Here is a 56,527-nt window from a genome sequence, read left to right as displayed (position 1 = left end):
GCTCGCTGGTCAGGGTCGAAATGGCTTCGGCCACTTCCAGGGCCAGGTCTTCGCGATTGGCCTGCAGGGCAGCCATTGCCTTGGACTCCAGGTCCTTGATCTTGGCGTCGTACTCGCTGACGCGATCAGTGGCCAGTTTGTGCTTGGCCATGATGCTGACCAGCTCACGCTTGGCGTTGGCCAGCGCGGTGTCCGCATCACGAATTTCCTGATCGAGAATGCGCAGGGCTTGTTGGTCGACGATTGATTCGCCGACTTCGCTGGCACCGCCGCGCAGCGCGGTGAACAGTTTGCTCCAGATGGATTGAGTCATTGGATACTCCCGAATGCTTAATTGAAGAAACGTTCAAAGGCTTCGCTGGCGCGTTGCACGTTGTCGACCAGGGTTTTCACCTCGGTCACGATGTTGGTCAGGCTGGAGTCGGAGCTCAACGCGCCGAACATGTTGTAGACCACCTGCCCGTTAGGCATGGACTCGATACCGATGGAAGACAGCGGGAACATTTCCCGGCTGCGCAGTACCGCGTCATTGAATTTCGCGACATCGTTGATGGACTCGACATCGACCAGCACGGTGTCGACGATGATCTGCTCGCCCACCACGGCGATGTAAATCGGCAAGCCACCGAAGTCGTTCATCTCCAGCTTGATGCTCGACTCGGAGCCTTGAACCAGAGAAAGCGTAATGTCGTTGGAGACCACCTCGTCCAGGGCCTGAAGCGCCGTGAAGAGGCGATCGATATTCCAGTTGTTACCTGCGCTCATGAAATTCTCCGACATGAATGAGCCAGCCAGGATCGGCTGGCGAAGCTGTTTCTCCATCTGCTTGAGCAAGCTTCGGTTTTCGGGAAGCACCCAAGTCTCGTGTTTCACATAGCCGGCGGCCGCCAGGCCCGCGCGCATCTGCTTCATGTAAAAGCTCGATGGCTTTTTCGCGGACGGCTTCGAGCGCTCTCCCGGAAGGCTGGCTGAATCGGTATCGGGCCCTGCTGGCGGGCTCGATGGAGAGCTGCTTTTCATGGTACTGACCTCGCTGTGAAAAACTCACGCGTGAGAAAATCTACAGGCTATTTTCGCCACACTCAATAGCTCACGCGTGAGATTTTTTTCCTTACATTTTCCTGTCACGAAACAGACCTCTCCTCTTGCCCGCGCAACAATTGTCTCGTCTGAGTTGACGGTATTACCTATCCAAGCCGATTTATCCCTCGCAGGCCACCCATTAATCTGTGCCCATGTTGAACGCAACGCCCAACCAACCTAAACAAAAAAGGATCCAACCATGAGCACTGCAACCTACAACCGCTTGAACAAAGACGACGCCGTAGTCCTGCTGGTCGACCACCAGACCGGCCTGATCTCCCTGGTACAGGACTTCTCGCCCAACGAGTTCAAGAACAACGTCCTGGCCCTCGCCGACCTGGCCAAGTTCTTCAACCTGCCGACCATCCTCACCACCAGCTTCGAGCAAGGCCCCAACGGCCCGCTGGTGCCAGAGCTGAAGGAGATGTTCCCGGACGCGCCCTACATCGCTCGCCCTGGTCAGATCAATGCCTGGGACAACGAAGACTTCGTCAAGGCGATCAAGGCCACCGGCCGTAAACAGATCATCATTGCCGGTGTGGTCACGGACGTTTGCGTAGCCTTCCCGACCTTGTCGGCGCTGGCGGAAGGGTTTGATGTGTTCGTGGTCACCGATGCGTCGGGCACGTTCAACACCACGGTGCAGCAGGCGGCGTGGAGCCGGATGACGCAAGCCGGGGCGCAGATGATGAACTGGTTCTCGGTGGCCTGTGAGCTGCACCGCGACTGGCGCAATGACATCGAAGGCCTGGGGAATCTGTTGTCCCAGCGCATTCCTAACTATCGCAATTTGATGAATGGTTACTCGGCGTTGACGGCGCGTAAGGACTAACTCAACTGCTGCACACACTAAGCCTGCCTTAAAACGCAGGCTTTTTTGGTTAACTAGCAAAGCGCCATTAGCACACTCGCCCTAATTGTGACGGCACCGCCTCACCAATAAAGTCCTTCGCTTATTTCGAGCCTCAAGGAAGGACGCTATTGAATACCTTAACCACAGTCGGGCGCTGCCTGGCACTGCTGCCCGTCTTGCTGATCAGCACAACGTCGGTAGTGGCCGATGAAGAAACACCGATCGGCGACTGGTCGATCATCTACGGCAGCGGCCGGGCCCATCAAAATGTCATGTATGTGGCCGACCGCACTTCGGTGGTTCCATCGAACCACAACAAGGGCGCGAAACTGGTGGCCGTCACGGTGGTTTATGAAGAACCGGGCAAGCCGATGATCGATGTGTACAACATCGAAGTACAGTGTTCCACGCGCAAGGTGCGCTTTCTCAATGGCCAGTCGGTTGCACCGTTTTCCTACACCCTTACGCACTTGAAAGTCTCCAACACGTGGCAGACGCCAAAGGAGTTCTGGCTCGACCGCACGCTCGCGTATATCTGCGAACCGGGCAAGAGCAAGGACACCATCGCCATGGGCAAGATGACCCACCTGCAGATGATCCAGACCACCAAGGCCATGTTCGACCAGTTGGGGCCGACTCAGGAGAAGAGCCAGATGATCGATGACCTCGACGACATGCTGGGCAACAAGCGCTGAGCAACACTCACCTATAAGAAGGATTCACGATGCCTACATGGACAAGGCTGTTGCTGGCTGGGCTTTTGTTGCCCGCCGTACTGTTTATCAACGGGTGTCACCTGATTGCACAGTCGCGCTGGGAAGGCCGTGACGTGCAAGAGGCGCTGGATTTATTCGGCAAGCCCGACTCGATGAAGAAGCAGAATGCGCCCAATGGCGACACGCAGGTAGTGATGACCTGGCACAAATCCTCTTCATGGACAACCACTGAAGCCGCCGGGACTTCAATGAATCACACCGGGAACGGGATGGTGTACACCGAGTATTACCAGCAAGTCGGGCACAGTTCGGATTGCAAGCTGGAAGCCACGGTGGATAAGGCGAAGAAGATCGTGCTGTTCAGGATTGAGGATGGCCGGATCCTGCATGGCAAGTGCCTGAATGTGCCATTTGTGCCGGGGTATATTCCGCCGGGGTTTTGAGGCTATCTGTCGGTTTAACCCGCCAGCTCCCGCTCGATCTGCTCGATGCTTGGCAGGCTGGTTCGCAGCTCTGCGGGCAACGACTCAACCAGTTGATATTCCGCTACACCAATCGGTCGATTGTTATCGCGCAACGCATATTCGGCGACGACTTCGTTCTTGCTCTTGCACAACAGCAGGCCGATGGTGGGCCCATCTTGTGGATGTTTAAGCTGGGCATCGACGGCAGCCAGATAAAAGCTCAGCTTCCCCAGATGCTCGGGCTTGAACTTGCCGGCTTTCAGTTCGATGACCACGTAGCAGCGTAGCTTCACGTGATAGAACAGCAGATCGACAAAGAACTCATCGCCTCCGACATCCAGCAGTACTTGCTGGCCGACAAAGGCGAAACCGGCGCCCAGTTCCAATAGAAAGTCGGTGACGTGTTTGATCAAGGCGTTTTCTATGTCGCGCTCCTGCGCGTCCAGGGCCAGGCTGAGGAAGTCAAAACGGTAAGGGTCTTTCAGCGACTCACGCGCCAGGTCGGATTGCGGTTTGGGCAGGCGGGTCTCGAAGTTGCTGACCGCCTTGCCACTGCGATCCAATAAGCGGTTTTCGATGTGCATCACCAGCGAGTTACGCGACCAGTTGTTCTCTATCGCCTGGGCTATGTACCAGCGGCGGGTTTCGGGGCCGGAGAGTTTGTCCAGTAATGCCAAATGGTGATACCAGGGCAATTGTGCAAGCACCTCTTGCACAAATTCAGCATCTGGCCACGCCTCGGCAAAAGCACGCATGTACTTGAGATTACGCGGCGAAAAACCCTTCATTCGGGGAAAGGCCGCACGCAAATCCTGGGCAAGTCGATCTATGACTTTGCTGCCCCAGCCCTGCTCCGCCTGGCGGGTCAAAATGTCGTGGCCGATCTGCCAATAGAGCAACACCAATTCCCGATTCACTGCCAGTGTTGAGCGTTGTTGCGCCGCATGAATACGGCCTTTCAGGTCCGTCAGCCAGTCACTATAGCCCGCTGGAGGTGTGGTCAAGCCGATACAGGGTTCGCTCATGCCATGTCACTCTGGAGTTTTGAGGCAGGCTAGTCAGGCGCATTGACGGTCACAAGGGGCGAAGATCGTTCCAGGAAGGCCCCTTCAATACCTACAGAAACGTCCTGCTGGCCATTGCAGACTACTGACTTGACTCTCCCCTATGCAGCAGCCTTTACCCTGGAACGCCCTGTTCAGGACCTCCCCATGACCCCGCGTACCCTGGTGATCCTCGGCCATCCTTCCGCCTCTAGCTTTTGTTCAGCCCTGGCTGATACCTACATCCAGGCGGCAAAAAACGCCGGCCATGAAGTACGTGTCGTACGCTTGGGCGACCTGGCTTTCGACCCCGTCCTTCATCACGGTTACACCCAGATTCAGCCGCTGGAGCCCGACCTGCTCAGCGCGCAATCCGACATCCTCTGGGCCACTCACCTGACATTTATTTTCCCGATCTGGTGGGGTGGCATCCCGGCGTTGATGAAGGGCTTTATCGACCGAATTTTCCTACCCGGTTTTGCCTTTAAATACCGAGCAGGCAAGGCTTTTCCTGACAAACTGCTCCACGGCCGAACGGCACATTTACTGGTGACCCTGGACACGCCACCATGGTATTACCGTTGGTTCTATCGCATGCCGGGCATTCACCAGATGCGCAAGACCACGCTGGGGCTTTGTGGTGTCAAGACTGCAAAGACGCTGCTGTTCGGGCCGGTGTTGGGCTCCACTGCGGCGCAGCGGGATACATGGCTGAAACAGGCCGGCGCTTTAACGGAAAAAAGGAGTTTTCATGTACATCGGCAAAGCCGCGCAGTTGTCGGGCACGACCATCAAGGCGATTCGTCACTATGAGGCAATTGGGCTGCTGCCTGCGGCACAGCGTCAGGGCCAATACCGGGTCTATTCGGCGCAGAACGTTGAGCTGTTGATGTTTATCAAGTGCGCGCAGCAATTGGGGTTCAAGCTCAAGGAGTTGCAGGAAATTCTTGCAGGCCACATAGGCGATGCATTGCCTTGGGAGCGGGCGGACCAGGCAATCGCAGACAAGAAGCAGGAACTGGCCCTGAAAATTGCCGCGCTACAGGCAATGCACGTGGGATTGCAGACATTTGAAGCACAGTTGAAAACATCACAAGAACAGTGCTCGTCAATGACGCAGAGATCCTGACCGGCGGTGAGCCGAATAAAATGGGTATTCGGCTCATTTGATGAGCCGAATAGGGCGCTTATTCGGCTCACCGCCTGAACACCCTCCCCCGCTTATTTGCCCAGAATCCCCATGTCTGCTAGTGTCCCGCCGGTTTACCGTCTACCGGAATAGCCGCCATGGCCCGCAAAAAAGTTGCACTCGATTTCGAACAATCCCTCGCCGACCTGCAAACCCTGGTCGAGCGGCTGGAGAACGGCGAGTTGTCGCTGGAAGACTCGTTGACGGCGTTTGAGCAAGGCATCGGCCTGACCCGCGACTGCCAGAGCGCCTTGGCGCAGGCGGAGCAGAAGGTGCAGGTGCTGCTGGAGCGTGACGGGGAGTTGGCCGAAGAGCCTTTCGATGCGGAACAGCCCGAATGATCGACGCGTATCAGGCCAGTAGCCAAGCCCGGGTCAATGCGGCGTTGGAACCGTTGTTTGTTGCGCCAAGCCCCGAACTCAAGCGTCTTTACGAAGCCATGCGCTATAGCGTGATGAATGGCGGCAAGCGCGTGCGCCCGCTGCTGGCGTATGCGGCGTGTGAAGCCTTGGGCGCCACCGCCGAGCAGGCCAATGGCGCGGCCTGTGCGGTGGAGTTGATCCACGCCTATTCCCTGGTGCATGACGATTTGCCGGCGATGGACGACGACGATTTGCGTCGCGGCCAGCCAACCACCCATAAAGCCTTTGATGAAGCCTGTGCGATCCTCGCCGGTGACGGCCTGCAAAGCCTGGCGTTCAGCGCACTGCTGGACCCGGCGCTGAGCAACGTCAACGCCGAGATCCGCTTGCGCATGGTCACCGCCCTGGCCGTGGCGGCAGGCCCGGCCGGCATGGTCGGCGGCCAGGCCATTGACCTCGGTTCGGTGGGCCAGAAGCTTGATCAACACGCGCTGGAATACATGCACCGCCACAAGACCGGCGCCTTGATTGAAGCCGCCGTGCACCTGGGTGCCCTGGCCAGCGGGCGCGCCGAAGCAGCGCAATTGGCGGCGCTGAAGACCTATGCGCTGGCCATCGGCCTGGCGTTCCAGGTGCAGGACGACATTCTCGACGTGGAAAGTGACACCGCGACCCTGGGCAAGCGCCAAGGCGCCGATATCGCGCGGGACAAGCCGACTTACCCTGCATTGTTGGGGCTGGAAGCCGCCAAGGCCTATGCCCTGGAACTGCGCGACCAGGCCTTGGACGCCCTGCGACCTTTCGACGCGGCGGCCGAGCCACTGCGTGACCTGGCGCGGTATATCGTCGAACGCCGGCACTGATAAGCGCGGCCTTTGCAGCCGCATATCAGCCAAGTTCGGCGCTCTGCGTGGGCAGTTTGCGATGCTTGAGGTAAACTGCCGCCTCTTCTATACCTATAACGATTCGCCTGATGCCCACGACGTTTCAAGAGATTCCCCGCAAGCGCCCGTCCACGCCCCTGCTTGACCGTGCTGTCACGCCGGCCGGCCTGCGTCGACTGGGTGAAGCCGAGCTGGAAACCCTGGCCGATGAGTTGCGCCTGGAATTGCTCTACACGGTCGGCCAGACCGGTGGGCATTTTGGTGCCGGCCTCGGCGTCATCGAGCTGACTATCGCCCTGCATTACGTGTTCGACACCCCGGACGACCGGCTGGTGTGGGACGTGGGCCATCAAGCGTATCCGCACAAGATCCTCACGGGTCGCCGTGAGCGCATGGGCAGCCTGCGCCAGAAGGACGGCATTGCCGCCTTCCCGCGCCGCGCCGAGAGTGAGTACGACACCTTTGGCGTCGGCCACTCCAGCACCTCCATCAGTGCAGCGCTGGGGATGGCGATTGCCGCCCGCCTGCAAGGCAGTGATCGCAAGGCGATCGCGGTGATTGGTGACGGCGCGTTGACCGCCGGCATGGCCTTCGAAGCGCTCAACCATGCGCCGGAAGTGGACGCCAACATGTTGGTGATCCTCAACGACAACGACATGTCGATCTCGCGTAACGTCGGTGGCCTGTCCAACTACCTGGCAAAAATCCTCTCCAGCCGCACCTACGCCAGCATGCGCGAAGGCAGCAAGAAGGTGCTCTCGCGCCTACCCGGCGCGTGGGAAATTGCCCGGCGCACCGAAGAATACGCCAAGGGCATGCTGGTGCCTGGCACACTGTTCGAAGAGCTGGGCTGGAACTACATCGGCCCGATCGACGGCCATGACTTGCCCACTCTGATCGCCACGCTGCGCAACATGCGTGACCTCAAGGGCCCGCAGTTCCTGCACATCGTCACCAAGAAAGGCAAAGGCTTCGCCCCGGCCGAGGTCGACCCGATTGGCTATCACGCCATCACCAAGCTGGAACCCCTGGACGCTCCTGCCGCCGCGCCGAAAAAGGCCAGCGGGCCGAAGTACTCCGGTGTGTTCGGCGAATGGCTGTGCGACATGGCCGCCGCTGACCCGCGCCTGGTGGGCATTACCCCGGCGATGAAGGAAGGCTCCGACCTAGTGGCGTTCAGCGAGCGTTTCCCGCTGCGTTACTTCGATGTGGCGATTGCCGAGCAGCACGCGGTGACCTTCGCCGCCGGCATGGCCTGTGAAGGCGCCAAGCCGGTGGTGGCGATCTACTCCACCTTCCTGCAGCGCGGTTACGACCAGTTGGTGCATGACGTGGCGGTGCAGAACCTCGACGTGCTGTTCGCCATCGACCGCGCCGGCCTGGTGGGCGAAGACGGCCCGACTCACGCGGGCAGCTTCGACCTGTCGTACTTGCGCTGCATCCCCGGCATGCTGGTGATGACGCCGAGCGACGAGAACGAACTGCGCAAGATGCTCAGCACCGGCCACCTGTACAACGGCCCGGCCGCCGTGCGCTACCCGCGCGGCAACGGCCCGAATGCGGTAATCGAAAAGGACCTGGTGCCTATCGAGATCGGCAAGGGTATCGTGCGTCGTCAAGGCAGCAAGACCGCGTTCCTGGTGTTCGGCGTGCAATTGGCCGAAGCACTGAAAGTCGCCGAGAAGATCGACGCCACCGTGGTCGACATGCGTTTCGTCAAACCCCTGGATGAAGCCCTGGTGCGCGAGATCGCCGGCAGCCATGAACTGCTGGTGACCGTCGAAGAAAACGCCATCATGGGCGGCGCCGGTGCGGCGGTCAGCGAGTTCCTGGCGCGGGAGAATATCCTCAAGTCGGTGCTGCACCTGGGCTTGCCGGATGTGTACGTCGAACACGCCAAGCCGGCGCAGATGCTGGCAGAGTGCGGCTTGGATGAGGCCGGGATTGAGGCTTCGGTGCGCGAGCGTATGGCACTATTGGGCCTCTAACCCAATCTCCAAGCTGAAACCGGAACTAGAATGTGGGAGCGGGCTTGCTCGCGAAAGCGGTGTATCAGTCACTAGATGTGTGGCTGTTCGACCGCTTTCGCGAGCAAGCCCGCTCCCACATTGGTTTTGTGTGAATTTTAAAAAAGCCATGGACAGCCCATGAAACGCCTTCGCCTCGCCCTCCCCTTACTGCTTCTAACCTCGCCAGACCTGCTCGCCGACACCCGCGACGACGCGCTGAAACTCCCCAACGTCGTCATCAGCGCCAACCGCCAGGTTCAGGCCCGCAACGACAGCAGCGCCGCCAACACAGTGTTCACCCGCGACGATATCGACCGCCTGCAACCCACCAGCCTTACCGACCTGCTCAGCCGCGTGCCCGGGGTGCAGATCGCGCCCACCGGTGGCCGTGGCAGCTTGCCCGGGGTCTATATCCGTGGCACCAAATCCGCGCAAAGCCTGGTGTTGGTGGACGGTCAGCGCATTGCCAATACCACTTCCGGCGACAGCGGCCTGCAATACCTCAACGTCGACCAGATCGAGCGGGTGGAAGTGCTGCGCGGCTCACGTTCGGTGATCTACGGCAGCGATGCGATTGGCGGGGTGATCCAGGTGTTTACCCGGCGCAATGCCGGGCAGGGCCTGCAACCGCGCCTGAAGCTCGGGTTTGGCAGCCACCAGACCTGGGAGCGCAGCCTCGGCCTCTCCGGTGGCGATGAACAGACCCGTTTCAACCTCGGTGCAAGCCTGGATGAAACCGCCGGCATCAACTCGACGCACACCTCATTCCCCAGCGATGGCGACCATGATGCCTACCGCAACCGCTCCCTCAGCCTGAACCTCAGCCACGCCTTCAGCGATGCGCTGGAGGTGGGTTTCAATCTGCTGGATAACCGCGGCAAATCCGAGTACGACAACAGCTTCGGCCGCTACGACGTCGCCACCGGGCAAACCGTCGGGCAAAAGCCCTACACCGATTACACCGTGAGCAGCGCCAGCGGCTATGTCGATGCCACGCTCAATGGGCACTGGCAATCGCGCCTGGAACTGGGCCACAGCGAGAACCGTGACACCAAGCGCGACACCCTCAGCGACGATTTCAGCGTGTTCAACACTTACCGCGATTCGGTCAACTGGCAGAACGACCTGACGCTGAATGAGCAGAACAGCCTGATCCTCGGCGGTGACTGGTACGAAGACCGCTTCCACGGCTCCACCACCTTCACCGAAAACAGCCGCTGGAACCGCGCGGCCTTTGTGCAGCATCGCTTCCATGGCGAGTGGTTTTCCACCGAGCTGGGCCTGCGGCGCGACCAGAACCAGCAATTCGGCGGGCAGAACAGCTGGAGCGGCACCCTCACCTTGCCGATCAACCCGGACAATGACGTGCTGCTCAGCTACAGCGAAGGTTTCCGTGCGCCGACCTTCAATGACTTGTATTACCCCGATACGAAGTACAGCAACCCCAACCTGCAGCCTGAAACCTCAAAGAGCTACGAGCTGCAATGGCGCAGCCAACTAAGCGATAGCACCCGCCTGGAAGCCTCGCTGTACCGCACTGACTTGAGCGATGCGATCATCCTGGACCGCTCCGGCAAGCCGCAGAACGTAGCGTCGGCGCGCATCAACGGCTTTGAGGCTGCGCTAAAGCAGGAGCTGTTTGGCTGGCAGGGCAACCTCGGGCTGTCACTCATCGACCCCCGCGACCGTGACAGCGGCCACACCCTGGCCCGGCGGGCGCGGCGAACGTTAAACCTGGACCTGGACCGGCAATTCGACAAACTGGGATTGGGCGCCAGCTGGCAGGCGATCAGCAGCAGCTATGACGATGAAGACAACACGCAGCGCCTGGGCGGCTATGCGTTGCTGGGGTTGCGCAGCAGTTGGGCGCTGAATCGGGAAGTGTCGTTGTCGCTGAAGGTCGATAACCTGCTGGACAAGACCTATGCGCGGGCGCGTTACAGCTATAACGACCCGGGGTTCTTGAACAATCAGGATTATCGCGAAGAGGGTCGGGTGTGGATGTTCGGGGTTACGTGGACGCCTGAGATCTGAATTGGCTGTGAATGCGTTCCCCTGTAGCTGGCTGACCAGCGATAGCGGTATCAGCGGTCCGGCGCAATCACCTGACACAACCGCCCCACCGCCTCCAGCATCTGCCCGCTAGGCCGTTCCAGGCCTTTGTCGGGCACCAACCGCACCCGTTCTGCCATCGCCGGCCAAACCTTCCAGGCCTCCTTCTGGGCTTGATCACCCACCAGGATCATCTCGGGATCACGCTGCAATACCGACTCGATACTCACCTGCGGCGCGGGCAACTTGAGGTCATCGAACACATTGCGCGCGCCGCACACGCTCAGCGCATCGCTGATGATCTGCCCACCGCCCAAGGTATACAGCGGCTGGTTCCACACTTGATAAAACACGCGTAACGGCTCGGTACGCCGGTAGCGCTGGCGCAATTCGGCCAGGCGTTGGCGCAAGTGCGCGGCCAACTGTCGGCCGGCTTCAGCGCGGCCCAATTGCTCGGCAATGGCCTGGACCTGGGTGGTGAGCTGTTCAAGGCTGTGGGGTTCGGCGACGTACACCGGAATATTCAGACGCTGCAGCTGCTCGCGCTGGGCTGGGCCGACACTGCCGGGCCACAGCAGGATCAGGTCGGGCCTGAGGCTGAGCAAGCGCTCCATGTCCAACTGGCCGTAGTGCCCCACTGACGGGACGTGCGCCAGCGCCGTCGGGCGGTCCCCGCCGTCGAGCACGCCCACCAACATGTCGGCGGCACCCAATTCAGCGACGATTTCAGACAGGGAAGGCGCCAGGCTCACGACACGCTCGGCCGCCAGCGCCTGGGCGCTCAATGCCAGCAGCAGCACCGCCAGCCAGTGACACCTCATCCCAGTTGACGGGGAATGCGGTAGAGGTAGAACAGCACCAGCGTCGACAGCGCCAACAGGAACAGCGGCACCGCCTCCAGGCCGACGAACACCGCCAGCGCACCGATCCAGGCCGGGACGGCAGCAACCAGCAGCGCCGTGCGCCGCCGGGCCGCCAGGGTGATCCAGGCAGCCGGTTCTTCGGGGGTATCGAGGGCTTTGGAGGTGGCGATCAACGCGTGTTTATAGCCGTTGAAGTAGCGCAGGCTGAGGAACATCGAGGCCACGCCGGCAATGAAGAACGGCATGGCCAGCACCGGCAGCAGGGATTCGGCTTGGCCGAACACCAGGTTGATCACGAACAGGGGCAGCAACGCCAGGGCCAGGTACTGCCACCAATTGAAGGACAGTCGCCGTTTCACCTGGCCTCGGGTCACGCGCGGTCGACCTCGCCCTGATGCTCGTTACCCATCATGTGGTCGAGCTTGCTGGCCTTGGTGGCCAGGTAGAGCTTGTTGTGCGGATTGTGCCCGGTGTGCAGCGGCACACGCTCGGCCACGGTGATGCCCATCTCGGTCAAGGCTTTGACCTTGCGCGGGTTGTTGGTCATCAAGCGCAAGGACTTGACGCCCAGGTGCTCCAACATCGGCAGGCAGATCGCGTAGTCACGCTGGTCGGCAGCAAAACCCAGGCGCTCGTTGGCTTCGACCGTATCGGCGCCGCCATCTTGCAGCTCGTAGGCGCGGATCTTGTTCATCAGGCCAATGCCCCGGCCTTCCTGACGCAAATACAGCAGCACGCCCCGGCCTTCACGGGCGATGGCCCGCATAGCCGCTTCCAGTTGCGAGCCGCAGTCGCAGCGCTGGCTGAACAACGCATCGCCAGTCAGGCACTCGGAGTGCACACGGCCAAGCACCGGCGCGCCGTCCGCGATATCACCGAGGCTGAGCACAACGTGCTCGCGCCCGGTGGCTTCTTCGAGAAAGCCGTTCATGGTGAACGTGGCAAAAGGGGTAGGCAGCTTGGAAGCGGCGACGAAAACGACGGGCACCGTGTGCTCCTGAATTCAGTTTTTACAGAGGCGGCCATTGTAACAGCACGTTCCTACAGACGCTTAAGCTGAATTATCGCTTATAAAGATCAATAGGTTCGATTGGCCTTCGACCTGGTTCTATGCGCGTCAGAACGGATAGGGTTGTTTCCAGCGCTCGAATATCGGCTTTAACTCGCCGCTTTTCACCAGGGCCGCCATGCGCTGGTCAAAGACAGCCATCAAGCCCCGGCCCCGCTCGTTGTCGGCAAAACCGATGTACAACGGCAGTTCGGCAATCGGCGTGAGTGCAAACTTCGACGGCTCATCGGCCTGGCTGAGCACGTACTTGGCCTCGGTCAACGCATCGATGTAGAAGTCGGCCCGGGCGTGTTCCAGCATCGGCAGAATGCCGTCGCGGCGCTCGATCTGGTTGAAGCGGTGCACGTTGGGCAAGTACTCCTCGTACTTGTAGCCGCGCACCCAGGCCAGGCGGTAATTGCCCAGCGTGGCCACTGTCGGCGCCGGCGTACTGGCCAGCCCGAGCGCGTAGATATGGTCGGAATCGAAGTTCCAGTGGGGGTACAACACACCCTCGGCTTCATCACGATAGGAGCCCACCCAGCCGTCCACCTCGCCGCGCTGGGCCAGGCCAACCGAGCGGGTATAGGGCACGGAGCGGATCTGCACCTTGATACCGGCGGGTTCGAAGACTTGGCGCATCACGTCCCAGGCCAGGCCGGTGCCGTCTTTGTTGGTGTAGTCGTTCCATTCCTCACTGGCCAGCATGATCTTGCCGGGCACGTCCTGCGCCTGGGCCACCGCCATAAAGGCACACAGCACTATCAGCAGCCAGCGGCGCACATCCATGGTGACGACCTCCTACAGGGCCTTGCATCCGTGATAACGCTATAGAGGGTAGCGCAGCTCGCCGATTCAGGGCGTCTCGCTAAAATGCTGGTAGCCACGGATGGCCGGCGTGATGTCCTGCCCAGTGGCGTCAAGCAGGGTCACGCCCTGCCCCGCCTCGACCCGGCCGATCACATGGATCGGCCAGCCGTCGGCCAGCAATGGCGCCAACTCGACAGGTGGCAGGGTGAAGGCCAGCACGTAGTCGTCGCCGCCGCTCAGGGCCGCCACGCGCGCTTCGTCATCGCCGACAAACGCCAGCAGCGCCTGGGACAATGGCACGCGCTGGCGTTCGATCAGCAGGCTGACCTTGGACGCCGTAGCGATATGCCCACAATCGGCCAGGAGCCCGTCGGAAATATCCATCGCAGACGTCGCCTTGCCGCGCAGTGCCAGCCCCAAGGCCAATTGCGGCTGCGGCGACCAGTAATGGGCCAGCAATGGATCGGCAACCGCCGCGTCGGCGCTGCGCAGGCCCAACACCAGCGGCAAGGCGCCGGCAGCATTGCCCAGTTCACCGCCAACGCACACCAGGTCGCCGGGTCGCGCACCGCTGCGAGTCAAGGCTTGCCCTGCCGGTACACGGCCAAACACTGTCAGGGTCAGGCTCAAGGGCCCACGGGTGGTGTCGCCACCCACCAGGCCCACGCCGCAGCGTTGCGCCATGAGGTTCAACCCTTGGGCATAGCGTTGCAACCAATCGGCATCGACGGTCGGTGTGGTCAAGGCAAGGGTAAACGCGAGAGGGTGGGCGCCCATGGCGGCCAGGTCGCTGACGGCCACGGCCAAAGAACGTTGGCCCAGCAGGAACGGGTCGCAGGGGTCGGAAAAATGCACCCCGGCCACCAATGTGTCGGTGGAGATCGCCAGCTGCTCCCCGGCAGGGAGCGCCAGCAAGGCGCAGTCATCGCCGATCCCCAGGGCAATGCCTTCGCCGCCTTGCGCACAGGGCGCGGCGGCGAAGTAGTTGCGGATCAGCTCAAACTCGCCCATTCAGGTTTCAAGCGCGATTCAGCGCTTGTACGCCTTCACTTCGGCTTCACGCAGGCGCGGGGCCAGCTTGTCGAGCACGCCGTTGACGAACTTGTGGCCGTCGGTCGAACCGTAGACTTTCGCCAGTTCGATACCTTCGTTGATCACCACGCGGTACGGCACGTCGACGCGATACAGCAGCTCCCAGGCCGACAGGCGCATCACGCACAGCTCAACCGGGTCCAGCTCTTCGATGGTCAGGTCCAGGCAAGGCGCCAGGGCTGTATCGATCTCGGTCAGGTGGGCATGCACACCGTGCAGGATGTCGTGGAAGTACGGCAGGTCGGCGAAGGTGAAATCGTTGTCGACGCGAAACTGTGCTTCGATTTCGTTCAACGATGCGCCCGCCAGGTGGCGCTGGTACAGCGCCTGGGTCGCCAACTGACGAGCAGCGCGACGCTTCTCGTTCTTGGAAGGCTTGCCAGCATCGGCTGGACGTGGCTCGCGCGGGTTGAAGTTGTCGCTCTCGTCGGAAATCACTTGGCCTCCAACTGCGACAGCAGGCTGACCATTTCCAGGGCGGACAGGGCAGCTTCAGCACCTTTGTTGCCGGCCTTGGTGCCGGAACGCTCGATGGCTTGCTCGATGGAATCCACGGTCAGCACGCCGAAAGCGACGGGCACGCCGAATTCCATGGACACCTGGGCCAGGCCCTTGGTGCATTCGCCTGCAACGTATTCGAAGTGCGGGGTACCGCCACGAATGACCGCGCCCAGGGCGATGATTGCCGCGTATTCACCCTGCTGAGCAACTTTCTGCGCAACCAGTGGAATTTCGAAGGCGCCAGGGGCACGGATAATGGTGATGTCGCTTTCGCTCACACCGTGGCGAACCAGGGCGTCCACGGCACCGCTTACCAGGCTTTCAACCACGAAGCTGTTGAAGCGGCCAACCACCAGGGCGTAGCGGCCTTTGGGGGCGATGAAGGTACCTTCGATGGTCTTCAGGGTCATTCGACAAATCTCTTAAAGAGCCGGGACGCGTGTATGACGCGTCCCTTAGTGATATTTGAACCGCGAACAAGGGGCGAAAATCGCCAGCCTTTATTCGGAGGGCACGTATTCTACTACTTCCAGGTCGAAACCGGATATCGCATTAAATTTCATCGGCGCACTCATCAAGCGCATTTTGCGCACGCCCAGGTCACGCAGGATCTGCGAACCGGCACCGACGATGCTGTAGGTGGTCGGTTTTTTCACCGGCGCGTGGTCAGCCGTTTCGCGGATATGCGCCAGCAATACGTCGCCATCCAACGGGTGACCGAGCAACAGCACCACACCGCTGCCGGCCTCGGAGACCGCAGCCATGGCGGCGCGCAGGCTCCAGCGGCCCGGTTGCTTGACCAGCAGCAGGTCACGCAGTGGGTCCATGTTGTGCACACGCACCAAGGTCGGTTCTTCGGCGCAAATGGTGCCCAGGGTCAGGGCCATGTGCACATCGCCTTCGACTGAATCACGGTAGGTCACCAAATTGAATTGGCCCAGTTCGCTGTCCAGTGGCTGCTCGGCAATCCGCTGAACGGTACGTTCGTGGATCATGCGGTAGTGAATCAGGTCGGCAATGGTGCCCACCTTGATGTTGTGTTCGGCGGCAAAGGCTTCGAGTTCGGCACGACGGGCCATGGTGCCGTCATCGTTCATCACTTCGCAGATCACGCCGCTTGGCTCGAACCCGGCCATGCGCGCCAGGTCGCAGGCGGCTTCGGTGTGGCCGGCGCGCGCCAGGGTGCCACCCGGCTGGGCCATCAGCGGGAAGATGTGGCCGGGGCTGACGATGTCTTCGGCCTTGGCGTCTTTTGCAGCGGCGGCTTGCACGGTGCGCGCGCGGTCAGCAGCGGAGATCCCGGTGGTGACACCCGTGGTGGCTTCGATGGACACGGTGAACTTGGTGCCAAAACCCGAGCCATTGCGCGGCGCCATCAACGGCAGCTTGAGCAATTCGCAGCGCTCACGGCTCATGGGCATGCAGATCAGCCCGCGGGCGTGCTTGGCCATGAAGTTGATGTGCTCGGCCTGGCAGGCCTCGGCGGCCATGATGATGTCGCCTTCGTTCTCGCGGTCTTCGTCATCCATCAGGATGACCATCTTGCCTTGGCGGATGTCTTCAACCAGTTCTTCGATGCTATTGAGCGCCACGCGGCACCCCCTTGGTCAGGATTTCAGGTAGCCGTTAGCGGCCAGAAAACTTTCGGTGATGTTACCGGATGCTGGCTCTGCGGCCTTTTCGCCCAGCAACAGGCGCTCCAGGTAACGGGCAAGCAAGTCCACTTCCAGGTTCACTCGGCGACCCGGCTGGTACGAGGCCATGATCGTTTCGCTGAGGGTGTGGGGAATGATGGTCAGTTCAAATTCGGCGCCGTTCACGGCGTTCACGGTCAGGCTGGTGCCGTCGACGGTGATCGAGCCTTTGTGGGCGATGTACTTGGCCAGCTCTTTAGGCGCGCGGATGCGAAATTCCACGGCACGCGCGTTTTCGCTGCGCGCGACCACTTCACCGACGCCGTCGACATGGCCGCTGACCAGGTGACCGCCAAGGCGGGTGGTCGGGGTCAGGGCTTTTTCCAGGTTCACCGGGCTGCCGGCCTTGAGGTCGTTCATCGCGGTGCAATCCAGGGTTTCCCGGCTGACATCGGCAGCAAAGCCATTGCCCGGCAACTCGATGACGGTAAGGCACACGCCGCTGACGGCGATGCTGTCGCCCAGCTTGACGTCGCCCAGATCGAGCTTGCCGGTTTCAACCAGCAGGCGCACGTCGCCGCCTTTGGGGGTCATGGCGCGGATGCTGCCGATGGATTCGATAATGCCGGTGAACATGGCCTTCTCCTGGAAAAACGGGACGGGCACTTGAGCGCCCGGTCAGAATTATACGCTCGCTGGTAGAAGCGGGATGGCAGTGACTCGCCAGTCGTCGCCCACAGCGCGCATTTCAGTGATCTTGAGTTGGGGGGCGTCGGCCAGTTTCTCAAGCGGCCAATCCAGCAAAGGCCGGGCGGCGGAACCGAGGAACTTGCCGGCGATGAATATCACGTACTCATCCACCAGGCCTTGCTGGGCAAATGCGCCCGCCAGGCTTGGGCCGGCTTCCACCAATACTTCGTTGACGCCACGGGCGGCCAGCGCCACCAGGGCAGCACGCAAGTCGACCTGGCCATCGACGCCCGGCACCACCAGGCACTCGGGGCCACGGGGGAATTGGTTTTCCGGCGTAACACAGGTAATGACCAACGCCGGGCCAGCCTTGAAGAAGGGCGCGTTGAGCGGCACACGCAGGCGGCCGTCGATCAGCACGCGCAACGGCGGACGCGACATGGCCAGGGCGGTGGTGGCTTCATCCAGGCCGAGTTCGGCGGCGCGCACGGTCAGGCGTGCGCCGTCGGCCAGCACCGTGTCGGCGCCGGTCAGCACCACGCTGGCCTCGGCGCGCAGGCGCTGCACGGCGGCGCGGGCGGCGGGGCCGGTGATCCATTGGCTTTCGCCGCTGGCCATCGCGGTGCGGCCGTCCAGGCTCATCGCCAATTTGACCCGCACGAAGGGCAACCCGTGCTCCATGCGTTTGAGGAACCCCGGGTTCAACGCGCGGGCTTCGGCTTCCAGCACGCCGCTGCGCACTTCGATACCGGCTTGTGCCAAACGCTGCATGCCACGCCCGGCCACTTCGGGGTTCGGGTCCTGCATGCCGGCCACAACGCGGGCGACTCCCGCCGTGACCAACGCATCCGCGCAGGGCGGCGTACGCCCGTGATGGCTGCACGGTTCGAGGGTCACGTACACCGTGGCGCCACGGGCCTTGGCACCGGCGGCGCGCAAGGCATTGGGCTCGGCATGGGGCTCGCCGGTGCGCTCGTGCCAGCCTTCGCCGACGATTTGCCCATCACGCACGATCACGCAGCCAACCCGGGGGTTGGGGTGAGTGGTGTACCGGCCCTTGCGCGCCAGTTCGAGGGCGCGGGCCATGTAATGGGCGTCGAGCACAGCTTGTTCGGCAGAAGGCGGGTTCATTCTTTGGCAGGCTCACGGGCCAGGCGGTCGATCTCTTCGCGGAACTCATTGAGGTCCTGGAAGCGTCGATACACCGAAGCGAAACGGATATAGGCGACTTCGTCGAGCTTTTGCAGCTCGCCCATCACCAACTCTCCCACCACCAGGCTCTTGACCTCGCGCTCACCGGTGGCACGCAGCTTGTGCTTGATATGCACCAGCGCCGCCTCCAGCCGCTCGACACTCACCGGGCGTTTTTCCAGGGCGCGCTGCATACCGGCGCGCAGTTTTTCTTCGTCGAAGGGTTGGCGGCTGCCGTCGGATTTGATCAGGCGCGGCAACACCAGTTCGGCAGTTTCGAAGGTGGTGAAACGTTCACCGCAGGCCAGGCATTCGCGCCGGCGACGCACTTGATCGCCCTCGGCGACCAGACGCGAGTCAATGACCTTGGTGTCGTTGGCACCGCAGAAGGGACAGTGCATGGTTGGCAGGCAACAAATAAAGGGAGGGCCATGGTAGCGCATCCCCGTGGCAAGACAAGCCATAGCCTTTACGGTATATAGGCTGACTATTATGTTTCATATTTTTTAAGCCACGGATTTTGTCCTTTCTGGAGCCGTACATGCAGTTACGACCACTTGTTTTGCTCACCCTGTTCAGTGTCCTGGTCGCCTGCAGCAGCGAAGCCCCCAAGCCAGCGGCACCTCAACCTACCCCGGCACAAGAGAAAAAAGTCCCCGGCATCGAAGACCTCGGCCCCCTGCCCGCCTTCCAGCGGGAAATCAGCGGCAGCCTGACCAACATTCCGGCCGGTGCCGAAGTCGAAATGGCCCTGCTGGTGATCGACGATCGTTCGCGCCCACAGCAATTGCTCGCCAGCAGCGTGCTGACCGGCAACGGCCAGCCCCTGGCTTTCCGCCTGCGCTTTAACCCAGAGGCCTTCCCGGCCGGTGCGCGGATTGAATTGCGCGGGCGCGCGAGCCAGTCCGGCCAGTTGATCCTGCACCTGCCCGCCGTGCGCATCACCCAAGCGATCACCCAGACCACCGGCCCCCTGCAACTCGTCAAGGCACCATGACGCCACCGCTGGACCTGCAGGCGGCCCTGAGCGAACTGATCGGCGACGCGCAGCTGGTGCCCTGCCCATTGCCGGGCACCGAGCTGTCGTTGTGGCTGCTGGATGCAGACAACATGGACCGCGCCTTCAGCCCCGAAGAAACCCGGCGCATCCTGCATGAACCGCCCTACTGGAGTTTTTGCTGGGCCAGCGGCCTGGCGCTGGCGCGGTACCTGGCGGCGAACCCCGAGTGGGTCGCCGGCAAGCGCGTGCTGGATTTTGGCGCCGGCTCCGGCGTGGCCGGGATTGCGGCGGTCAAAGCCGGCGCGTTGGAAGTAGTGGCCTGCGACCTCGACCCGCTGGCCTTGGCGGCCTGCCGGGCGAATGCCGCGCTCAACGACGTGGAGCTGGGCTACTGCGCCGATTTTTTCGCTGAAGCCGACCGCTTCGACCTGATCCTGGTCGCCGACGTGCTCTACGACCGCGCGAACCTGCCACTGCTCGACCAGTTCCTGACCCGAGGCCGCGAAGCGCTGGTGGCGGATTCGCGCGTGCGCGACTTTCAGCACCCGGATTACCAGCGGCTGGCGATTCTTGATGCGCTGACCTTGCCGGATCTGGCGGAGCCTTGGGAGTTTCGCAAGGTGAGTCTGTACCATTCGCGGCGCTCGTGAGACCTTCGCGAGCAAGCCCGCTCCCACATGTGACCGCATTCCCCCTGTGGGAGCGGGCTTGCTCGCGAAAGCGGTGCCGAATCCACCGCACTTTCAGCCAGGCTCGCCAGCCCTTATAGTTGCCCCATTCCCGCTTTATTCGAGACGCCCCATGAGTGAGCCCACGCCGTACATCTTCGATGTCACCACCGCCAACTTTGACCAGGCAGTGATCCAGAACTCCTTCGAAAAACCCGTGCTGGTGGATTTCTGGGCCGAGTGGTGCGCGCCGTGCAAGGCGTTGATGCCGCTGCTGGCGCAGATTGCCGAGAGTTATCAGGGCGAGTTGCTGCTGGCCAAGGTCGATTGCGAAGCCGAGCAGGATATCGTGGCCCGTTTTGGCATTCGCAGCCTGCCGACAGTGGTGTTGTTCAAGGATGGCCAGCCAGTGGACGGGTTTGCCGGGGCACAGCCGGAGTCGGCGGTGCGGGCAATGCTCGAACCGCATGTGCAGATGCCGCCACCGGCTGCGGCGGATCCGTTGGAGCAGGCCCAGGCGCTGTTTGCCGAAGGCCGCATCAGCGATGCCGAAGCTGTGCTGGTAACACTGCTGGGCGAAGACAACACCAACGCCGCCGCGTTGATCCTGTACGCCCGCTGCCTGGCCGAGCGCGGTGAATTGGGCGAAGCCCAGACCGTGCTGGACGCCGTAAAGAGCGACGATCACAGGGCCGCCCTCGCCGGGGCAAAGGCGCAGATCACCTTCCTGCGCCAGGCTGCCGACCTGCCGGACGCCGCCGACCTGAAAAGCCGCCTGGCGCAAGACCCGCAGGACGACGAAGCGGCCTATCAGCTGGCGATCCAGCAACTGGCGCGCCAGCAATACGACGCGGCGCTGGAAGGCTTGCTCAAGCTGTTCATCCGCAACCGCAGCTACAGCGAAGGCCTGCCACACAAGACCTTGCTGCAGGTGTTCGAACTGTTGGGCAACGACCACCCGCTGGTGACCGTGTACCGCCGCAAGTTGTTCGCCGCGTTGTACTAATCGCCAACCCAGCTGTACAGCGGCGTATCCCCGCCGCTGGCAACCTTCACGTGGGCACTGTGGCGCAGGCGCACCAACAGGCGCTTGCCCGCCGAGGCGTCGCCGGCCAAGCCTTCCAACTGGTCAAGCAGCTCCAGGCCACTGAGTTGTCCGGCCTTGCGCAACAGGTCTTGCGCGCCTTGCCACAGGTCATCATTGTGTTTGACCGGAGCCACGGGCGCGGTAGCCGCACTGGCGACAGGCGTCGCCTGCAATTGTGCACCCAGTCGCGCCCAATCGCCGTCGTCCAGCTCCAGGGTCAAGTCCACCGGCAGGTCGCCGACGGTTCCACGAATTCGCAACATCGTCCCTACTCCCGCAGTTTTCTGACAGGCATGCTCCCACGCGGCTTGCGCAACGCCAAGCGGGCGGTCAAACTCTCGGCATATTGTTATAAGATCACATAACAAAACTTTCATGTCCTGGAGCTTTCTCATGCGCCGTCTATTGCTTGCTTTGCCGTTTGCCCTGCTGCCCTTGGCGGTTGCCCATGCTCATGACGATCACGATCACGACCATGAACACGGCAGCCTCGGTGCCCATGAGCATGGCGTCGGCCGCCTTAACGCCGTACTCGACGGCCAAGCCCTGGAGCTGGAACTGGACAGCCCGGCAATGAACCTGGTGGGCTTTGAACACCTGGCAACCACCCCGGCGGATAAAGTCAAGGTCGCCGCTGCACGCAAACAGCTGGAGAACCCTGTCGCCCTGTTCAACCTGCCTAAAGCCGCCGGTTGTGTGGTCAGCAGCCAGGAACTCAACAGTCCGCTGTTCGGCGACAAACCCGAAGCCGACCATGACGACGATGATGATGACGCTAAAGACGGCGCCCACGAACACCATCACGACCACAGTGAAATCCACGCCCACTACCAGTTCACCTGCGCCACACCGACGGCCCTGGGCAATCTTGACCTGACCCAGGTGTTCAAGACCTTCCCCGCCACCCAGAAAATTCAGGTACAACTGATCGGCCCGAGCGGCCAGCAAGGTGTGGAAGCAACCGCACAAGCCGCTACCCTGAAGTTCTGATTGGAACCTGTAGGAGCCGGCAAGCCGGCTCCTACAGTGATTGGTGCCCTTTTCTAGCCGCAGGCGATATTGATTTCTCATGACTCAAGCGTTGATCGAACTGTCTGACCTGGGCTTCAACTGGCCCGGTCACCCACAGTTGCTGGACATCCCCGCGTTCCGTCTGGAAGCGGGGGAAACACTGTTCCTCAAGGGCCCGAGCGGCAGTGGCAAAACTACGCTGCTGGGCCTGCTCGGCGGTGTGCAGAAGCCCAGCCGGGGCAGCATCCGCCTGCTCGGCCAGGAGCTGACCGACCTCTCGGCCGGTGCGCGCGACCGTTTCCGGGTCGACCACACCGGCTATATCTTTCAGCAGTTCAACCTGCTGCCGTTCCTGTCGGTGCGTGAGAACGTCGAGTTGCCCTGCCATTTCTCCAAACTGCGTGCGCAACGCGCAAAGCAGCGCCACGGCAGTGTCGACCAGGCCGCTGCGGCGTTACTGGCGCACCTGGGCTTGAAGGACAAAGACCTGCTGGAACGCCGCGCCGACTCGCTGTCCATCGGCCAGCAGCAACGGGTGGCTGCTGCCCGTGCGTTGATCGGCCAACCGGAGCTGGTGATCGCCGACGAACCCACCTCGGCTTTGGACTACGACGCCCGCGAAGCCTTCCTGCAACTGCTGTTCGCCGAATGCCGCGAAGCCGGCGCCAGCCTGCTGTTTGTCAGCCATGACCAGAGCCTGGCTTCGCTGTTCGACCGCAACCTGTCGCTGGCCGAACTCAATCGCGCCGCCACGCCCGCAGAGGTTTGAGATGTATCTGTTCCGTCTAGCCATGGCCAGCCTGGCTAACCGCCGCTTTACCGCGATCCTCACCGCCTTCGCCATCGCGCTTTCAGTCTGCTTGTTGCTCGCCGTGGAGCGCGTGCGCGTTGAGGCGCGCAACAGTTTCGCCAGCACCATCAGCGGCACCGACCTGATCGTCGGCGCCCGCTCGGGTTCGGTGAACCTGCTGCTGTACTCGGTGTTCCGCATCGGCAACGCCACCAACAACATCCGCTGGGACAGCTTCGAACACTTCGCCGCCAGCCCCCAGGTGAAATGGGCGATCCCGATTTCCCTCGGCGACTCCCATCGCGGCTACCGTGTGATGGGCACCAACGAATCCTACTTCGAGCACTACCAATACGGCCGCAAGCAGAACCTCGAACTGGCCAGCGGCCGCGCCTTCGCCACTGACCCGTTCGAAGTGGTGCTCGGTGCAGAAGTCGCCGACGCATTGCATTACAAACTCGGCGACAAACTGGTGCTGGCCCATGGCGTGGCAGTGGTCAGCCTGGTGAAACACGATGACAAACCCTTCACCGTGGTCGGTATCCTCAAACGCACCGGCACGCCGGTGGACCGTACGCTGCACATCAGCCTCGGCGGCATGGAAGCGATCCATATCGACTGGCACAACGGCGTGCCGGCCCAGGGCAAAGGCCGCATCAGCGCCGACCAGGCTCGCAACATGGACCTCACCCCACAGGCCATCACCGCGTTCATGCTCGGCCTGAACAACAAGATTTCCACCTTCGCCCTGCAGCGGGAGATCAACGAATTCCGTGGCGAGCCGATGCTGGCGATCCTGCCCGGCGTGGCGCTGCAAGAGCTGTGGAGCATGATGGGCACCGCCGAAAAAGCGCTGTTCGTGATCTCACTGTTCGTGGTGCTCACCGGCTTGATCGGCATGCTCACAGCGATCCTCACCAGCCTCAACGAACGCCGTCGCGAGATGGCGATCCTGCGTTCGGTGGGCGCACGGCCGTGGCACATCGCGACGCTGCTGATCTTTGAAGCCTTCGCCCTGGCGCTGTCCGGGGTGATCGCCGGCGTGGGGTTGCTGTATGTGTGCATCGCCGCGTCGCGCGGGTACCTGCAGGCCAACTACGGCCTGGACCTGCCGATGTCGTGGCCGAGCGAATATGAATGGACGCTGCTCGCCGGTATCCTGGCGGCCGCGCTGTTGATGGGCAGCGTGCCCGCGTGGCGCGCCTATCGACAATCCCTGGCCGACGGCCTGTCCATACGTTTATGAGGAAGGCCTTGATGCGTCGCGCCCTGTTTGCACTGTTGCTGCTGCTTGCCCTGCCCGCCTGGGCTGCCGAGCCTAAAGAACTGACGTGGTCGGAACTGATACCGCCGGATGCCCCGCCAGAAGTGCCGAACATGCAACCACTGCACAATCTCTCCAGCATGGCGGATGCCCTGGAATCGGCGCCCGCGGCCAAGCAGGACCTGCCCAATGCGCCGGTGGTGCAGGGCCTCGATGGCCAGCACATACGTTTGCCGGGGTACATCGTGCCGCTGGAAGTCAGCGAAGAAGGCCGCACCACCGAGTTTCTACTGGTGCCGTATTTCGGCGCGTGCATCCACGTGCCGCCGCCACCGTCGAACCAGATCGTGCATGTCAAAAGCGAAATCGGCGTGAAGCTCGATGAGTTGTACCAGCCGTACTGGATCGAAGGCGCGATGCAGGTCAAACCGTCCACCAGCGAGTTGGCCGACGCCGGTTACCAGATGGAGGCCGAGAAAATTTACATGTACGAATTGCCGGAATGACGCTGATCGACCTTTCATTGAGCTGAGTCAAAAGACCGGGCGGAACGATCTTTACCATTGGACCTACAACTTTTAAACGTCCTTTGGAGCTCCCATGAACAAGTCTCTGCTCGGCGCGTCCCTCTTCGCGCTCGCCCTCGTCGCCCCCGTTGCACACGCTCACGAAGCGGGCGACATTCTGGTGCGCGCCGGTGCAATCACCGTGAACCCGAAGGCGGACAGCGGCCACGTCAAAGTTGACCAGGGCCCACTGGCCGGCACCAACCTGGGCGGCAAGGCGACCATGAGCAGCGACACCCAGCTGGGCTTGAACTTCGCCTACATGCTGACCAACCACGTCGGTATTGAACTGCTGGCCGCCACGCCCTTCGAACATGATGTGAAGATCAAGGGCACTGCACTGAGCCCGGCCAACGGCAAGCTCGGCACGCTGAAACACCTGCCGCCGACCCTGAGCGTCGTGTACTACCCGCTGGACAACAAGTCGGCCTTCCAACCGTACGTGGGCGCCGGTATCAACTACACCTGGATCTACGACGAACACGTCGGCAGCCGTGCCCAAGGTGCAGGCTTCAGCAACTTCAAGGCTGAAAACTCCTGGGGCTGGGCCGCGCAGATCGGCGCGGACTACATGATCAACGACAAATGGATGATCAACGCCCAGGCGCGCTACATCGACATCAGCACCAAGGCCACCGTGGAAAACAACGGCGTGGCACCGGGCACTCGCGCCAAGGTCAATGTGGACGTGGACCCGATGGTCTACATGGTGGGTATTGGCTACAAGTTCTAACTAGGCGCCAATAAACGCGGCCAACCAAACATGTGGGAGCCGGCTTGTGGGGGAGCTGGCTTGCCTGCGATAGCAACGCCTCGGTGCAATGGGTAGACCGAGGCGACTGCATCGCGGGCAAGCCCGGCGCCCACACAAGCCGGCTCCCACATTGGTTTTGTGCGCCCGATCAGCCGTGGCGGTAGAACCGATCCAGCAACGCCGGCAGCCCCGCCCGCCACGCCCGTGGCTTGATGCCGAAGGTGTGGAGGATTTTCTTGCAGGCGAGCACCGCGTGTTGCGGCTCTTCACTGGCATCCGGCCTTGCCGCGTGGGCCTGAGCGGTGGGGGATTCGATCGCTAGCGGGTGAAAGTTGCGCGCTTCGGTGAGGATCGCCTGGCCCAGCGCCAACGGCGTGGTCGCCTCGTGGCCGGCGTAGTGGTACGTGCCCCACAGCGGCGCGGCGCAATCAAGTTGCTTGAGCACCGAGATGATCACCCGCGCCGCATCGTCCACCGGTGTCGGGTTGCCGCGACGGTCGTCGGCCATCAGCAATTCATCCGGCTTCTCGGCCCGCGCCAAAAAGCGCCCGAGGGTGCCGTCGACACTGTCATCCAGCAGCCAGCCGAACCGCAGCAATACATGTTGCGGGCAGGTAGCGCGTACGCTCTGTTCGATTCGCCACAACGCCTGGCCGCGCAGGCCCAGGGGCACCGGCTCGTCCTTTTCGCTGTAGGCGGTGGCACGGGAGCCATCGAACACGCGGTAGCTGGACGGTTGCAGCAAGGTGATGTTGTGGTGCTGGCACAGTTCGGCCAGGCGTTCGATGGCAAACTCCTGGGCGGCCAGGCGGGTTTCGCTGACCACGTCCGCCTGGAACCAGTCGAAATAGTAGGCGAGGTTGATCAACGCATCGGGACGGGTGTCGTCGAGCAGTTGGGTAAGGCTCGCGGCATCCCAGCCGTCTTTGGGCGGTTTGGGGGCGAGGAAACCGATGTCTTCCTCTGCACCGAGGCGAATCAGCGCCTGCCCGAGGGCATTCCCGCCGCCCAGTAACATAAGGCGCATTCGCATAGATTGAGCAGGCCCGGTCTGTGTGGAACGAAGGTTATTAGGTATTTGTCAGAATCGTTGCATTTTGCGGGTTTGTAGCGCAACCGTCACGGATAAAGTGCGGGGTTGCAACTTGTTGTAGCCGGCCGCATAACGTAAGGCATGAACCTACCTGAATCCACGGACACGGTCCTGGACGGCTTCCACCCCGCTGTCAGCACCTGGTTCCGCAGCACGTTCCCTTCGGTGACAGGCGCCCAGGCACAGGCGTGGCCGCTGATCCGCCAGCGCCAATCGACCCTGATCGCCGCGCCCACTGGCTCTGGCAAGACCCTCACGGCGTTCCTGGCGGTACTGGATGACCTGGTCCACCAAGGCCTGGCCCACGGTGGTGAGTTGCCGGATGAAACCCTGGTGGTCTACGTGTCGCCGCTCAAGGCGCTGTCCAACGACATCCAGATCAACCTGCAAAACCCCCTCGCGGGGATTACTGAGCACCTGCAGAACCTCGGCCTGCCGCCGCTGGTCATCCGCACCGCCGTGCGCACCGGCGACACCCCGCAAAAAGACCGCGCGCAGATGCGCAAGCGCCCGCCGCATATCCTGGTGACCACCCCGGAATCGCTCTATGTGCTGCTGGGCTCGGACTCCGGTCGCCAGATGCTCGCCAGCACGCGCACGGTGATCGTCGATGAAATCCACGCCATCGCCGCCGGCAAACGGGGCAGCCACCTGGCCTTGAGCCTGGAACGCCTGCAAGGCCTGTGTGCCGGGCCGCTGATGCGCATCGGCTTGTCGGCCACGCAAAAGCCCATCGACGCGGTGTCGCGATTCCTGGTGGGCAGTGGCCGGGCATGCGCGATTGTGGATATTGGCCACGCCCGCCCACGCGATCTGGATATCGAAGTGCCCCCCGTGCCGCTCTCGGCGGTGATGGCCAACGATGTGTGGGAGCTGGTCTACGACCGCCTCGCCGAACTGGCGCGCGAGCACCGCACCACGCTGGTGTTCGTCAACACCCGGCGCCTGGCCGAACGCCTGGCCCGGCATTTGAGCGAGCGCCTGGGCAAAACCGCGGTAGCCGCCCACCACGGCAGCCTGGCCAAGGAAATGCGCCTGGACGCCGAGCAGCGCCTCAAGGGCGGCGAGCTGCAAGTGCTGATCGCCACAGCGTCCCTGGAATTGGGGATTGATATCGGCGATGTGGACCTAGTCTGCCAGATTGGCTCGCCCGGCTCCATCAACGGTTTTCTGCAAAGAGTCGGCCGCTCCGGGCACCAGGTGGGCGGCACGCCCAAGGGACGCCTGTTCGCCACCACCCGCGACGACCTGATCGAATGCGCCGCCCTGCTCGACTGCGTGCGCCGCGGCGAACTCGACACGCTGCACATTCCCGTGGCGCCCCTGGATGTACTGGCCCAACAAATCATCGCTGAGGTCAGCGCCCAGGAATGGTCCGAGCAGGCGTTGCTGGACCTCATCCACCGCGCCGCACCTTACGCCACGCTGGATGAACGCCACTACCAGGCGCTGCTGCAGATGCTCGCCGAGGGCTACAACGGGCGCCAGGGTATCCGCAGCGCCTACCTGCACCGCGACGCGCTGACGCGCACCCTACGCGGCCGGCGGGGCGCCAAGCTGACCGCCGTGACCAGTGGCGGCACCATCCCTGACAACGCTGACTACAGCGTATTGCTCGAACCCCAGAGCCTGAACATCGGCAGCGTCAACGAAGACTTCGCGGTGGAAAGCATCGCCGGGGATATCTTCCAGCTCGGTAACACGTCCTACAGAATTCTGCGGGTCGACGCCGGCAAAGTGCGGGTCGAGGACGCCCATGGCCAGCCGCCGACCATCCCCTTCTGGCTCGGTGAAGCGCCGGGGCGCAGCAACGAACTGTCGGCGGCGGTGGCGCGCCTCCAGGGCCAACTGGACGCGTTGCTCAGCGCTACGCCCGGCGAGCTGCACGCCGCACAGGACTGGCTCACCGGCCCCCTCGGCCTGAACCGCGCCAGCGCCGAGCAGATCCTCGATTACCTGGCGCGCACGCGCTTGGCCCTGGGTGCGTTGCCGTCCCAGGACACGTTGATCATGGAGCGGTTTTTCGACGCGTCCGGCGGCACTCAGTTGATCATCCACACGCCGTTCGGCAGTCGCGTCAACCGCGCCTGGGGCCTGGCCCTGCGCAAGCGATTCTGCCGTACGTTCAATTTCGAATTGCAGGCGGCCGCCAGCGAGAATGCAATCGTGCTGTCACTGTCCACCAGCCACAGTTTCGAGCTGGATGAGGTGTGGCGTTACCTCAATAGCCACAGCGCCGAACACATCCTGATCCAGGCTGTGCTGGATGCGCCGCTGTTCGGCGTGCGTTGGCGCTGGAATGCCGGTGTGGCGCTGGCGTTGCCGCGCTACACCGGTGGACGCAAGGTTGCGCCGCAGATCCAGCGCATGAAAAGCGAAGACCTGATCGCCAGCGTGTTCCCCGACCAGATCGCCTGCCTGGAAAACCTCGCTGGCGAGCGCGAAGTGCCCGAGCATCCATTGGTGGAGCAAACCCTCGATGACTGCCTGCACGAAGCCATGGACAGCGACGCCTGGCTGGCCCTGCTGCGGCGCATGGAGCGCGGCGACGTGCGCCTGATCAGCCGCGACCTGCCGGCGCCCTCCCCCATGGCTGCAGAAATTCTCAGCGCGCGGCCCTACACCTTTCTCGACGATGCGCCGCTGGAAGAACGGCGCACCCAGGCCGTGCTCAACCGGCGCTGGAGCGACCCGCAGAGCACCGACGACCTCGGCGCCCTGGATGCGGAGGCCATCGCTGGCGTGCGCGAGGAAGCATGGCCGGCGCCCAACGGGCTAGATGAAATGCATGAGGCGCTGATGAGCCTGGCGTGCATCGCCAGCAACGAAGTCACCCCGCAATGGGCGCAGTGGCTGCAGGCGTTGGCCAAGCGTGGTCGCGCCTATCAACTGCACACTCACTTGCACACCCGCCTGTGGGTCGCGGTTGAACGCCTGAGTTGTGTGCAGACAATCTACCCCGGCGATGTGCCGTTGCTGCCCGGTTTCGATGAGCCCTGGACCGTTGAGGAGGCCGTGACCGAAGTACTGCGCGCGCGCCTCGGTGGGTTCGGCCCGCTGAGCCTGATCGAGATCGCCGCGCCCCTGGCCTTGCCGGTGGCGGATGTGACCCAGGCGCTCGCCCGCCTGGAGCAGGAAGGCTACGTGCTGCGCGGGCATTTCAGCCCTGGCGCCACCCAGGAGCAATGGTGCGAACGCCACCTGCTGGCGCGCATCCATCGCTACACGGTCAAGCGCCTGCGCCGGGAAATCGAGCCGGTGGCGTTGCAGGACTTCATGCGTTTTCTATTCGATTGGCAGCACGTGTCCGACAGCACCCGTGGCCAGGGCAGCGCGATGTTGCCGCAGATCGTCGGACAGTTTGAAGGCTATGCCGCTGCCACGTCCGCCTGGGACAGCGACCTGCTCAGTGCGCGCCTCAAGGACTATTCCTCCATCTGGCTTGACGAGCTGTGCCGCAGCGGCAAGCTGGTGTGGACGCGCTTGAGCAACAAGACCAGCGCCATCGCGTTGCGCAGCACGCCGGTAGTGTTGCTGCCACGCAGCCAAGTGGGGCTGTGGAGCGGCCTCACCGAACTCACTGACGCCACCACGCTGTCGCCCAAGGCGCAAAAGGTGCACCAGGCACTGCGCGATCACGGCGCGCTGTTTTTTGATGAACTGGTGCACGAAACCCACTTGCTGCGCAGTGAACTGGAAACCGCCTTGCAGGAACTGGTAGGCGCCGGGTTGGTGAATGCCGACAGCTTCGCCGGCCTGCGCGCCCTGACCACCCCCGCCAGTAAACGCCAGGCACGCAGCAGCCGGCGTGGGCGCGGGGCGTTTGTGGGCGGTATGGACGATGCGGGTCGCTGGGCGCTGGTCCGGCGCCCGTCGACTGCCGCCGGCCCGCACTCGGCCGAAACCCTGGAGCATGTGGCGATGACCCTGCTGCGCCGCTATGGCGTGGTGTTCTGGCGCCTGCTGGAGCGCGAGGCCGAATGGCTGCCGAGTTGGCGCGAATTGCTGCGCACCTTTCACCGCCTGGAAGCGCGCGGGGAGATTCGTGGCGGACGGTTTGTGAGTGGCTTGGCGGGAGAGCAGTTTGCGTTGCCGGAGGCGATTCCATTGCTGCGTGAAGTGCGGCGTCGGCCCCATGATGGGAGTTTGATAGCGGTGTGTGGCGCGGATCCGTTGAACCTGGTGGGCACGCTGTTGCCAGGCAGCAAAGTGCCGGCAGTGAGTGGCAATCGAGTTGTGTACCGGGACGGGTTGCCGGCAGCGGTGATGGTCGCGGGTAAGCAGCAGGTGTTGCTGGAGGTGGATCAGCAGGTGATTCAGGAAAAATTGATCCGGCATTGAGCCTGTATTGACCCTGCTGCCCTCATCGCGGGCAGGCCCGGCTCCCACATGGGCGTGCATTCCAAGTGTGGGAGCTGGCTTGCCTGCGATGAGGGCTCAACCGTCAACATCACTTATTGAGGCCTGGGCTGCTCCGTCAACACCACCGACGTCGGTGCTTCCTCGTCCGGCTCATCCACCTGCGGCGTACGCTTGGGCAACAGCACCTGCTGTGGATAAGTCTGCGCGAAGTGCACCTCATCACAGTTATCCACAAGCTTTTTCAACCGCTGGTTAAACGCACGACTCACCGCATATTGCCCGCCCGACACGGTGCGGAACTGCGCAGTGAGTACCACGCCGTTAAGGTCCATTTTGTCGACGCCAAACACCTCCAGCGGCCCTTGCAGGTTGTACTTGAGGAACACGTCATCGCGGATCGACTGCCCTGCTTCGCGGATCAACTCCACGGCCTTGTCCACGTCCGTGTCGTAGGTGAACTGCACCGAGAAGAACGCGTAGGCGAATTGTCGCGACTGGTTGGTGACCGCCTTGATTTGCCCGAACGGCACCGAGTGCACAAAGCCCTTGCCGTCGCGCAGGCGCAAGGTGCGGATGGTCAGGCCTTCGACCGTGCCGGCGTGGCCGGAGTCGAGTACCACCCAGTCGCCAATGGACAGGGTGTCTTCGATGATGATGAACAGGCCGGTGATCACGTCCTGCACCAGTTGCTGCGAACCGAAACCGATGGCCAGGCCGACCACCCCGGCACCTGCCAGCAGCGGCGCAACGTTGATACCCAGGTTGGCCATGGTGGTGATCGCGCAAATCACCACCAGGATGATTTTCACCGCATTGCGCAGCAGCGGCAGGATGGTCTTGACCCGCGTGCTGGGCTGGCGGCTGGAGCGTTTGTTGACCGGTGGTTTCAATGCTTCCTGGATGGCCGTGTCGAGCACCACCCAGAACAGCCAGGTCATCAGCAGGATCAGGCCGATGCTGCTGAGCGAGTCGCTGATCGCGCGGCCAATCGAGTTGCGCTCGGCGAATTCAAACAACGACACGCCCCAGATGCGTCCGAGAACCTCGATAAATGCCACCGCCATTACGATGCGCAACAGCGCATGCAGCAGACTGAGGAAGCGCTCTTTGTAGGCACTGCTGCGCTGGATCGCTACTTGGCTGCGGGATTTGAACAGGTGTTGCAGTACCGTGCTGAGGAATACCGTGCCGATCAGCAAGATCGTCGTGAACAACGCACAGCGCAGCACCTTCTGGTTGTCGTCGCCGGCCCCGATCAGGTTGATCGCCGAGACCAGCACCATCAGCAGGATCGGCCAGTACCACAGCCCCGAAAAGATGCGCAGTGATTGCTGCAAGGCCGGGTGTTTGAGGCGCTGGGCCAATGGCCGGTTGCGGATCAAGTGGGCGACCGGGCGGCGCAGGCGAACCACCAGCACACCGAAGATCACCGTCGCAAACAGGCCGGTGAAGACCGCGATGCTGCTGGTGATATTGCCGCCCAATTGGCGTGCGATCTGCGGGCTGGTCAAGGCGTCGCTGAGGGCGGCGAGGAAGCCGATCAGGAACAGCGGCTTGGGGCAGTAGTCGCGAATGATCTGCACCGCCGGGCGCTTGTGGCCGACATTGAACATGACGATCACGCACAGCAGCATCGAGGTGGAAAAGATACCGCTGCTGGTGGCGTAGGCAAAACACAGCGCCAGCGCGCGCCCCACGGAGGTGGGCAGAAAATGGCTGACATACAACGTGAGCGGCAGGCACACCAGCGCCGGCAGTGTGTAAGGCACTACGTAGCCCAGCACGGAGTGGAGGCGGTGGCGCCGTTCGAAAAACGTGCGATGCCCCAGGCGCCGCACAATCACACGCCCCAGTAACGTCAACAGCGTAAAGGCACCGATCCACACACCGGACAGCAACAAAAAGTCCCCGGCGACGCTCCACGGCGAGCGCTCAGTGGTTTGGTTGACCAGCCGCCCGACTTCGTTGGCGGCCCGGTCTGCACGCAGGCGCCATTCGTCAATGAAGTTCTGGTTGAGGTCCAGCTTCTGCTGCACGTCATCGATGCTGGAACTGATCGCCCCGAGAAGCCCGCCCTCCACCAACAACTCCGGCTTGGCCGGCGCTTCGGGTTCAGGCGCGGTGGCCGCGGCTTGCAGTGCGCCGCTGCCGCAAAACAGCAGTGCGCCGAGCAGTAATGCAGTCTTTAGGTTCAGCAAAACACCGGGCTCCTTCAACAGGGTCTGTAAGGAACTGACGGGTTTGAGCCTTGATCGTTCCCCTTCTGCGGCATCTTTGACTTGCAGGCAAATATCAAATGCCAATCCCTGGCTTTTTCAGCAACAGCCGACCCCCGACACTGCGCTCCTGATTGAAACCCACCGGAGTTGCAGCCATGCCCATTGCCTTGCTCGCACTGACCCTCAGCGCTTTCGCCATCGGGACGACCGAGTTCGTCATCGTTGGCTTGCTACCCACCATTGGCGCCGACCTCGGCGTCGACCTGCCCTCCGCCGGCCTGCTGGTCAGCCTCTACGCCCTGGGCGTGGCCATCGGCGCGCCGGTGCTCACGGCCCTTTCCGGCAAGGTGCCGCGCAAATTCCTGCTGCTGTCGCTGATGGTGCTGTTCACCCTCGGCAACCTGCTGGCCTGGAAGGCGCCGAGCTATGAATCCCTGGTGCTGGCGCGGATCGTCACCGGCCTGGCCCACGGCGTGTTTTTCTCGATTGGTTCGACCATCGCCACCAGCCTGGTGCCCAAGGAAAAAGCCGCCAGTGCGATTGCGATCATGTTTACCGGCCTGACCGTCACGCTGGTCACCGGCGTGCCGCTGGGTACGTTTATCGGCCAGCATTTCGGCTGGCGTGAAACCTTCCTCGCCGTTTCGGCGCTGGGTGTGATCGCGTTTATCGGCAGCCTGATTTACGTGCCGAACAACATCGCCCACAGCAAACCCGCGTCCTTGCTGCAACAACTGCAGGTGCTCAAGCAACCGCGCTTGCTGCTGGTATACGCCATGACGGCCATCGGCTACGGCGGCTCGTTTATCGCGTTCACTTTCCTGGCGCCGATCCTTCAGGATATTTCCGGGTTCAGCGCCAGCACCGTGGGCCTGGTGCTGCTGGTGTACGGCGTATCGGTGGCCGCCGGCAACATCTGGGGCGGCAAGCTGGCGGATAAACGCGGCCCGATCAGCGCGCTGAAAATCATCTTTGCCCTGCTCGCCGCCGTATTGTTCGTGCTGACCTTCACCGCCGGCAACCCCTGGCTGGCCCTGGCCACCGTGCTGGTGTGGGGTGCGGTCGCTTTCGGTAACGTGCCGGGCCTGCAGGTGTATGTGGTGCGCCAGGCCGAGCATCACACGCCGCAAGCGGTGGATGTGGCCTCGGGGCTGAATATCGCCGCGTTCAACCTGGGGATCGCCGGAGGCGCCTGGGGCGGCGGCTTGATCGTGGCGCATATGGGCCTGATTCACACCGCCTGGATCGGTGGGCTGGTGGTGCTGGTGGCATTGGCACTGACCGCCTGGAGTGGCCGACTTGATCGGTTGGGGCCGGTGTATGCCGAGTCGTCGCCCCGGGTCGTGGCCGGGCACTGACTCGCTCCCACCATTGAACCAATGTGGGAGCGGGCTTGCCCGCGAATGCGGTGGGTCAGTCAATCATTCAGCGACTGACACACCGTAATCGCGGGCAAGCCCGCTCCACAGTTGGTTAATGCCGTCTGTAGAAAGGTGGAAACTTTCGGCCAAAAATCGTAGTCAGCCATAAACGGGGGCCTGGCCCCCCTTCTTTCACAGGAGCAACCATGGCTGCGATACCCGACTGGGTGCCCATCACCCCCAGCGTCGCCATCACACGCTTCACGGTGCTGACGGTCAATATCCACAAGGGCTTCACCGCCCTGAATCGACGTTTCATCCTGCCCGAGCTACGGGAAGCGGTGCGCAGCGTGGGCGCCGACATGGTGTTCCTGCAGGAAATCCACGGCACCCACGAGCGTCACCCCCAGCGCTTCAGCGACTGGCCAAACATGCCGCAATACGAGTTCCTGGCCGACAGCATCTGGCCGCAGTTCGCTTATGGCCGCAATGCGGTCTACCCCCACGGCGACCACGGCAATGCGCTGCTGTCGAAATTCCAGATCGTGCGCCACGACAACCTGGATATTTCCCAAAGCGGCCATGAAAACCGTGGCCTGTTGCACTGCGTGCTGCGCCTGCCGGGCACCGGCCAGGAGGTGCATGCGATCTGTATTCACCTGGGCTTGCGCGAGGTGCATCGCCAACAGCAATTGCGTCTGATCGAGCAGCGTATCAGCGAGATCCCGGCCGACGCGCCGCTGATTGTCGCTGGCGATTTCAATGACTGGCGCCAGAAGGCCGACTTGAGCCAGAGCGGCCTGAAGGAAGTATTCGTGCAAACCCTGGGCAAACCCGCGCGCACCTTCCCAGCGCGCCTGCCGTTGCTGCCGCTGGACCGCATCTACGTACGAAACTTGAAGGTGCATAACCCCCGTGTGCTGACGACGCGGCCCTGGTCCCATCTGTCCGACCATGTGCCGCTGTCGGTGGAGATCGAGCTATGAACGTGGCCATTGAGCATATTTCCACCGATCAGCCGCCCGACGAGGCCAAGGCCCGCGACCTGGATTACGGCTGGCAGAGCGGCAACCAGGTCGAGTTGCTGGAGAACGGCGAGGCGTACTTTCCCAAGGTTTTCGAAGCCCTGCGCGAGGCCCGGCGCGAGATTCTGCTGGAGACCTTCATCCTCTTCGAGGACAAGGTGGGCCATGAACTGCAGGGCATTCTGATCGAGGCCGCGCAGCGCGGCGTGAAAGTGGTGGTGAGCCTGGATGGCTTTGGTTGCGGCGAGCTGAGCCCGGCATTTCTCGGCGAGCTGGCCGAGGCTGGGGTGGCCGTGCAGATGTTCGACCCGGCCTCCAAGACGCTGGGCATTCGCACCAATTGGTTTCGCCGCTTGCACCGCAAGATCGTGGTGGTGGACGCCGAGGTCGCCTTCATCGGCGGGATCAATTTTTCCGCCGACCACCTGGGTGATTACGGCCCCGAAGCCAAGCAGGATTACGCGGTACGCGTGATTGGCCCGGCGGTGGCGGACTTGCATCATTTCGCCCTGGCACAAAGTGGCCGCCAGCCACGTACGCGTCGGGGCTGGCGGCGGCGCCAGCAACGGCCTGCGCTGTGGTCCACCGACAAAGGCGACGGCCAGGTGCGCCTGATTTATCGCGACAATGTGCAGCACCGCGATGACATCGAAGAAGCCTATATCCATGCACTGAGCCAAGCGCAAAAACGCGCGGTGATCGCCAACGCGTATTTCTTCCCCGGCTACCGCCTGCTGCGGGAAATCCGCAATGCCGCGCGCCGTGGCGTGCAGGTGCAACTGATCATGCAGGGTCAGCCCGACGTGCTGTTGGCCAAACTGGCGGCACGCATGCTCTACGACTACCTGCTCAAGGATGGCGTGGTGATTCACGAATATTGCCAGCGCCCGCTGCACGGCAAGGTGGCGCTGGTGGATGACGACTGGAGCACCGTGGGCTCAAGCAACCTCGACCCGCTGAGCCTGGCATTGAACCTGGAAGCCAACGTATTGATTCGTGACCGGGCGTTCAATCAGCAGCTGTATGAACGCCTGGAAACCCTGGCCAAGAACCACTGCCAGACCATGCCCGAGAACCGCAAGCCGCGCCTGTGGCTGTGGCGCTTGACCGTGGGTTTCCTGGTGTTCCATGTGATGCGCCACTTCCCTGCGCTGACGGGCTGGCTGCCGGCGCACAAACCGCGACTCAAGCCGTTTGAGGCCCAGCACCATGACGTCTGAAACCCAAGGTTCGCGATTCAAGCGTTGGAAAAAACCGCTGACCATCGCCTTCTTCCTGGTGCTGATCGTCCTGTTCACCCTGCTCGCACGCCGCATCGACTGGAGCGAGGTGGTGCAGACCCTGGGCGACTTCAAGGTGCGCACCTTGGTGATCGCCAGCGCGCTGACGCTGTGCAGTTTCCTGGTCTACGCCAGCTTCGACCTGATCGGTCGCACCTACATTCGCCAAAACCTGGTGTGGAAGCAGATCCTGCCCGTGGGCATCATCAGCTACGCGTTCAACCTCAACCTGAGCGCGTGGGTCGGCGGTATCGCCATGCGTTACCGGCTGTATTCGCGGCTGGGGGTGAGCACCGGCAATATCGCCAAGATCCTCGGACTGAGCCTGGCCACCAATTGGTTCGGCTATATGGCAATCGCCGGAGTGGTATTCAGCAGCGGGCTGGTCACCATGCCGCCGGGGTGGAAAGTCAGCACCACGGCTCTGCAAGGCATCGGCGCGCTGTTGGTGCTGGCCAGCCTGGGTTACCTGGTGGCCTGCCAGTTTTCTAAGAAACGCGCGTGGACCATTCGCGGCATGGAGATCAACCTGCCGTCGGTGCGCATGGCGTGCCTGCAGTTGCTGTTGGGCGCGTTGAACTGGTCGCTGATGGCGGCGGTGATCTTCACCCTGCTGCCGGCGAAACTCGACTATCCATTGGTACTGGGTGTGCTGTTGATCAGCGCGATTGCCGGGGTGCTCACCCATATACCGGCCGGGTTGGGCGTGCTGGAGGCGGTGTTTATTGCACTGCTGCAGCATGAGGCGTCACGGGGCAGTTTGCTCGCCGGGTTGATTGCGTACCGGGCGATCTATTTTATTGTGCCGCTGCTGATTGCGCTGGTGATGTACCTGGGGGTGGAGGCGAAGGCCAAGGCGTTGCGGGTGAAGAAGACACCGGCTTGATCGCTATCGCTGGCACGCCAGCGCCTACAGTTTGAATGCGTCCCCCTGTAGGAGCCAGTTCAGCTTGCCGGCGATAGCAATCTAAAGAACACCCCCTACTGAGACTGAATGATGCTCAACCGTTCACCCACCACCATCTCGGTGATCCAACCCACTAGGATCGAGGTATAGGCCTGCTGCGACACCGGATCGCTGAGAGAATGGTCGGCGCCATCGATGATGCGATGGGTCAGGGAGTGTGTCTGCTGGCACGCCGCGCGGTAACTCATGATGGTGGCATGGGGCACATGATCATCGGTTTCAGACTCGACGATCAGCACATCTCCGGTAAACGCCGAGCACGCGTGCAAGGCGCGGTTGGTTTCGGCATGCACCAGCGTGCTGCGGTAATCCATCAGATCGGCCTTATCCAGATCACGCTTGGGCTTGAGCCATTCCTGGTCGCGGTACAGCGCCGGCACGCGCAGCGCCAGCCAGCGCACCGGGCGCAGTGAGGTGAGGATGGCGGCCAGGTACCCGCCGTAGCTGGTGCCCACCACCGCCACCGCCGAGGTGTCGATGGCCGGGTGGGACAACAACCGGTCGTAGGCCGCCAGCAGGTCACGCAGGTTGTCCTCACGGGTGACGCGGGACAATGGAATGCCCGTGCCGGCGTGGCCACGCAGGTCGAAGGTCAGGCACACGCACCCAAGGCCGGCGATGCCTTTGGCGCGTTCGAGGTCGCGCTCCTGGCTGCCGCCCCAGCCGTGCACAAACAGCACCCCCGGTACTTTGGATTTGGGACTCAGGAAGGTGCCGCTCATCTGTTCGTCGTCGATATCGATCGCAATGCTTTCGCTTCTAGCCGTCATAAGATTTAACCGTCACGTACTTGAGAAGAAACTCGCTGTTTTCCGCCGGCCCGCGATACACCTCGATAGCATCGGCCGGCAGGGGTTGGTCCACGTAGGTTTCCACCGAGGACACGTGGATCGCGCGCAAGCCGGGATGATTGATAAAACTCTGCAACGCCGCGACTTCCGCGCTGCTCGCCCCGCCCATGCGCCAGGATTGTTCGAGCACGCCACTGCGCCGCTGGCCGTTACTGTCCAGGCCTTGGGCGATGTCGTAATTGCGCCGAGAGGCATAAAAACCCGGGTAGGCCTCATCGGCGGCACCGTCGAAAACCTGGGCTTGTTCGATGGCTTCGCGTACGTCACCGGGCAAGTCGAGCGTTAACAGGTTTTCGTAGCCACCGGGCACCACCAGCAGGTTGGAGCCGCCATAGACGTCTTCGCCCTGCCCGTCTTTCGTCAGGTATTGCTCGCCGCAGTAGCTGAACACGTGCTCGCCGATAAAGCTCTGGCCGACACTGTGGGTGATCACGTCGTGCAGGTCTTGCTCCAGCACCACGCCTTGGTTGAACAGTTCTGCGGCGTCGGGTCGCGCCAGCACGGCGTCGAATTCATCAAGGCTGTGGATAACTTCCTGCCCACGGCCCGCGCAGGCGTGCACGGGTTTCAAACGCAGGGGCCCACTGTAGAGCAGGCGGGTGGCGGCGGGCCGTGCGTCCTCCAAGGCGAACACGCTCAAGCCATCCAGCACCACCGGTCGCACACGCTCGCAAAACAATGCCGACCAGCCTTCCGGCGCCTTGGCCTCAGGGCCGAGCAAGCCATGGCTGATCGCTTTGGTGCAGATGAAGTCGTGGTCGACGTACCCGCCCCACAGATCCTCCGGGCCATTGATGTTGAGCGCCCGCGCCTGCGCTGGGCCGACCAGGGTTTGCGTGGGCAGCAGGTACAGCGCGCGCCCCGCATGCAGATCGGGGTCGTAGCTGCCGCCGAATTTGAGCCCGAGTATCTGTGCCAGCCAGCGCGCCAGGGCGCGGTTGGTTTCGACCTCGTGCAGCGGCGCGCCCTCGCGTGTGGAGTGAGCCACTACCAGCTTCTTGCGTTGAGTTGGGGTCATGCGTCCCCCTTGGCTATCGCGCCCTGTGTGTGCCGAGAAGGTTGCAGGGATCAGGCCAAGGCTATTTCGCAGAAGATGGTTTTCGAATCAAGCAGTTGCCCGAACACCGATGGCAGTTGGCCTGCCTCATTCTGCACGACGTTGCGTTGGTGTCGCGGCGTTCTGCACGATTCAGACGCCAAAACGGCTGCGGTAATCGCTGGGCGCCAGGCCGGTGATTTTCTTGAAGGTGGCGCGGAAGGCGCTGGGGTCCTGATAACCCACGGTCCAGGCGATATGGTCAATGGTGCCATTGGTGAACTCAAGCATCTGCCGCGCCTTGCCCACACGCAGGTGCTGGCAGTACTCGGTGGGTTTCAAACCGGTGGCATTGCGAAAACGCCGCAGGAACGTACGCTCTTCCAGGCCTGCCTCTTGGGCCATCGCCGCCACGCAAACCTCCACTGCACCGCTGGCCTGCAACCAGTGCTGAACTTTGAGGATGGCTGCATCACCGTGGCCGAGAATCGGCGCAAAGTTGCTGCCGCACTGGCTGGCACTGTCACTGTGCTCGATCACCAGGAAACGCGCCGTATCGGCCGCGATGCTGGGGCCCATCAGGCGGTCGACCAGGCGCAGGCCAAGTTCGGACCAGGCCATCAAGCCGGCGGTGGTGATCAGGTCGCCGTCATCGACGATCGGCTTATCCGCCTCCAAGCGTACGGCCGGGAAGCGGGCTGCGAAGGATTTGGCGGAGGACCAGTGGGTGGTGGCGCTGCGGCCATCAAGCAATCCACTGCGCGCCAGCATGATCGAGCCAATACACACGCCACCCAGCACAGTGCCCGCCGCGTGTTGCTGGCGAAGCCATTCCAGTAACGCAGGGGGCGCCTGGTCTTCGGTAAACTCCCCAATCGAGGGCGGCACCAGCACGGCCATCATCGGTTGATCCGGGCCGGGGTGGCTGCTGAATGCGCGCACCGGTGTGCCGGTCGCGTCCACCTGCCAATGGCTGACCCGCAGCAGCGGCAACTGCGCGGATTGATGCTCGGCGGCAATGCGGTTGGCTACGCCGAACAGGTCGGTCAGGCCATGCACGGCCGCCAGTTGCGCACCTTGGTAGATCAACACGCCCAGCTCAACAACGACCATTGTCAGTTTTCCCCCTGTTATTGTCGGTGCAGCCAATCCCAGGTGCAGGCGCCAGCTAAGATACTGAGCCCATCAACCCATCACGAGGCAACACACATGGCCAAGCAAGCGCTCATCCTAATCGATATCCAGAACGACTACTTCCCCCAGGGCAAGTGGCCACTCGCCGGCGTGGACGCCGCGGCAGATAAGGCCGCGCAGGTGTTGCAGGCATTCCGGCAGGCGGGCGATGCGGTGATTCACGTGCGTCATGAGTTCACCTCCGAGGATGCGCCGTTCTTCACACCGGGTTCCGAGGGTGCGCACCTGCATAGCAAGGTGTCGAACGAGGGCAGTGAGCCGGTGGTGCTCAAGCACTTCGTGAATGCGTTTCGCGAGACCAACCTGCGCGCCCTGCTGGAACAACGCAGCATCACGGAACTGGTGGTGGTCGGCAGCATGAGTCACATGTGCATCGACGCGGTGGTACGGGCGGCAGCGGACTTGGGCTACAAAGTCACGCTGATCCATGACGCCTGCGCCACGCGAGACCTGGAGTTCAATGGCAAGGTGATCCCGGCGGCGCAGGTGCATGACGCTTATATGGCATCACTGGCGTTCGGCTATGCAACCGTCGTGTCGACCGATGAATTCCTCGCCCCCGTGTAGAAGGCTGCCGGCAATAGCGTCGTTACGGCCTACGCAGTGGCGATGATGAACAGGCGCGGAAAGGGCAACAGCACGGTGCCATCGGCCAGTGCTGGGTAAGCCTGAGTAATCCGCGCCTGGTATTCCTGTAGGAAGGCAGCTTTTTCGCTGTCATCCAAAGGCGCGAGGAATGGCCTCAGTGCCGAAGCCTTGAACCACTCCACCACCGCCGCGTGATCCGCCAACGGATGCAAATACGTGGTACGCCACACATCGACACTGCTGCAATGCTGACTCAGCAGCTCGTAGTAGTAACCCGCCGCATGGCGTTCATTGTGTTTGACCGCGCCGATCTTGGTAGACCAAGGCCCATCAGCGGCGACTTCGCGGGCCAGCCGGTGGGCGGGCTCGTCGAGGTTGTCCGGCGTTTGCACCGCCAGCGTACCGCCCGGTGTCAATTGGCGGACCAGGTGCGGATACAACGCTGCGTGGTCGGGCAGCCATTGCAGCGACGCATTGGCCAGGATCACATCGAAGGCTTGCGTCGGGTGCCACGCCCCGATATCCGCCAGTTCAAAATTCAGCGCCGGCAGCCGTTTGCGAGCGTCGACCAGCATGTCGTCGGAGCTGTCCATGCCGGTGACGTGGGCCTGTGGATAGCGCTCGGCCAGTACTTCGGTGGAGTTGCCGGGGCCGCAGCCCAGGTCGACGGCAGTATGCACCTCAGTATTCGGAATAGCCGCGACCAGATCACGGACGGGACGGGTGCGCTGCTGTTCGAACATCGTGTATTGCTTGGCTGACCAGGTCATCACGGCTTTCCTTCTTTTTGAGGTTGGCTACAGCCTAATTCTTGAGAGCCATGAGAACAAATGCCAGGATTGGAGCCCTCCCATACCTGAAAAGTATCCCTATGCTGGAGCTTCGCCAACTCAAGGCCTTCGTCGCCATCGCCGAAGAAGGCTACATCACCCGTGCCGCCGAACGCCTGGGCATGCAGCAGCCACCGTTGACCCGAATGCTGCAAAGCCTCGAAGCCGAGTTGGGCGTGGTGTTGATGGAGCGCTTGCCCCGTGGCGTGCGCGCTACGAATGCCGGGCTCGCCTTGCTGGACGAAGCGCGGGAGATGCTCGCCCAAGCCGAAGGGATTGCAGAGGTAGTACGCCGCGCGGCACGCGGTGAACGCGGGCGGTTGGCGATCGGCTTCACCAGTTCGGCGGCACTGCATCCCTTCGTGCCGAGCGTGCTGCGGCTGTTTCGTGAAACCTTTGTCGGCGTCACCGTGGTGTTGGAGGAAGCCGGTACCGGCGAACTGCTGGACGCGCTGGCGCACGAGAAACTCGACGCGGCGTTTATCCGTTCTCCGCTCAGCGGGACGCAGTCGCTTCAGGACGAACCGATCCTGGTGGAGCCTATGCTGCTGGCATTGCCGACGGACCACCCGCTGGCAAGCGACTCCGCATCCCCCCTGCCCTTGGCGGCCTTGGCGACCGAGTCCTTCGTGCTGTATCGCCGTCGCGTGGGCCTGGGGTTGTATGACGCGATCCTGGTGGCCTGTCGCGAAGCCGGGTTCAGCCCGCAGGTGGTTCAGGAAGCGCCGCGCATGACCGCGACACTGAGCCTGGTAGCGGCTGGGCTTGGGGTCTCCATCGTGCCGGCATCGATGCAGCGGTTGCGCGGTGACGGCATTGTTTATCGGGAGTTGACGGAGTGCCGGAGCCTGGTGGCGCCGTTGCATTTGGCGACGCGGATTGGGGATGGCTCGGCGGTGTTACAACGGTTCAAGGACATGGTCGTCACCGCCGCGTCGACTGAAGCGGATCACGGGTAATAAAAAACCCCCGTGGCCTGAGCCAACGGGGGTTTTGTGCGTTCCGGGTGTTAAACCTTAAAATGGTTATGCCTACCTCAAAACAGCAAGCATCGCGATTTATCTTTGGAAATCAAGCAGTAGGCTGTGTAGACAGCACTTCTGTTCAGTTTTTTGTCAATAAATCGGATCTTTTACGCGTATTTGTTTACATCTCGTCTTGCGAATGAGATGTGGCGGTCATGGGAACAGGAGGAATAGATTAATGAAGCGACTGTCCTTGAAAAAGGGGAACCGCCGCATGGGACGGGTCCCGATGGGTAGTTAAGCGATGCGGTGATGCGAAGGTTGGGTGGCTGTTTATTTGAGTAGACCAGCTCTCTACCGTGTCAGCCGATCTCAAGACCGACTAGCAAGAATTTGTATTCTTAACAGAGGACGCAGGATCGTCAACAAAAAACTTAAAAAATGAAAATAGACACCCGCTTCGCGAGCCTACTCGCCATCCGAAACTAGTCAATTCGGACTCATGAGGTGACAGGCAGATCGGCCAACAGCAGCCTCTCATAAGCGTACGCATTTGTAGTGGTCAACTCATCACGGGCACGGTTTTGAGTTTTTCTTCAGCTTTCACCGGAGCCAGTCCATCGTTGAACTGATGAGGTCGGATCAAGTTGTAGTGGATCATCAGATATTGGCCAATGTCTCGTTGATCTTGCTGCCCGGTCAGGTAGCCCCTGGTCTGTATCCACTCTGATTTCAAGCTACGAAATACTCGATCCATCGGTGCATTATCCCAGCAGTTGCCTCGGCGACTCATGCTCTGGCGAATGCGGTAGCGCCACAGTCTCTGGCGGAACTGACGGCTGCCATATTGTGATCCGTGGTCGGAGTGGAACAGTAGTTCTTGAGGCTTTCCAAGTTGTTCGTACCAGTGGATAGCAGTAAGTAAAGAAATATTGTCTTAAAGACTATTTTAAGCTTTTAAAGGAAACATTTCTTTTCCTTGCTACCGGCATTTTTTGGGCAAGAGTAAAGCCCGTCACAGTAATCCGCATGCGGCTATAAACCCTCACCCTTTCACGCTTCGGGATATATTATGAGTTTTTGCACAATTGCGCATAAAGCTAAATTTGTAGATCTTTTATGCGCCCGGTAAATTCTTCTAGTATAAGTTTGCCGGCGAGGGAAAACTTCACTAACTCAGCCCCAGAGTGGCTTTAACTTCGAGGTAAACTTAGACACCTACAAACAGCGCTAATGTCAGCCAGGGTAGCGTAATCCAGAACTTTGCATAACGAGCTGCATTGCTGTTTCAAGTCATAACAGTTACCTCTGATTGTAGTAAATACAGGGGCGCACCCAGAATAGATATTTTTATTTATTTAATGAGCCGACAACGCAAACTCACCCAACAACATTTAAATGGATTTAAGAGACTATGAAACCTCAGACTTTTCTATATAAAAGCCTGGAGTTTGCAGTCGCCTTATCGACTAATTTAGAAGCACTTGCCCCTCCTCAACCAAGAACAGCTATGGCGAATTTCTTGCACTTTCAGGTATACTCAGCATCATCAAATCTGAACTGCTTTATCATGGAAGCATTGGCGACCGTTTTCCGGAGAACCTAGAAGTCAAAAAGTTATAGGACGTCCTTAAGATATCGTCAAGACTGCTCTCCTAATGGTAAACAATATTGACGGTTGCCGACGCTTTGAGCGGACCAATCGATACTTTGTTCGGTGCGAAAGGAAAGTAGAAAGCACCCATTGAGACGACAAAACGGTCATCTGTATAGTCAAAAGGGAATATGCTATGTATCGAAGTGCCCCGTCCACGTGCTATTGAAGACCTTGAGAATATCACTGGTATAGAGGGGTTTTTGGCAGTAACAAGCATGATGCCGACGCCTTGCGCTGCAACAGGTCGTTGATCAATCAGATAGTTGTCCTGGGTGCCCAGATCATTGCTGGAAAGAAAGATGTCGACCGCGCGGTCCGGCGTCTTCTTGCCCTGGAGGTTTGTGCAGCTAAAATTCAAATTAAATGGAGTATAGCCAGGTCGCGAACCAGCATTGACACTTGAAATGCTGACATCTGGAAGATTGACAGTGAGCCCCAGATTGTCCAGTTTGCAAGTGGTATAGACGGGCGTGTAGATCAATGCCAAGTGATTGGTGAACATACGTCGTTTCCACGCAGGCGCCCCGGCAATAGCATAATAAATACCGCTGAGCAAATTCTGAGCCCACTCGATCCAGCCCATGCCGGTATCGTCGACGACACTTATGACATCTTTGACCATCGCAATACTGCTCGCAAACTTTGCTTCATTAGAACCTGGCCCATCCACCAAGGTGAAGCGCAGTGTGAGAGCGGTATTCACTGCACTGCCAGTATGCGCACCGCCCTTCATGGTTATGGATGCCGGCTTATAGACGAATTCCACCCGAACCCAATAGGCGCCATTATGAAAACCCACCAACAGCCCGCCGGATTCTGGAATCGTCGATTGATACTTAAGATCTTCGCCCCCATGACAATTAAATGGTCGATTTGGGAAGCGAGTATAAACAGTCGTTGTCCACGTTCGGGTAGTATTCTTTCTCAAATGCTCCGAAAGATCTACCACAATATCAGGCCCTAAAGATGTGATATCGTCATAGCATGTTGCATTGGCTGTAGAGTTGAAAACAAGGCTCACCAGCAGAAGAGCAAGTACCATCTTGATTGTTGACCAAACAGACATCTGCACGTCTCCACTCATAGACACGAAACGGACGCGCGAGGGGCGAGTGCATCCGGTAGGTTCATAGCACAGGCACTGTCATGCATGCGCACCGTTAATTGCGAAGGGCGTTCTTCATAATTTATAAATACCGTGCTAGCTTGGCCAACATACCCGACGGAGTTCCCGGCTTGGTCCAGCACTTCGGCACCGAAGGGCAATGGCGAACCATTTCGATGTACAGCACGGAAATTCAGTGCCTGACGTAGGTCGGTCTTGAATGTGACCTTCGCCACTGCGTCAGCAAACGGCACGCTATGAGCAACGTTACCTATGACTCTTCCACCCGAGGCATTATCACCCTCGGACAACATGATTGAATTTGAACGGTATGGACTTGCGTAAGGTACGAGCGCGAAACCGTCTTCATCGGTGACGACAGTGGCATCACCATTGACAACCAATCCCTTCGCCTTCGGCGCCTCGATAACAATCATCGTATTGCCCATATCATTGGAGGCCAGGATCTTTCCTGGGATCATGACCACAGTGCCGCGTGCGTCCAGACCAAACTGCCGGTAATCGGATGCTTCACCGAGGGTCGCCCCGAGAGTGGCGTTGTTGGCGCGGTAGGAAGTACCAACACTGACCGCACGGTTCTCAGGATCATGACTCGCAGCGACGCTATAATTAAGTCGTTGAGATTGCAAAGCACTACCGCTGATGCTTGTATTGCTTTGTGAATAACGTGAGTCGGTAAATGAAACGCTACTGGCGAGAGTGGCACGACTGGAAAACATTTCGAATGGAATGGTAAGTCCAATATACGATCGTGTCTGGTCACGCCCATGTGAATCACGGATCTTGTTTACAGACAGGTTGACGGATACTTGGTTGAACGATTTTGAAAAACCAAATTGGTACTCCTGGCTCTTTTTATCGGAGCCCCAGTAGTCCCGTTGCACACCGGAAAAATATACAGACCCCCATTCACCTGGGAGGCGTTGACTGATGTTGAGGCTGAAGTTATTACGGGGCCGTGCACCTGTCAGCGAGTCCCATGTCTTCATGTCCATGACAGATGTTTCCTCGGTATTATGTATGTCAAAGCGCTTTTGGTATTTTTTGCGATCCTTACTGAAATTGTTTTCTCTTGCATAAATGGCATCATCAAACGTGTAGAAATCTGCACTTGAGTATCGAAAAGCGCCTAGCGTAAAATTGGTCGCGGTGGCATCAAGCAGCTTGCTGTAAGTGATTCGAATGCTCTGACCGTTGAAATCTTTCTCTTTCAGCTTCGTGTGCGCATGAGTGACGTCCAGCGATAGTGCACCCACTGGCAAGTTAAAAGCACCACCGACCAAGTAGGCTTGATATTCGGAGCTGACAGTGCTGCCGAGGTAGCCGGTTGCTCGATTGTCAAGGCCACGTTGCCAGGTTGCCTGGAAAAAATCAGGGGCATAGTCTGTATTCGGTTGTACCGCAGAACCCAAGGTCAACGCGTATTTACTGACACCGGCTTTCAGCATGCTAGGAACAGACGAGAAGGGTATCGTGAATGATGTGACCTCTCCGGTTGCTTCTTGAACAATTGCGGTAAGATCCCCAGCCGATCCGGTATGTGGCAACGCATCAATCTCGAAGGGGCCTGGTGGCACGTTCTCCTGATAGATAATGCTGCCATTCTGTTTCACTATCACCAGTGCATTAGTTCTGGCAGTACCTCGGACAACTGGAGAAAATGCCTGCATCGAGTTGGGCAACATATTGATATCTGAGGACAAGCCAACACCTTTGGTTTTGACAGAGTCAAATAAATCCCCACCTGAATAAAATTCGCCGATTCTTACCACGGACTTCAAAGGAGCAATATTTTTTTGCGCGTAGCGAAAATTGGACTGGTACTGCAACTGCTCGGCAGACCGTTTACGCATCGAGCCAAACTCTCTAAACTGCCACCCACCGATATTCACACCAAGATTCAGGCCTGAGTAAAGATCATTGGTGACGACCTTTGTACTTTGGGCTTCCAACCGGTTATAGACCGCATTGTAGCCAACAATCAATGCAGGCAATCCAGGGTCCCAGAACTTCGGATCAATGTAGCTTTCATCAGCACGTCGCACATAAGCCTGAGGGACACTAACGCGAAGACTCTGTGTACTGGTATCCAATACAAAGGTAGTGCCCTCTGAAATGTGGTTGACCCGGACCCAATCACTAAAATTAACGACGGGTGACACCCGGGAGGTATCCAGTCCCAATTCTGAAATGGCCGTAGAGGCAATTTTAACGTCTTCACGGGCGTTGCCCAGCAAGACCTTGAATCGCCCCTTCCATAGCTCATTAACATAAACGTCCAGTGTATGCTGGCCAGCAGGCATTTCAACATCGTTAAAGAACCTAGAAAGATCTAACTCTTTCGACCTGCCCGCCAGAAGTGAGGTGTCAAATAACTCTGCGTGTACATCATGCATCAATGTTGAGGAGCCTAGAAGCGTACTGAAAAAAATAGCAGCTTTTATTTTTTCTGTACGGAGCATTAAATTACTGCAACGTGACCACTTCATCTTGGTACGCACCGAGGTCATCGACATAAGTCAATATATATTGAGCACCAGGCACAAGTTTCTGCTCACCCGGTATATTTAACGAAGCATAAGGCGCGATCATACTTGCGCCCGCGACTTTGACACTTGTGTCTTTTGCTGTAATTTGCGCAATAGTCAAGTGATAGGCGTTATCGTTGAAAATCGAGATATCCGTGCCGTGTACCATTGCCCTAATATTTTTGCCACTAAAATCAGGAGGGGATTTCAGAGTATTAGGGCGATAGAAAAGCTTGACGCGCGTTTTCAGTGCAAGTTGCAATGTATTTTGCCCTTTCAGGTGCTCCGGAAATGCGGGTATCTCCAAAATATTCAGATAAAAAATACTCTCGCGATCGTCAGGTACCGGCGCGTCTGTTTTTTCAATCCTGAGTTGTTGGCCACCATGGCCGAGCACTTTGACGATGGGAGGAGATAATAGAAAAGGCACCTGCGCTGTTTCAGGCGTAGAGTTAATATCTCCGTCATCAATCCAGGCCTGAACCAAACTAGCGTCCGGTCCCGTGCTGGTCAACTGTACGGATACAAAGGCCTTACTTTCGTTGTAAATAATTCGTGTACCATTCAAGATTATGTTTGCCTGGGCATAGGCAGAGCACAGGGCAAAACACACTCCTATGAGCAACTTAAACATTATGTGCCTCAAACCAGGCCTGCAGTCGCGGCCTGGGTCTTCGAAAGGTCTATCAGAGATACGAGATTGTGTATATCAAACTGGAGCTTACGGTACCGATCTTCGCAGCCGCCGTGTTCGTTTTGTAGTAGTAAGCGTCGAACACCAAAGTGTCTGATTCGGGAGACTTCTTTGCGCCAATAATTCCGGTATTGAACGGTGTGTTCAATTGAACCGGCGTTTGTGTTCCAGACACGCCCAGAGAGAAACCAACGTTTTTCGCTACGGCCGCGTCGCTCTCGTTTACTGAGGTATTTACAAGGTATTTTCCATCAGTGGAGATATTATCCGCTGACGAAAAGTACATCAGCAGTGGCGTAGTCGGCGCCGTTGGGTTAGTTACGTTACTGCTGGCCGCATTGCACCCTGAGAAGGTCATCGAAAATGACTTCTTGTTCTTCAATATCGGACCTACGATCGCTCCAGCCTCTGCCACCGTGATGGGTGCGAGTGCAACAGTGAAGTCGGCACTCTTACCACCATTGATAGTGCAAGTTGTATCGGTGATCATACCGCTGAAAGAGATCACGCCACCTGATACGTTAGTGGCAGCTACGGAGTGAGCACAAGCAATAGCAGCCGATACGGACGCAAGCGTTTTGATATATTTTCTCATAAAGTCTCCAATCAAATTATAGATTCCAAGAGGTCACAACTTTTACGAATTCAATCTTGCTTTCTTCACACTTTATAAGTAGGCGACCAAGACACACTTCTTTCACACTCACTTAACAAGCGAGTTCCGCCTCTAGATGTGGCCCTACCGAATTTGCCGCAGTATTCAATAAAAATTTCTGAAGGCATTGGGCGGGCAAAGAAGTAGCCTTGTGCATATTGCACTCCGAGCTGAGTTAAACGCTGGTACTGAAGGGCAGTTTCGACTCCTTCTACAACCAGTGACATGCCCAGCTTTTCCGTGAGTGTAAGTGCGCAGGAAATGACCGCCTCAACCTGAAAGTCATCTTGAATTCTTTGGACAAATGTCCGATCGAGCTTCACCTCGGTAAACGGCAATACGATCAACCTCTCCAAAGCTGAGTATCCTGAGCCAAAATCGTCCAATGACAATCCACACCCTGCACGCCTTAAGTGCAATGCATTTTTGCAGGCGTCTGAGCTAACGGGAAGTGTCGCGGACTCCAAGATTTCAAAAGTTATGCTGTTGTGACTAACATTATTTTTTTCTATTTCGTTAACTAACCTCGCTACCAAATTATTGTTTGCTAACTGTTCCGGATGCATATTCAACGAAATAGGCACCAAGACATCCGTGCACTTCAAATTCTCCTGGAGTGTCAGTGCCTGCTCAAACAACGACCAGAGCAGCGAGTCAATTAGCCCGTGTCGTACCATCACCGGAATGAACTCCCCAGCTGGGAGAAATCCCTTCGTAGGATGATTCCAGCGAGCCAATAACTCACCACCCACTACCTGACGATCAGGCAGGTGGATCTTTGGTTGTATGAATGCTTTAAACTCCTGCGAGTCCAAGCCTCGTTCGATGTCAGCGACGAGAGGTAACTCGTGGTTCGCAGCGCCAACTGCCGAAGTCCAGACTCCAAGTTCACTTCTGCCGTATGTTGGGAATTGACTTCTCATGGCATTTCAAATCCCTGCTTATCGAGAGGAGTGGGTAAGTAGTGATGGCGGCACTGTAAGCAGGAAAGGCTGCCGTATCTGTAGGAAATTTCCCAAGTGACGAGCCGCCGAAAATGCGGCGATCAATTTCAATTCATGCCCGCATTGCTGTGGTAAGCAGGCAGGAACACAGTTACAGCCCGCTTAAGAGCTTGACCACACAGCAAAGAGGGCGCGCGCGAGCCGTAGGAAATTTCCTACATCTCACGACTTAGATCTAACCTATGCTTGAAGTGCTCATGGTGCAGACCTAGAGCTACCCAAAGCTTGCTGGTGCAGAGGTACAGATGTGAAGGCGATGATTGTGGACGATCACCCTATTATCCGTGCGGGCTTGCGGATGCTCTTGCAGGAAGAGAGGTTTGATATCGTCGCTGAATCCGGCGATGGCGCTGAGGCAGTACACATGGTACGTACGCATGTCCCTCAGTTATTGGTGCTGGATATTGCAATGCCTATGCTCGATGGCTTGGAGGTTCTGACGCGCATAGGCGCTTATGGGCTGACGACCAAGGTTTTGATCTTTACTTCGCAAGAGCCAAGCTTTTTCGCTCGACGTTGCATGCAGGCTGGTGCAGCAGGATATGTGTGCAAAACTGGCGATTTTGCGGAGTTACGCAGAGCAATCAGAGCTATCATGAATGGCTTCTCCTTCTTCCCGGAGCTGCCAACAAGCTCGGTGTGCCGTACGGACACCGAGAAATCCGAACAGTTGATGATCCAGAATCTTTCCAACCGTGAGCTTGCGATTTTGCAGCAGTTGGCTCGTGGCTTTAGTAATAAAGAAATCGGCGATGCCATGCTGTTGAGCAACAAGACAGTCAGTACGTATAAGACACGGCTCGCCGAAAAGCTCGAAGTACGTTCGGTTGTGTATCTGGCCGACTTCGCCAAACGAAATAATCTCATATAAATGAAGTACAGGACAGGATTATTCTGCGTCTTGGCAATGTGCAACTTTATATTGGGTTCACTTGCCGCAAACGCCGCGTTCGAATCACTGCCGCTGGACGGGCGTTCGCATATGGTGCCACTTAGCCAACTCGACAGCTTTGTCAATAAAGCGTGGTTGCAGCAAAAAAAGATTATTAAATTTGGAACGACCCTTGCGGGACCTCCACCTCTGGAAGTGAAAACATTAAAAGGTGAGTACAGCGGTATAACCGCCGATTACCTTGAGCTAATCGCCGACGGGCTGAGTGTGGAGGTTCGTGTCCAACAATATGCTGATGAAGCTGCGGCAGAAACTGCGCTGCTTAACGGCGAGATCGATATGTTGGGCCCCTTGGGACTGCAACTAGATGCTACAGAGTCCTTTATTGAGTCGTCTTCTTATTGGGTGGATCCCAGCGTAATCGTGACACGGCAGAATATCCTCCCTTCCCTAAACTCTTCGCAACGGTTGCTTCACTTGTCTGTTTCAACCTCTTCAACTGGACTGGTAGCACTGCACAAGGCATACCCCTATGCCACAATCACAAATTACCCCACCTCACTGGAAGCTATTGCGGCTGTCAAGTTCGAGTTGGTTGATGGCTTCGTAGGTGGCGCACTGGATGCGGCGCACGTGATAAATGCCAACTTTTTTTCCGGTCTGTATTTAAAACAGATCGAAGATGCCTCGAATACAATGCATTTCAGGTTTCGTCGATCCGATCAAAGTCTGCAGCGAGCCGTAAATTTGGTATTGTCGGCTGTTAACCACGAAAAACAAGCAGGCATCATACAGCGCTGGACCGGTGCTTCGATTATCAATTCCCCCATCTCTGAACCGAGTCTGACACCGGCTGAGCGGCGCTGGATCGCTGAAAATTCTCCGGTCAAAATTGGTCTTGTAACCGACTATCCGCCCATCTCCTTTCACGATCAGAACTACGCCTACCGAGGTATTGCTGCTGATATATTTGAGTATATAAGCGAAACTACGGGTTTACATTTTACAATTGTAGAGTGCTCCTCGGGAAAAGAGGTCAGAACGAAGCTCGCCAATGGTGAGGTCGATGTTATACTTAATCTGTCCGGCATCCGGTCCGATTCTGAAATCATATACACCCGTGCGTTTCTCTCAACTCCGAGAGTTCTGATCTCGCGGGCTTCAGACACATCGATCACACAAATTTCTGACCTAGCAGGACGTCGTGTCGCTTTCGACACTTCCAATCTCGAATTCGTGGATTACATGAGGCGAAATTATCCCGACATTATACAAGTGCCTTCGGATGGTATTTATACATCGCTCAACTTGCTCAACACAAACCAAGCGGATGCCAGCATCGGGAATTTTGCAACAGCCAAGTATGCGCTTGCGAAAGATCAAACGTTTGAGTTGCGGATCGTCAATGTCGTGGATGGCAAAATTTCTCATTTTGCATTGGGCACACGTCCTGAGAATAATATCTTATATTCCATTCTCGATAGTGCTGTAGCGTCGCTTAGTCCAGAACAGTTAAGGACATTGGCCGGTCGGTGGGGTGGCGATGTGGCTATTGATAAAACTGCGCTAGTCGCTGTGCGCAGCGTCTACTTCCGGTGGATAGTGTTGGCCGCTCTACTTCTCGCGGTCGCTATTGTCTGGATCCTGTACCTTCGGCGCCTCATAAACCAGCGAACCATCGCTGAAAAGGCGCTGCGGAATCAAATGAAGTTTATGGAGACCCTTATCAATAGCCTTCCGCACCCTATATATGTTAGGGATCAATCTGCGCGCCTGCTCACCTGCAATCAACGCTATCTGGCCGAAACAGGACAATCATCCGGCAATGTTGCTGGTACGTTGCTGACCGACTACTCATTCATACCGCCGGAGTACGCCAAAGTCTTTCAAAATCGCTACCTGCACGTGATGGCGACGGGCGAACAGTACTCGGAGGACATGAAGCTCTACCTCCCTGGCAGCCGTGCGATTACCGCCTTCCATTGGATTGTTCCCTTCCAGGATGATGATGGCGTGATCAAGGGTGTAATTGGTGGATGGATAGACGTCACAGAGCGTGAAGCGTTGCTTTTGAAACTCATTGAGGCGAAGCATGAAGCCGATAGCGCCAGTCAAGCCAAAACCAAATTTGTAGCGACCATAAGCCATGAGATCAGGACACCGATGAATGCCGTCGTCGGGATGTTGGAACTCGCCATGATTAAGGCGCGACAGGGGTTGCTTGATCGACTGGCAATCGAGGTCGCCTACGACTCTTCGAAAAACCTGGTGGGTATCATCGGGAACACATTGGACATCATACGCGTCGAGTCAGGACATCTGACACTAGCGCCTGAGCGCGTGATGTTAAAGGAATTGATTATTTCGACCGCGCGCGTTTTTCACGGTCTCGCTCGACAGAAAGGCCTCAGTATTGACGTTAATTTTGATACATCGGCCGAATGCGAGGTGCATATCGATCCATTGCGATTCAAACAGATCCTATCCAATTTGCTGAGTAATGCGATCAAGTTCACCGTACAGGGAGGTGTCACCGTCGATGTCATCGCGCAAAGGTGGAGCACCACCCATTCGGCGTTGAGCGTCTGTGTCCGAGATACCGGCGTAGGTATTAAAGCCGAAGATATACCAAAGCTCTTCACACCTTTTAGTCAGGTTGGTGTAGATAGCGCTTCGCTCTCGATGGGGTCAGGATTGGGATTGAATATCAGTAAGGCAATCTGTTCGATGATGGGCGGCAGCTTGAATCTTCGGAGTGTCTTTGGGCAAGGTACGGAAGTTGAAATAACGATGAATGTGGAAATTGCACCACCCGAAGTGCGTGATGCGGTCAGCATCCTAGAAATGCCCATGAGTCGCGAATTGAAGATCCTGGTAGTGGATGATCATTCGGCCAACCGCTTGTTGCTGACTCAGCAACTCATCTATCTTGGCCATCAGGTCGCGGATGAAGTTAATGGCGTCAGTGGTTTCCGTGCCTGGAGTGCAGGTAGGTTCGACGTCGTGTTCACCGACTGCAATATGCCCATTCTGAACGGCTATGACTTGGCCAAAAAAATCCGGCACGCGGAGAAAGCATCAGACAGGGCCCCGTGCCTGATCTTAGGCTTCACAGCAAATGCGCAAGCGCGCGAAGTGGAAATGTGCAAGGCAGCAGGAATGGATGACTGTTTGTTCAAACCTGTCAGCCTAGATGACTTGGCAAAACGCCTGCAGCACCTGGCACGCCCTGTCGATGCGCACAACCCAGCAAAAGATTATTCACACTATCATGCAAGTTTTGATATTACCAACCTTGCGCAACTCGCGAGTCAAGATGCTGGGCTCATGACTAAATTGCTGAATGACATAATCAGCGAGAGTGAGAAGGACCTACGGCATATTCTCAGATTGTTCGCTCTGGACGACCATATCGGTCTATATGACTTGGCCCATCGCGTAAAGGGGGCAGCAAAAATTATAATGGCCAAGCGCGTGATTACCGCCTGTGATCAATTGCAAGTTGTGTGTTCGAGGCCTGACAGTACCGAATTTGCGAAAGTCGTTGATGAACTTTATCAATCCGTCGAGAAACTTCTTAGCGATCTGAATGACTTTCTATTGGCCTCAGCGGATCCGTGAGCCCCTTACTTTCGAATGCGGACCACCCAATGCACCTGCCTCCTTTATTTATTTCACTCGGAGAGTGACATGCCCGTCGCGCGGATCATTGTATTCAATTTTTATCATCTTCACCGTTTATTGCTAGAACGCCTGCTTAACGGATTTGGGCACTTTTGCGTGTTGCCGGTAGGCTCATTTGAAGAGCTTTATTCGCTGGCGGGTAACGATAAAATGCAATTTGATCTGTTGATTATGAGCGAAATAGATTTTCAGCAATCAGGTATTCAGATGTCCGGTTTCGAGAACCTATTGCCGGGCGTACGACATGCCTTGATCTACGGCGTCGCAGACTCGATGTTAAAAATTACACAGTCCTGCGGAAATCTAGAGACTGCCTCCTTAGCATGCGTCCCACAGATCAGCACGGTCGAAATGCTTCTGAACGAATGTTTCCCGGCCCGTGACTAAAGTTGAGTTGCTGGATGGTATCGTTGCCTCGAAGCTCAATAGCGTTGCCGAGGACAAGGAACATTCTTCGCCCATATTAACTGGATATAGAGCCGTACGCATCTTGGCGAGATAATATCTTTACATACGCAAAATTATAGCACATCGACCATACATCACCTGTAGGTAGAAAACTTCCTACATAGACTCTCCTGCAAATCGAGCATGATAAAAGCTATCACATACAAAAACCCAATTACAAACCATGAAATGGCTATTAATTATATTTAATTGTTTAATACTCGCGAACTTAGCATTTGTATGTTTTGTCGTGCTTTGGCGTTATAGACCGTAAACTTGAGGATCCGTGGTATAGTACTTTGAGTAATATGCGACGTTTGAATCGCCCCGGATTCTCTAGACACCTTGCAAGCTCATTGCGTAACGCTTTTCAAACTCTACCGGTGACAGCTGATTGTTGAAACCATGGCGGCGTTTTACGTTGTAGAACATCTCGATGTAATCG

General features: G+C 59.1%; 54 protein-coding genes and 1 pseudogene (1 of these 55 cut by a window edge). 27 read left to right on the top strand and 28 right to left on the bottom strand.

Going from position 1 to position 56,527, the window contains the following annotated elements; genetic code table 11:
* Positions 1–313: the 5' end (the start) of a PspA/IM30 family protein gene (locus tag KHP07_RS27400; RefSeq protein ID WP_078050361.1), read on the bottom strand. Its footprint begins 386 nt before the window's first position; 313 of the gene's 699 nt are visible here — the first part of the coding sequence; the start codon lies at positions 311–313; the stop codon falls past the left edge of the window.
* Between the two features lie 17 nt (positions 314–330).
* A complete protein-coding gene (locus tag KHP07_RS27395) occupies positions 331–912 on the bottom strand; it encodes a YjfI family protein (protein WP_071493700.1) in 582 nt (193 codons plus the stop codon).
* 370 nt (positions 913–1,282) lie between these two features.
* Here KHP07_RS27395 and ycaC point away from each other — a divergent pair, with 370 nt between their 5' ends.
* The 3 genes from ycaC (at position 1,283) to KHP07_RS27380 (ending at position 3,095) form a co-directional block, all read left to right on the top strand.
* Positions 1,283–1,915, top strand: a complete 633-nt coding sequence (ycaC, locus tag KHP07_RS27390) for an isochorismate family cysteine hydrolase YcaC (protein WP_078050363.1) — start codon at positions 1,283–1,285, stop codon at positions 1,913–1,915.
* Between the two features lie 149 nt (positions 1,916–2,064).
* Complete coding sequence (locus KHP07_RS27385) at positions 2,065–2,631, top strand: hypothetical protein (RefSeq protein ID WP_214498379.1); 567 nt, start codon at positions 2,065–2,067, stop codon at positions 2,629–2,631.
* A 29-nt stretch (positions 2,632–2,660) separates the two neighbouring features.
* Complete coding sequence (locus KHP07_RS27380; protein ID WP_028618099.1) at positions 2,661–3,095, top strand: hypothetical protein; 435 nt, start codon at positions 2,661–2,663, stop codon at positions 3,093–3,095.
* A gap of 14 nt (positions 3,096–3,109) precedes the next feature.
* Here KHP07_RS27380 and KHP07_RS27375 read toward each other — a convergent pair whose 3' ends face one another.
* Complete coding sequence (locus KHP07_RS27375) at positions 3,110–4,141, bottom strand: PDDEXK nuclease domain-containing protein (protein ID WP_078050366.1); 1,032 nt, start codon at positions 4,139–4,141, stop codon at positions 3,110–3,112.
* Between the two features lie 186 nt (positions 4,142–4,327).
* On the opposite strand from KHP07_RS27375, the gene KHP07_RS27370 reads away from it, so the two are divergent.
* The 6 genes from KHP07_RS27370 to KHP07_RS27345 all read left to right on the top strand — a co-directional run bounded on the left by KHP07_RS27370 (position 4,328) and on the right by KHP07_RS27345 (position 10,637).
* Positions 4,328–4,972: an NAD(P)H-dependent oxidoreductase gene (locus KHP07_RS27370; RefSeq protein ID WP_214498378.1), complete on the top strand. Its 645-nt coding sequence runs from the start codon at positions 4,328–4,330 to the stop codon at positions 4,970–4,972.
* Positions 4,911–5,288 (top strand): MerR family transcriptional regulator, encoded by a 378-nt coding sequence (locus KHP07_RS27365; protein WP_214498377.1) that lies wholly within the window; start codon positions 4,911–4,913, stop codon positions 5,286–5,288. Before KHP07_RS27370 ends, KHP07_RS27365 begins: the two co-directional genes overlap by 62 nt.
* Before the next feature lie 158 nt (positions 5,289–5,446).
* Positions 5,447–5,689, top strand: a complete 243-nt coding sequence (locus KHP07_RS27360) for an exodeoxyribonuclease VII small subunit (protein ID WP_003176346.1) — start codon at positions 5,447–5,449, stop codon at positions 5,687–5,689.
* The gene (gene ispA / locus KHP07_RS27355) at positions 5,686–6,573 is read left to right on the top strand and encodes a (2E,6E)-farnesyl diphosphate synthase (protein ID WP_078050369.1); all 888 of its coding nucleotides are present in this window, start codon (positions 5,686–5,688) and stop codon (positions 6,571–6,573) included. Before KHP07_RS27360 ends, ispA begins: the two co-directional genes overlap by 4 nt.
* Positions 6,574–6,683: 110 nt before the next feature.
* Positions 6,684–8,582, top strand: coding sequence for a 1-deoxy-D-xylulose-5-phosphate synthase (gene dxs, locus KHP07_RS27350; protein WP_078050370.1), 1,899 nt, complete (start codon positions 6,684–6,686; stop codon positions 8,580–8,582).
* Between the two features lie 159 nt (positions 8,583–8,741).
* Positions 8,742–10,637, top strand: coding sequence for a TonB-dependent receptor domain-containing protein (locus KHP07_RS27345; protein WP_214498376.1), 1,896 nt, complete (start codon positions 8,742–8,744; stop codon positions 10,635–10,637).
* 50 nt (positions 10,638–10,687) lie between these two features.
* Here the strand turns inward: KHP07_RS27345 and KHP07_RS27340 are convergent, their stop codons facing one another.
* The 11 genes from KHP07_RS27340 to nrdR all read right to left on the bottom strand — a co-directional run bounded on the left by KHP07_RS27340 (position 10,688) and on the right by nrdR (position 18,885).
* On the bottom strand, positions 10,688–11,476 hold the full coding sequence (locus tag KHP07_RS27340; RefSeq protein WP_214498375.1) for a cobalamin-binding protein: 789 nt from the start codon (positions 11,474–11,476) through the stop codon (positions 10,688–10,690).
* Positions 11,473–11,892, bottom strand: coding sequence for a nuclear FMR1 interacting 1 family protein (locus tag KHP07_RS27335; RefSeq protein WP_033897956.1), 420 nt, complete (start codon positions 11,890–11,892; stop codon positions 11,473–11,475). The genes KHP07_RS27340 and KHP07_RS27335 overlap by 4 nt, the downstream gene beginning before the upstream one ends.
* Positions 11,889–12,506: a GTP cyclohydrolase II gene (gene ribA, locus KHP07_RS27330; RefSeq protein ID WP_016978544.1), complete on the bottom strand. Its 618-nt coding sequence runs from the start codon at positions 12,504–12,506 to the stop codon at positions 11,889–11,891. Before ribA ends, KHP07_RS27335 begins: the two co-directional genes overlap by 4 nt.
* Positions 12,507–12,635: 129 nt before the next feature.
* The gene (locus KHP07_RS27325) at positions 12,636–13,355 is read right to left on the bottom strand and encodes a substrate-binding periplasmic protein (protein WP_099491099.1); all 720 of its coding nucleotides are present in this window, start codon (positions 13,353–13,355) and stop codon (positions 12,636–12,638) included.
* 66 nt (positions 13,356–13,421) lie between these two features.
* A complete protein-coding gene (gene thiL / locus KHP07_RS27320; RefSeq protein WP_214498374.1) occupies positions 13,422–14,387 on the bottom strand; it encodes a thiamine-phosphate kinase in 966 nt (321 codons plus the stop codon).
* An 18-nt stretch (positions 14,388–14,405) separates the two neighbouring features.
* Entirely contained in the window at positions 14,406–14,906 is a 501-nt protein-coding gene (gene nusB / locus KHP07_RS27315; protein WP_010206836.1) for a transcription antitermination factor NusB, read from the bottom strand.
* On the bottom strand, positions 14,903–15,379 hold the full coding sequence (gene ribH / locus KHP07_RS27310; protein ID WP_003176356.1) for a 6,7-dimethyl-8-ribityllumazine synthase: 477 nt from the start codon (positions 15,377–15,379) through the stop codon (positions 14,903–14,905). Before ribH ends, nusB begins: the two co-directional genes overlap by 4 nt.
* Positions 15,380–15,469: 90 nt before the next feature.
* Complete coding sequence (gene ribBA / locus KHP07_RS27305; protein WP_078050375.1) at positions 15,470–16,561, bottom strand: bifunctional 3,4-dihydroxy-2-butanone-4-phosphate synthase/GTP cyclohydrolase II; 1,092 nt, start codon at positions 16,559–16,561, stop codon at positions 15,470–15,472.
* A 15-nt stretch (positions 16,562–16,576) separates the two neighbouring features.
* On the bottom strand, positions 16,577–17,239 hold the full coding sequence (locus tag KHP07_RS27300; RefSeq protein ID WP_005791849.1) for a riboflavin synthase: 663 nt from the start codon (positions 17,237–17,239) through the stop codon (positions 16,577–16,579).
* A 48-nt stretch (positions 17,240–17,287) separates the two neighbouring features.
* Positions 17,288–18,424: a bifunctional diaminohydroxyphosphoribosylaminopyrimidine deaminase/5-amino-6-(5-phosphoribosylamino)uracil reductase RibD gene (gene ribD / locus KHP07_RS27295; RefSeq protein WP_078050376.1), complete on the bottom strand. Its 1,137-nt coding sequence runs from the start codon at positions 18,422–18,424 to the stop codon at positions 17,288–17,290.
* Entirely contained in the window at positions 18,421–18,885 is a 465-nt protein-coding gene (gene nrdR / locus KHP07_RS27290; protein WP_010206843.1) for a transcriptional regulator NrdR, read from the bottom strand. The genes ribD and nrdR overlap by 4 nt, the downstream gene beginning before the upstream one ends.
* 140 nt (positions 18,886–19,025) lie before the next feature.
* Here nrdR and KHP07_RS27285 point away from each other — a divergent pair, with 140 nt between their 5' ends.
* From KHP07_RS27285 to trxA, 3 genes are all read left to right on the top strand, one after another.
* Positions 19,026–19,481 carry a YbaY family lipoprotein gene (locus tag KHP07_RS27285; RefSeq protein WP_214498373.1) on the top strand — a complete coding sequence of 152 codons (456 nt, stop codon included), beginning with the start codon at positions 19,026–19,028 and terminating at the stop codon, positions 19,479–19,481.
* A complete protein-coding gene (locus KHP07_RS27280) occupies positions 19,478–20,134 on the top strand; it encodes a class I SAM-dependent methyltransferase (protein WP_099491102.1) in 657 nt (218 codons plus the stop codon). The genes KHP07_RS27285 and KHP07_RS27280 overlap by 4 nt, the downstream gene beginning before the upstream one ends.
* Before the next feature lie 151 nt (positions 20,135–20,285).
* A complete protein-coding gene (gene trxA / locus KHP07_RS27275; RefSeq protein ID WP_214498372.1) occupies positions 20,286–21,158 on the top strand; it encodes a thioredoxin in 873 nt (290 codons plus the stop codon).
* On the opposite strand, the gene KHP07_RS27270 is transcribed toward trxA, so the two are convergent.
* Positions 21,155–21,502 (bottom strand): hypothetical protein, encoded by a 348-nt coding sequence (locus KHP07_RS27270; protein WP_078050379.1) that lies wholly within the window; start codon positions 21,500–21,502, stop codon positions 21,155–21,157. The two genes, trxA and KHP07_RS27270, sit on opposite strands and share 4 nt — an antisense overlap.
* Positions 21,503–21,632: 130 nt before the next feature.
* Here KHP07_RS27270 and KHP07_RS27265 point away from each other — a divergent pair, with 130 nt between their 5' ends.
* The 5 genes from KHP07_RS27265 (at position 21,633) to KHP07_RS27245 (ending at position 25,603) form a co-directional block, all read left to right on the top strand.
* Entirely contained in the window at positions 21,633–22,229 is a 597-nt protein-coding gene (locus tag KHP07_RS27265; RefSeq protein WP_214498371.1) for a DUF2796 domain-containing protein, read from the top strand.
* A gap of 79 nt (positions 22,230–22,308) precedes the next feature.
* Complete coding sequence (locus tag KHP07_RS27260) at positions 22,309–23,019, top strand: ABC transporter ATP-binding protein (RefSeq protein ID WP_099491104.1); 711 nt, start codon at positions 22,309–22,311, stop codon at positions 23,017–23,019.
* Position 23,020: 1 nt separating this feature from the next.
* Positions 23,021–24,286, top strand: coding sequence for an ABC transporter permease (locus KHP07_RS27255; RefSeq protein WP_078050382.1), 1,266 nt, complete (start codon positions 23,021–23,023; stop codon positions 24,284–24,286).
* A gap of 11 nt (positions 24,287–24,297) precedes the next feature.
* Positions 24,298–24,810: a DUF3299 domain-containing protein gene (locus KHP07_RS27250; RefSeq protein ID WP_078050383.1), complete on the top strand. Its 513-nt coding sequence runs from the start codon at positions 24,298–24,300 to the stop codon at positions 24,808–24,810.
* A gap of 94 nt (positions 24,811–24,904) precedes the next feature.
* Positions 24,905–25,603 (top strand): OmpW/AlkL family protein, encoded by a 699-nt coding sequence (locus tag KHP07_RS27245; RefSeq protein ID WP_016978527.1) that lies wholly within the window; start codon positions 24,905–24,907, stop codon positions 25,601–25,603.
* 169 nt (positions 25,604–25,772) lie between these two features.
* On the opposite strand, the gene KHP07_RS27240 is transcribed toward KHP07_RS27245, so the two are convergent.
* Complete coding sequence (locus tag KHP07_RS27240) at positions 25,773–26,657, bottom strand: sugar nucleotide-binding protein (RefSeq protein WP_214498370.1); 885 nt, start codon at positions 26,655–26,657, stop codon at positions 25,773–25,775.
* Positions 26,658–26,798: 141 nt separating this feature from the next.
* Here KHP07_RS27240 and KHP07_RS27235 point away from each other — a divergent pair, with 141 nt between their 5' ends.
* Positions 26,799–31,058: a DEAD/DEAH box helicase gene (locus tag KHP07_RS27235; protein WP_214498369.1), complete on the top strand. Its 4,260-nt coding sequence runs from the start codon at positions 26,799–26,801 to the stop codon at positions 31,056–31,058.
* A 113-nt stretch (positions 31,059–31,171) separates the two neighbouring features.
* Here the strand turns inward: KHP07_RS27235 and KHP07_RS27230 are convergent, their stop codons facing one another.
* Complete coding sequence (locus KHP07_RS27230; protein ID WP_214498368.1) at positions 31,172–33,277, bottom strand: mechanosensitive ion channel family protein; 2,106 nt, start codon at positions 33,275–33,277, stop codon at positions 31,172–31,174.
* Between the two features lie 176 nt (positions 33,278–33,453).
* Between KHP07_RS27230 and KHP07_RS27225 the strand changes: the two genes are divergently transcribed.
* The 4 genes from KHP07_RS27225 to KHP07_RS27210 all read left to right on the top strand — a co-directional run bounded on the left by KHP07_RS27225 (position 33,454) and on the right by KHP07_RS27210 (position 37,850).
* On the top strand, positions 33,454–34,656 hold the full coding sequence (locus KHP07_RS27225) for an MFS transporter (protein ID WP_214498367.1): 1,203 nt from the start codon (positions 33,454–33,456) through the stop codon (positions 34,654–34,656).
* Between the two features lie 209 nt (positions 34,657–34,865).
* A complete protein-coding gene (locus KHP07_RS27220; RefSeq protein WP_078050388.1) occupies positions 34,866–35,645 on the top strand; it encodes an endonuclease/exonuclease/phosphatase family protein in 780 nt (259 codons plus the stop codon).
* The gene (gene clsB, locus KHP07_RS27215; RefSeq protein WP_078050389.1) at positions 35,642–36,904 is read left to right on the top strand and encodes a cardiolipin synthase ClsB; all 1,263 of its coding nucleotides are present in this window, start codon (positions 35,642–35,644) and stop codon (positions 36,902–36,904) included. Before KHP07_RS27220 ends, clsB begins: the two co-directional genes overlap by 4 nt.
* Complete coding sequence (locus KHP07_RS27210; protein WP_078050390.1) at positions 36,894–37,850, top strand: lysylphosphatidylglycerol synthase domain-containing protein; 957 nt, start codon at positions 36,894–36,896, stop codon at positions 37,848–37,850. Before clsB ends, KHP07_RS27210 begins: the two co-directional genes overlap by 11 nt.
* Before the next feature lie 95 nt (positions 37,851–37,945).
* Here KHP07_RS27210 and KHP07_RS27205 read toward each other — a convergent pair whose 3' ends face one another.
* The 3 genes from KHP07_RS27205 to KHP07_RS27195 form a co-directional block, all read right to left on the bottom strand.
* Positions 37,946–38,701, bottom strand: a complete 756-nt coding sequence (locus tag KHP07_RS27205) for an alpha/beta hydrolase family protein (RefSeq protein ID WP_078050391.1) — start codon at positions 38,699–38,701, stop codon at positions 37,946–37,948.
* Positions 38,691–39,800, bottom strand: coding sequence for a DUF3182 family protein (locus tag KHP07_RS27200; RefSeq protein WP_214498366.1), 1,110 nt, complete (start codon positions 39,798–39,800; stop codon positions 38,691–38,693). Before KHP07_RS27200 ends, KHP07_RS27205 begins: the two co-directional genes overlap by 11 nt.
* A 171-nt stretch (positions 39,801–39,971) precedes the next feature.
* A complete protein-coding gene (locus KHP07_RS27195; protein ID WP_078050393.1) occupies positions 39,972–40,931 on the bottom strand; it encodes a GlxA family transcriptional regulator in 960 nt (319 codons plus the stop codon).
* A 96-nt stretch (positions 40,932–41,027) separates the two neighbouring features.
* Here KHP07_RS27195 and KHP07_RS27190 point away from each other — a divergent pair, with 96 nt between their 5' ends.
* Entirely contained in the window at positions 41,028–41,579 is a 552-nt protein-coding gene (locus tag KHP07_RS27190; RefSeq protein WP_214498365.1) for a cysteine hydrolase family protein, read from the top strand.
* A 29-nt stretch (positions 41,580–41,608) separates the two neighbouring features.
* Here the strand turns inward: KHP07_RS27190 and tam are convergent, their stop codons facing one another.
* Entirely contained in the window at positions 41,609–42,370 is a 762-nt protein-coding gene (gene tam, locus KHP07_RS27185; RefSeq protein WP_078050395.1) for a trans-aconitate 2-methyltransferase, read from the bottom strand.
* 101 nt (positions 42,371–42,471) lie between these two features.
* Between tam and KHP07_RS27180 the strand changes: the two genes are divergently transcribed.
* Positions 42,472–43,389: a LysR family transcriptional regulator gene (locus KHP07_RS27180; protein ID WP_100492028.1), complete on the top strand. Its 918-nt coding sequence runs from the start codon at positions 42,472–42,474 to the stop codon at positions 43,387–43,389.
* Positions 43,390–43,957: 568 nt separating this feature from the next.
* Here the strand turns inward: KHP07_RS27180 and KHP07_RS27175 are convergent.
* The 6 genes and pseudogenes from KHP07_RS27175 to KHP07_RS27150 all read right to left on the bottom strand — a co-directional run.
* A pseudogene (locus KHP07_RS27175) lies at positions 43,958–44,299 on the bottom strand (DDE-type integrase/transposase/recombinase); the annotation flags it as partial.
* A 751-nt stretch (positions 44,300–45,050) separates the two neighbouring features.
* Entirely contained in the window at positions 45,051–46,118 is a 1,068-nt protein-coding gene (locus tag KHP07_RS27170) for a fimbrial protein (protein ID WP_214498364.1), read from the bottom strand.
* A 14-nt stretch (positions 46,119–46,132) separates the two neighbouring features.
* Positions 46,133–48,688: a fimbria/pilus outer membrane usher protein gene (locus KHP07_RS27165; RefSeq protein ID WP_214498363.1), complete on the bottom strand. Its 2,556-nt coding sequence runs from the start codon at positions 48,686–48,688 to the stop codon at positions 46,133–46,135.
* Positions 48,645–49,340 carry a fimbrial biogenesis chaperone gene (locus KHP07_RS27160; RefSeq protein ID WP_214498362.1) on the bottom strand — a complete coding sequence of 232 codons (696 nt, stop codon included), beginning with the start codon at positions 49,338–49,340 and terminating at the stop codon, positions 48,645–48,647. The genes KHP07_RS27165 and KHP07_RS27160 overlap by 44 nt, the downstream gene beginning before the upstream one ends.
* A gap of 52 nt (positions 49,341–49,392) precedes the next feature.
* Positions 49,393–49,995: a fimbrial protein gene (locus KHP07_RS27155; protein ID WP_214498361.1), complete on the bottom strand. Its 603-nt coding sequence runs from the start codon at positions 49,993–49,995 to the stop codon at positions 49,393–49,395.
* A 65-nt stretch (positions 49,996–50,060) separates the two neighbouring features.
* Positions 50,061–50,978, bottom strand: a complete 918-nt coding sequence (locus KHP07_RS27150) for an EAL domain-containing protein (RefSeq protein WP_214498360.1) — start codon at positions 50,976–50,978, stop codon at positions 50,061–50,063.
* Positions 50,979–51,315: 337 nt separating this feature from the next.
* Here KHP07_RS27150 and KHP07_RS27145 point away from each other — a divergent pair, with 337 nt between their 5' ends.
* The 3 genes from KHP07_RS27145 (at position 51,316) to KHP07_RS27135 (ending at position 56,022) form a co-directional block, all read left to right on the top strand.
* Complete coding sequence (locus KHP07_RS27145) at positions 51,316–51,930, top strand: response regulator transcription factor (RefSeq protein ID WP_214498401.1); 615 nt, start codon at positions 51,316–51,318, stop codon at positions 51,928–51,930.
* A 36-nt stretch (positions 51,931–51,966) separates the two neighbouring features.
* Positions 51,967–55,572 carry an ATP-binding protein gene (locus tag KHP07_RS27140; protein WP_250883889.1) on the top strand — a complete coding sequence of 1,202 codons (3,606 nt, stop codon included), beginning with the start codon at positions 51,967–51,969 and terminating at the stop codon, positions 55,570–55,572.
* 69 nt (positions 55,573–55,641) lie between these two features.
* A complete protein-coding gene (locus tag KHP07_RS27135) occupies positions 55,642–56,022 on the top strand; it encodes a hypothetical protein (RefSeq protein WP_214498358.1) in 381 nt (126 codons plus the stop codon).
* A gap of 396 nt (positions 56,023–56,418) precedes the next feature.
* Here the strand turns inward: KHP07_RS27135 and KHP07_RS27130 are convergent.
* Positions 56,419–56,527, bottom strand: a 109-nt coding sequence (locus KHP07_RS27130) for an IS3 family transposase (RefSeq protein WP_146427598.1), incomplete at its 5' end; no start/stop codon positions are given.

Source organism: Pseudomonas sp. VS40, assembly GCF_018587885.1.
Taxonomy (GTDB): Bacteria; Pseudomonadota; Gammaproteobacteria; order Pseudomonadales; family Pseudomonadaceae; genus Aquipseudomonas; species Aquipseudomonas pergaminensis.
Note: the sequence above shows the minus strand (reverse complement) of the source record. Positions and strands in the feature narration are given on the sequence as shown.

Excerpts from the sequence above, each read along its gene's own strand:
- KHP07_RS27395 (WP_071493700.1), bottom strand. The coding sequence starts at position 912 with ATGAAGCAGATGCGCGCGGGCCTGGCGGCCGCCGGCTATGTGAAACAC.
- ycaC (WP_078050363.1), top strand. The coding sequence starts at position 1,283 with ATGAGCACTGCAACCTACAACCGCTTGAACAAAGACGACGCCGTAGTC.
- KHP07_RS27380 (WP_028618099.1), top strand. The coding sequence starts at position 2,661 with ATGCCTACATGGACAAGGCTGTTGCTGGCTGGGCTTTTGTTGCCCGCC.
- KHP07_RS27375 (WP_078050366.1), bottom strand. The coding sequence starts at position 4,141 with ATGAGCGAACCCTGTATCGGCTTGACCACACCTCCAGCGGGCTATAGT.
- KHP07_RS27370 (WP_214498378.1), top strand. The coding sequence starts at position 4,328 with ATGACCCCGCGTACCCTGGTGATCCTCGGCCATCCTTCCGCCTCTAGC.
- KHP07_RS27365 (WP_214498377.1), top strand. The coding sequence starts at position 4,911 with ATGTACATCGGCAAAGCCGCGCAGTTGTCGGGCACGACCATCAAGGCG.
- KHP07_RS27360 (WP_003176346.1), top strand. The coding sequence starts at position 5,447 with ATGGCCCGCAAAAAAGTTGCACTCGATTTCGAACAATCCCTCGCCGAC.
- ispA (WP_078050369.1), top strand. The coding sequence starts at position 5,686 with ATGATCGACGCGTATCAGGCCAGTAGCCAAGCCCGGGTCAATGCGGCG.
- dxs (WP_078050370.1), top strand. The coding sequence starts at position 6,684 with ATGCCCACGACGTTTCAAGAGATTCCCCGCAAGCGCCCGTCCACGCCC.
- KHP07_RS27345 (WP_214498376.1), top strand. The coding sequence starts at position 8,742 with ATGAAACGCCTTCGCCTCGCCCTCCCCTTACTGCTTCTAACCTCGCCA.
- KHP07_RS27340 (WP_214498375.1), bottom strand. The coding sequence starts at position 11,476 with ATGAGGTGTCACTGGCTGGCGGTGCTGCTGCTGGCATTGAGCGCCCAG.
- KHP07_RS27325 (WP_099491099.1), bottom strand. The coding sequence starts at position 13,355 with ATGGATGTGCGCCGCTGGCTGCTGATAGTGCTGTGTGCCTTTATGGCG.
- thiL (WP_214498374.1), bottom strand. The coding sequence starts at position 14,387 with ATGGGCGAGTTTGAGCTGATCCGCAACTACTTCGCCGCCGCGCCCTGT.
- ribH (WP_003176356.1), bottom strand. The coding sequence starts at position 15,379 with ATGACCCTGAAGACCATCGAAGGTACCTTCATCGCCCCCAAAGGCCGC.
- KHP07_RS27300 (WP_005791849.1), bottom strand. The coding sequence starts at position 17,239 with ATGTTCACCGGCATTATCGAATCCATCGGCAGCATCCGCGCCATGACC.
- ribD (WP_078050376.1), bottom strand. The coding sequence starts at position 18,424 with ATGAACCCGCCTTCTGCCGAACAAGCTGTGCTCGACGCCCATTACATG.
- nrdR (WP_010206843.1), bottom strand. The coding sequence starts at position 18,885 with ATGCACTGTCCCTTCTGCGGTGCCAACGACACCAAGGTCATTGACTCG.
- KHP07_RS27285 (WP_214498373.1), top strand. The coding sequence starts at position 19,026 with ATGCAGTTACGACCACTTGTTTTGCTCACCCTGTTCAGTGTCCTGGTC.
- KHP07_RS27280 (WP_099491102.1), top strand. The coding sequence starts at position 19,478 with ATGACGCCACCGCTGGACCTGCAGGCGGCCCTGAGCGAACTGATCGGC.
- trxA (WP_214498372.1), top strand. The coding sequence starts at position 20,286 with ATGAGTGAGCCCACGCCGTACATCTTCGATGTCACCACCGCCAACTTT.
- KHP07_RS27270 (WP_078050379.1), bottom strand. The coding sequence starts at position 21,502 with ATGTTGCGAATTCGTGGAACCGTCGGCGACCTGCCGGTGGACTTGACC.
- KHP07_RS27265 (WP_214498371.1), top strand. The coding sequence starts at position 21,633 with ATGCGCCGTCTATTGCTTGCTTTGCCGTTTGCCCTGCTGCCCTTGGCG.
- KHP07_RS27260 (WP_099491104.1), top strand. The coding sequence starts at position 22,309 with ATGACTCAAGCGTTGATCGAACTGTCTGACCTGGGCTTCAACTGGCCC.
- KHP07_RS27255 (WP_078050382.1), top strand. The coding sequence starts at position 23,021 with ATGTATCTGTTCCGTCTAGCCATGGCCAGCCTGGCTAACCGCCGCTTT.
- KHP07_RS27250 (WP_078050383.1), top strand. The coding sequence starts at position 24,298 with ATGCGTCGCGCCCTGTTTGCACTGTTGCTGCTGCTTGCCCTGCCCGCC.
- KHP07_RS27245 (WP_016978527.1), top strand. The coding sequence starts at position 24,905 with ATGAACAAGTCTCTGCTCGGCGCGTCCCTCTTCGCGCTCGCCCTCGTC.
- KHP07_RS27240 (WP_214498370.1), bottom strand. The coding sequence starts at position 26,657 with ATGCGAATGCGCCTTATGTTACTGGGCGGCGGGAATGCCCTCGGGCAG.
- KHP07_RS27235 (WP_214498369.1), top strand. The coding sequence starts at position 26,799 with ATGAACCTACCTGAATCCACGGACACGGTCCTGGACGGCTTCCACCCC.
- KHP07_RS27225 (WP_214498367.1), top strand. The coding sequence starts at position 33,454 with ATGCCCATTGCCTTGCTCGCACTGACCCTCAGCGCTTTCGCCATCGGG.
- KHP07_RS27220 (WP_078050388.1), top strand. The coding sequence starts at position 34,866 with ATGGCTGCGATACCCGACTGGGTGCCCATCACCCCCAGCGTCGCCATC.
- clsB (WP_078050389.1), top strand. The coding sequence starts at position 35,642 with ATGAACGTGGCCATTGAGCATATTTCCACCGATCAGCCGCCCGACGAG.
- KHP07_RS27210 (WP_078050390.1), top strand. The coding sequence starts at position 36,894 with ATGACGTCTGAAACCCAAGGTTCGCGATTCAAGCGTTGGAAAAAACCG.
- KHP07_RS27205 (WP_078050391.1), bottom strand. The coding sequence starts at position 38,701 with ATGACGGCTAGAAGCGAAAGCATTGCGATCGATATCGACGACGAACAG.
- KHP07_RS27200 (WP_214498366.1), bottom strand. The coding sequence starts at position 39,800 with ATGACCCCAACTCAACGCAAGAAGCTGGTAGTGGCTCACTCCACACGC.
- KHP07_RS27195 (WP_078050393.1), bottom strand. The coding sequence starts at position 40,931 with ATGGTCGTTGTTGAGCTGGGCGTGTTGATCTACCAAGGTGCGCAACTG.
- KHP07_RS27190 (WP_214498365.1), top strand. The coding sequence starts at position 41,028 with ATGGCCAAGCAAGCGCTCATCCTAATCGATATCCAGAACGACTACTTC.
- tam (WP_078050395.1), bottom strand. The coding sequence starts at position 42,370 with ATGACCTGGTCAGCCAAGCAATACACGATGTTCGAACAGCAGCGCACC.
- KHP07_RS27180 (WP_100492028.1), top strand. The coding sequence starts at position 42,472 with ATGCTGGAGCTTCGCCAACTCAAGGCCTTCGTCGCCATCGCCGAAGAA.
- KHP07_RS27170 (WP_214498364.1), bottom strand. The coding sequence starts at position 46,118 with ATGTCTGTTTGGTCAACAATCAAGATGGTACTTGCTCTTCTGCTGGTG.
- KHP07_RS27165 (WP_214498363.1), bottom strand. The coding sequence starts at position 48,688 with ATGACCTCGGTGCGTACCAAGATGAAGTGGTCACGTTGCAGTAATTTA.
- KHP07_RS27160 (WP_214498362.1), bottom strand. The coding sequence starts at position 49,340 with ATGTTTAAGTTGCTCATAGGAGTGTGTTTTGCCCTGTGCTCTGCCTAT.
- KHP07_RS27155 (WP_214498361.1), bottom strand. The coding sequence starts at position 49,995 with ATGAGAAAATATATCAAAACGCTTGCGTCCGTATCGGCTGCTATTGCT.
- KHP07_RS27150 (WP_214498360.1), bottom strand. The coding sequence starts at position 50,978 with ATGAGAAGTCAATTCCCAACATACGGCAGAAGTGAACTTGGAGTCTGG.
- KHP07_RS27145 (WP_214498401.1), top strand. The coding sequence starts at position 51,316 with ATGATTGTGGACGATCACCCTATTATCCGTGCGGGCTTGCGGATGCTC.
- KHP07_RS27140 (WP_250883889.1), top strand. The coding sequence starts at position 51,967 with ATGTGCAACTTTATATTGGGTTCACTTGCCGCAAACGCCGCGTTCGAA.
- KHP07_RS27135 (WP_214498358.1), top strand. The coding sequence starts at position 55,642 with ATGCCCGTCGCGCGGATCATTGTATTCAATTTTTATCATCTTCACCGT.